Genomic DNA, 57,536 nt, shown 5'->3' on the forward strand with positions numbered 1-57,536 from the left:
CCGAGTTGTCCCGCCTGCTGGCCGGCGTCAGCCAGAAGATGCTGACCCAGACGCTGCGCTCCCTGGAGCGTGACGGTCTGGTCACCCGTACCGTGACGCCGACCGTGCCGGTCACGGTCGCCTACGAGTTGACCGACCTCGGCCTGTCACTGCACCAGATGACGCGCGGCCTCAAGACCTGGGCCGAGACGCACATGGACGACGTGCTCGCCAACCGCGCGACGTACGACACCCGCGCCGCCTGAACCGGAGCGCAGCCGTCACGTCGACCTCTCTGCGCCGACCAGGGCGAACAGCGGGGCCGGATAGGCTCCGGGGAAAGTCGTGGTCGGAGAAGGGTGTGCGGTGACCGCCTCGTCGCTTCCTACCCGCCCGCTGCGCCGTCGGGAGCTGATCGCGCTTGACGGGCTGCTCGCGCTGGTCCTCGGCCTGTGGTACGCGTTCGTCCCGATGACCCGTGCCCCCTCGGGGAGCCCCGTGATCGGCTCGACCGCGCTCACACTCTGCCTGGTCGTGCTCCTCATGGCCCTCCCGGTGGCGGTACGCCGACTCTGGCCGGTGCCGGTGTTCCTGGTCGTCGCGGCAGCCTCGGTGCTGGCCCTGGCGTCCGGGGTGCTGTACGAGCCGTTCCTGGCCGCCGCCCTGACCGGTTACACGGCCGCGCTCGCCGGCCGGCCACTCACCCGGATCCGGTGGCGGATGCTGGGCGTGTTCACCCTGGTCCTGCTGCTGCTCAGTGTCTCCGCCGGCCCGACCCCCACCGGTGCGGAGGCCTTCGGTGTGCTGCTTCCCGGCTTGGCGCTGGTCGGGGCGGCGTGGACGGCCGGGGTCGCGGTCCGCGAACGCAGGGTGTACCAGGCTCGGAGCAACGCGGAACAGACCGCCCGCGCGGTCGCCGACGAGCGGCTGCGCATCGCTCGGGAGGTGCACGACATCGTCACGCACAACCTCGGGATCATCACCGTACGGGCCGCGGTGGCCCGGCACGTCGCGGACACCCAGCCGGGCGCGGCGACCGACGCCCTCGAGCTGATCGAGCGGGTAGGTCGCTCGGCCCTCACCGACATGCGCCAGGTCCTGTACGTGCTGCGGACCGACCCGACCGACGGCGCCGACCCGGACGGCGACGCTTTGACGTACGGCGCCGACCCGGACGGCGACGCTTTGACGCACGGCGCCGACCCGGACGGCGACGCTTTGACGCACGGCGCCGACCGGGACGGCAGCGCTCCGACGCAGGGCGCCGACCCGAGCGGCGGCGATGGCAGGGGAGCGGTCCCAGCGGACACCGGGATCGAGGCGGAGTTGGCCCCGACGGTGGGGGATCTGAACCTGCTGGTGACACGGGCCGCGGCGGCCGGCCTCGACCTGCGGGCCGACATCACCGGTACGGATCGGCTGCCGGAGGGGACGGCGGTTTCGGCGTACCGGATTCTCCAGGAGGCGCTGACGAACGTGATCAAGCATGCCGGGCTGACCCGCTGCCAGGTCACCGTGCGGTGCGCCGAGGCAGACGTGGTCATCGAGGTGCTGGACGAGGGGCCGGACCACCGGCGGGGCGGGGGCCGTACCCCGTTGGCCGGCAGCGGGCACGGCCTGCTCGGGATGCGGGAGCGGGTGGCCATGCACGGCGGTGAGCTGACTGCGGGACCGCGTCAGCAGGGCGGCTTCCACCTTCGCGCCCGCCTGCCGTACCCGACGCCCGATCGCCTCCAGCGGGGCGACCGGCGACCGGCCGGGACCGCCTCGTGACGGACCCGATCCGGGTCGCGATAGCCGACGACCAGGCGTTGCTGCGCGGCGGCTTCCGGCTCCTGCTCGAATCCGACCCGCGCTGCGTGGTGGTGGGTGAGGCGGCGACCGGCGCCGCCGCGGTGGGGCTCGCCGCCCGGGAACGTCCCGACGTGATGCTGATGGACATCCGGATGCCCGACCTGGACGGGATCGAGGCGACCCGCCGGATCTGCGCCGACCCGGCGACCTCGGACGTACGGGTGCTGATCCTGACCATGTTCGACCTGGACCCGTACGTCTTCGGCGCACTGCGGGCCGGGGCGAGCGGTTTCCTGCTGAAGGACACCCCACCGGCCGACCTGCTCGACGCGGTGCGGGTGGTGGCGAGCGGGCACGCGTTGTTCGCCCCGACGGTGACCCGGCGACTGGTCGCCGAGTTCGGGCGGGCCGAGCCGGCCCGGACCGACGGAACCCGGCTGGACGGGCTGACCAATCGGGAGCGGGAGATCCTCGCCCTGGTGGCCGCCGGGTTGTCCAACACCGAGATCGCCGGGCACGAGCAGATCAGCATGGCCACGGTGAAGACCCACCTGACCCGGCTCCTGGCCAAGCTCGGCGCCCGGGACCGGGCCCAGTTGGTCATCGTCGCGTACGAGAGCGGGTTGGTCCCGTTGGGCGGCGGCCGGCTCCCGACCGGTGGCGTGCCGGGTCAGACTCCGGTCTGACGCGTCGAGCAAACAGGATCAAACCTCGGTCTGACGCGCCGTCCGGCCCTCGGCTGGGATGTTGGTCCGGTGATCGAGATAGCGCAGTTGACCAAGCATTACGGCCGGCGAGTGGCGGTGGACGAACTGTCGTTCACCGTGCATCCCGGCCGCATCACCGGATTTCTCGGCCCCAACGGCGCGGGCAAGTCGACCACCATGCGGTTGCTGCTGGAGCTGGACCGGCCCACCTCGGGCACCGCCATGATCGACGGCAGACCGTACGGCCGGTTGGTCGAGCCGTTGCGGCAGGTGGGTGCGCTGCTGGACGCGAAGGCGGCCCATCCGGGCCGGTCCGCGTACGACCACCTGCTCGGCCTGGCTGCCAGCAACCGGATCGGCCGGCGGCGGGTCCGGGAGGTGATCGGGCTGGTCGGGCTGGAGAGCGTGGCCCGCAAACGGGTACGCGGCTTCTCGCTCGGCATGAGCCAGCGCCTCGGGTTGGCCGCCGCCCTGCTCGGCGACCCGCCCGTCCTGATCCTGGACGAGCCGGTGAACGGGCTGGACCCGGAGGGAGTCAAGTGGATGCGTGACCTGCTCACCCGGCTGGCCCGGGAGGGGCGGACGGTCTTCCTCTCCAGCCATCTGATGAACGAGATGGCGGTCACCGCCGAGCATCTGGTGATCATCGGGCAGGGTCGGCTCCTCGCCGACCTGAGCACGGCCGACTTCGTCGCCCGGCATGCCGGGTCGTACGTGCGGGTGCGGTCGCCGGAGCGGGAGCGCCTGCGGCACGCCCTCGTGGCCGGCGGGCTCAGCGTCGAGGACGGCTCGGAGGGCGCGCTGCACGTGATCGACGCCCGAATGGAGGAGATCGGCGCGATCGTCCACAGCGAACATCTCACCGTGACCGAGCTGACCCCCTGTGCGGCCTCGCTGGAAGAGGCGTTCATGCAGTTGACCGCGCAGGCGGTCGAGTACCGGGGCCACCAGGAAGTGGAGGTGAACCGATGAACGGCACGGCGGTACGCCCGGTCCTCGCATCGGAGTGGATCAAGGTCAGGTCCACCCTGGCAACCATGATCACGCTGACGGTCGGCGTCGTGGTCAGCTTCGGGCTCGCGTTGGCCAGCGGCCTTTCGATCCGGGCCGCCATCGACCGGAGCAGCGACGCGCTCCGGCCCGACTTCCACCCGATTGACGCCGGCTTCGGTGCTCTGCTCTACGGCAACCTGGCCTTCACCGTGTTCGCCGTGCTCGTGGTCAGCTCCGAGTACACCAGCGGCACGATCCGGGCCTCGCTCGCGGCGGTGCCCCGACGTGGCCTGTTCTACCTGTGCAAACTCGGGGTGGCCGGGCTGGTCTGCCTGATCGTGGGCGGCGCCACCGTGCTCGGGTCGTTCCTGGTGACTCAGGTCGCGCTCGGTCCGTACGGGGTGGACCTGAACGCTCCCGGCGCAGTCCGAGCGGTGCTCGGTGGGCTCGCGTACGTGACCCTGCTCGGTGTCTTCGCCGCTGCCGTGGCCGCCGTCCTGCGCAGTACCGCCCTGTCGTTGGGCATTCTGATCCCGTTCTTCTTCGTCGTCTCGCCCGCGCTCTGGATCATTCCCGTGACCAGGTCGGCCGCGCGTTTCCTGCCGGACCAGGCCGGTATGCGGGCAATGGAGGCGACCGTCGGGCCGGGCGAACTCACCCAGAATGAGGGCCTGCTGGTGCTGCTCGGCTGGACGGTAATCGCCGTCGCCGCCGGTTACTGGAGCATTCGCCGCCGAGACGCCTGACCGTGCTGGCCTCTGGCCGGGCACCGGCGGCGCGCTCCGGGAGTACGTTGGTCCGGTGCTGCTCCAGGAACGGTTGATCGCGCGTACGCGTGAGGTTTGTCTGGCCGACGAGCGCCTCGACGCGGCACTGATGTACGGGTCGTTCGCGATCGGCGAGGCGGACGCGTACAGCGATGTGGAGTTCTGGCTGTTCTTCCGGCCGGACCTGCGCGACGAGGTCGACCGGCGTGGCTGGTGCGAGCGGATCGCCCCGGTGACCCACCTGGTACGCAACGAGTTCGGCACCGACGTGGTGTTCTTCCCCGACCTGGTACGCGGCGAGTTCCACTTCGCCACCACCGACGACATCCCGAGCGTGCGGAGTTGGCCGGCCCGTGGTGCGGCGACGGACCGGATGATCGTGCTGGATCGGGGCGGGGCACTGCGTCCGGTCCTGGACTCGGTGCCCCAGCAGCCGGTCGTGCCAACCGACGCCGAGGAGATCGAGACGCTCTGTGGCCGGTTCGCGAACTGGCTGGTCCTGGCCCACCACGTCGCGAGTCGGGGTGAGACGCTGCGGGCGTGGGACGCGTTGGGCCACGCGCACCGGCACCTGACGTGGATGGCGCGGCTGGCCGAGCAGAGCACCGCGCACTGGTTGACCCCGTCGCGCCGGGCCGAGGACGAACTGTCGTCGCGGGCCGTGTCCGCGCTGCTGGACACCACGGTCCGCGCGGACGGGGACGGCGTACGGGCGGGGCTGCGCGCGGCCTGGGAACACGGGCGGCAGTACTGGATCGAGTTGGCCCGGCGGCACGACCGCGCCGTACCGGCGGAGTTGTTCGCCCAGCTCGACGGCGTGCTGTGAGGCCGGGCGGATCCGGGTACCCGACGGACGGAAGATCACCGTAGGGTACGGCGAATGGGTGCAATCAAGCCGTGGCATGTGCTCGTACTGTCGATCGTCTGCCTGTTGCCGCTGTTCGTCGCGACGCTCGGTGGTGTGCTCTGGGCGATGTCCCGCCGCCGTCGCAACCGTTGACCCCGGTAGCTGCCAGAGGAGACGGGGTGATGTGGTGGACTCTCGACCCCCACCCGCCGAGATCGCGGAACTGACGGTGGTCCGGCACGGGCAGAGCACCGCCAACGCGGCGTTCGCCCTGGCCGAAGCGGCGTGCAGGGTCGAGAGCGGGGTCACCGGCCGGGACGCGGACATCGCACTCTCCCCGCTCGGGCAGGCGCAGGCGGTGGCGCTCGGGCACCGGTTCGGGGCGCTCGCGGTGGAGCACCGGCCGCAGGTGGTGCTCTGCTCGCCGTACCTCCGGGCCTTGCAGACCTGGCGGGTGGCGGCGGACGCGGCGCGGGCGGCGGACGGCCCGGACCTATCGGCGCCGAGGATCGACGACCGGCTGCGGGACCGGGTCATGGGTGAGCTGGAGCTGCTGACCGGCGCGGCGATCGCGGCGCGGTACCCGGCCGAGGCGGCCCGGCGGGCCGCCGTCGGCGAGTTTCACTGGCGTCCGCCGGGCGGGGAGTCGTTGCTGGACGTCGCCGCCCGCCTCCGGACACTGCTCGACGAGGTACGCCGGGAGCACGCCGGAGCACGGGTGCTGCTGGTGGCGCACGACTCGGTGGTGCTGATGCTGCGCCACCTGGTCGACGGGCTGTCGCTACCGGACCTGGAATCGGTCGTCCGGGTCGGCATGGTGGCGAACGCCTCGGTCACCCGTTGGACCGGCGATACCGGGCGGCTCGTGCTGGCCGAGTACAACTCGGTGACGCACCTGCCGGGGGACTGAGTCAGCCCTTCGGCGGCTGGGGGCGCAGGCCGTCGAGGGCCATGTCGAGCACCCGGTCGAGCTGACCCGGCTCGCTCACCTTGATCATCGTGATGCCGCTGACCAGCCGCATCACGTCGTCGATGTTGGTGTCGGGGCGCACCACCCCGGCCGACTGGGCGCGTACGAGCAGCGGCCGGCCCGCGTCGTAGACCTCGGTACGGCACCGCTGGAAGATCTCGGAGTCGTGCAGCAGTTCCTCGGCCAGCGCCCGCTTCGTGGCGATGTATCCGACCACCCGGTGCAACCAGCCGACCAGCGCGTCCCACGGCGGCGCGTCGGCCAGGTCGCTGGCGGAGCGGGACAGCGCCTCGACCTCGTCGACGTAGACGGCCTCGAAGAGGTCCCGGCGGGTCGGGAAGTGCCGGTAGAGCGTCCCGATGCCGACCTGTGCCCGTCGGGCGATGTCCTCCAACGACGCCGACGATCCGTGCTCGGCGAAGGCGTCGCGCGCGGCGGAGACCAGGTTCTCGTAGTTGCGCAGCGCGTCGGCCCGCTTCGGGCGTCGGGAGAGGGTCTCGGGTACCTGTGCGGCGCTCGTCACAGCCGGGTCTCCCTACTTCTGTTGCGACCGGAGGTATCCCTCCGGTAATGTTTTCGGAGGCACCCCTCCGGTATCGGAATGTCCGGAGGGAGCCCTCCAGATACTCTACCTCCCCGTCGGAACGGGGTGGCGCAGCACGTTCGCTCGATGTCCGCCCGCCGGACGACCAGGCGCGCCGATCGGGCCATCGGCAGGATCTATTCCAGCTACTCCATAAGGAAGTTCTCGTGGCATCGACCACCAGACGTACCCCTCGGCAGTTGACCTTTGCCGTACTCGCGGCCGGGGCCGGCTTCTTCGCGATGATGCAGTCGCTGATCAGCCCGGTGCTCTCCACGATCCAGCACGACCTGCACACCTCACAGAGCACGGTCACCTGGGTGCTGACCGCGTACCTGCTCTCCGCCGCGATCTTCACCCCGATTCTCGGCCGGGTCGGCGACATGGTCGGCAAGGAACGCATCCTGGTCCTCACCCTGGTCGGCCTTGCGGTGGGCTGCCTCCTGGCCGCGATCGCGCCCAACATCACCGTGCTGATCATCGCCCGGCTCATCCAGGGCGTCGGCGGTGCGGTCTTCCCGCTGTCGTTCGGCATCATCCGGGACGAGTTCCCGGCGTCCCGGATGTCCTCCGCGATCGGGGCGATGTCGGCCATCATCGCGGTCGGCGGCGGCCTGGGCGTCGTGCTCGCCGGACCGATCGTCGGCCTGCTCGGGTACCGGTGGCTGTTCTGGATCCCGCTGATGATCGTGGCGCTGACGGCACTGGCGGCGTACCTGCTGGTGCCCGAGTCGCCGGTACGGAACCGGGGCCGGATCAACCTGCTCTCCGCAGCACTGATGTCCGGCTGGCTCGTCGCGCTGCTGCTGGCGGTGAGCGAGGCGCCGAAGTGGGGCTGGACGTCGACGAAGGTGAGCGGGCTGCTGGTGGTCGCGGTCGCGGTCTTCGCCGCCTGGGCCGCCACCGAGGTCCGTTCGGCCAACCCCCTGATCGACATGCGGATCATGCGGCTGCCGGCCGTCTGGGCGACCAACCTGGTCGCGCTCCTGTTCGGTGGCGCGATGTTCGCCCTCTACGGCTTCCTTCCGCAGTTCACCCAGACCCCCGCGTCGGCCGGGTACGGCTTCGGCGCCAGCGTCACCGAGGCCGGCCTGCTGATGCTGCCGATGCTGGTCACCATGTTCGTCGCCGGCCTGCTCAGCGGACGTCTCGAAGGAGTCTTCAGCGCGAAGGCGCAGCTCATCACCGGGTCGGCGTTCAGCGTGGTGGCCTGTGCCGCGCTCGTCGTGGCACATGACGAGCGCTGGCAGCTCGGAGCCGCCGCGGCCGTCTTCGGCCTCGGTATCGGCCTGGCCTACTCGGCGATGACGAACCTGATCGTGAAGAGCGTGCCCGCCCACCACACCGGCGCCGCGGTCGGAATGAACGCCAACATCCGTACGATCGGCGGCGCGATCGGCGCGGCCATGATGAGCAGCATCGTCACCAGCAACCTCCAGACGAGCGGGCTGCCCCGGGAGGCCGGTTACACCCACGGGTTCGCCCTGCTGGCCGGGCTCTCCGTGCTCGCCGTCGCGGCGGCGCTGCTCGTACCCACCATCCGGCGTACGCCCCGTCCGGTCGCGGACCAGACGTCGACCCCGCTGGTAACGCCGACACCGATCGCCGCCGGCAGCCGGTAGACACCGGGCGGTGACGAGAAGCCGGCTGGCCGTGTCGTACGGCCGGCCGGCTTTTCGGTCTGCTCGTCGGGCCCTTCGTCGACCGTGGGGCCTCGGGCTCGGCGCTCCGGTCGGCACATGCCAATGTGGATCGTGGTCAGGAACCGGTCGGGCGGGAATTATGGAACCACCGCCGGACGTCGGGCGGCCACGATCGCCGAGGAGGCCGCCATGCAGACAGCAACCGGGTACCGATCCGGTCGGGGCGCAGGTCTGCTCGGCCTGGTCACGGTGCTGGTGGTCACGCTCGCCTGCGCGATCGGACCCACGACGCCGGGGGAGGAGCCCGCTCCGGCTCCGGCGCCGTCATCCGGTGAACCGGTCGACGGGTCGGGCACGGTCGAGGAGTTCGAGCGGGACATCCCCGGCGCGGTCCGGCTCGCCGAGCAGTACTGGGACGAGCGGTTCACCGAGTCCCGGCAGCGGTTCCAGCCGGTCCGGCGGGTGTTCGCGTACTCCCGCGACGGGGAGGTGGCCTGCGGTGAGCAGGCGGTGCCGCGCAACAACGCGGTCTACTGCCCGGCCGGCGACTTCATCGCGTACGACGTGAACTGGGCCGTGGCCGCCTTCCGGCAGATCGGGGACGCGTTCCTGTTCTTCCTGCTCGGCCACGAGTACGCCCACGCGATCCAGGCGCGACTCGGCATCCAGCACCAGTTCACCATCCAGGCGGAACTGCAGGCCGACTGCATGGCCGGGGCGTACATCGGTGACTCGGTCCAGGAGCGGCAGCTCGACCTCCAGGACGGTGACCTGGACGAGTTCCGGGCCGGGCTGGTGGCGGTCGGCGACGACCCGGACCAGCCGTGGTTCGCCGAGGGCTCGCACGGCACCGCCGAGCAGCGGATCGACTCCTTCTTCCGTGGCTACGAGCGCTCCTTCGCCGCCTGCGACCTGACCTGACCCCGCCGGCACCCTGAGGGATCGGCCACAGTTCACCCCGAGTACGCGCACCGCCCCGACCCGTGCTTGGCATGATCGGGGGATCAGCGCTCGTACCCGGGAGGATCCTCTGACTGGCCAGCATCCCGCCGCCGTGCTCTTCGACATGGACGGCACGCTCGTCGACAGCGAGAAGCTGTGGGACGTCGCCCTGCACGAACTGGCCGCCCACTACGGCGGTCGGCTCTCCGAGCCCGCCCGGTTGGCGATGATCGGCTCCAGCATGGCCAGCTCGATGGCGATCCTGAACACCGACCTCGCCCAGGACCGGGACCCCGCGTACGGCGCGGCCTGGCTGGAGAAGCGGATGGCCGAGCTCTTCGTCGCCGGACTGCCCTGGCGTCCCGGCGCTGTCGGGCTGCTGGACCTGGTCCGGGCCGCCGGGATCCCGACCGCGCTGGTCACCTCCACCGCTCGGCAACTGGTCGAGGTCGCCCTCGAAACCCTCGGACGGGACCGGTTCGACGTGGTGGTCTGCGGTGACGAGGTGCTGGCGACAAAACCGGATCCGGAGCCGTACCTGACCGCCGCCCGGATGCTCGGGGTGCCGATCGAGCGGTGTGTGGCGATCGAGGACTCGCCGGCCGGGGTGGCCAGTGCGGTTGCCGCCGGTGCCGCCGTACTCGCGGTGCCCAGCGAGGTGCCGCTGGGCCGGGTGGACGGCGTACACCTGTTGGAGAGCCTGACCGGTGCGGACCTGGACCTGCTGGCCCGCCTGGTGGCCCCGCTGGACCTGCCCACCACGCCGGGCTGAGACGTGCGGTGGGGCGGCGTCCCCCCGGACGCCGCCCCACCATCCCCCGTCCCCCTGGAGCGGCTATTCGTGCGCGATGGCCCCCAACACGTTGATCCGGGCGGCGCGGATCGCCGGCAGCACCGCCGCGACCACGCCGACCACCGCGGCCAGGCCGATCAGTACGCCGAGCTGCGCCCACGGCAGGACCAGATCGGTGATGCCGTCGTCGCGCAGTGCGCGGACCACCGCCGCACCGAGGCCGGTGCCGACGGCCATCCCGAGCAGCGCGCCGAAGACCGAGATCACCACGGCCTCCACGGTCACCATCCACATGGTCCGGGCCCGGTTCAGCCCGATCGCCCGGAGCAGCCCCAACTCGCGGGTACGCTCCAGCACCGACAACGCCAGCGTGTTCACGATCCCGAGTACGGCGATCAGGATCGCCAGCGCCAGCAGGATCTGGATCATCCGGAGCAGGGTGTCGAACTGCCCGGTCTGCTGCTTGATGAACGACGCCCGGTCGGCCACCGACACCTCGGGACTGTCCGCGAGCAGCGACTCGACCGCCGGCAGCACCTGCCCGACCGAGGTGCCCGGGTCCAGTTGCACGTACCCCTGCGACGGCCGGGGGATGGCGAAGTCCTTCGTCGCGTCCCGGGGCAGCAGGAAGCCGCTGTACAGCTCCGAGTCGGCGTAGATACCGCTGACCGTGTAGGTGTGCGGGTCACCCCGGGACAGTTGCACCGGCACGGTGGAGCCGACGGCCAGGTTGAGGTCCCGCGCGGTGTCGGCGTCGACCAACACCTGGTCCGGGGTGAGCGAGTCGACGCTGCCGGCGGTCGCCTTCACCCCGTAGATGTCCCGCATCGCCGGCACGTCGTTGGTCGCGTTGACGAATTCGCGCTTCCCGTTGACCAGCGCCATGTCGCCCCAGAAGCCGGCGACGGCCTTCACCCCGGGCAGGGCGGTAGCCCGGTCCAGGACCACCGGGTCGAAGGTCGGCGGCCGGGGCCCGGACTGAGCACCGGAGATCACCAGGTCGGCGCTGATGGTGTCCTCGGCCAGGCCGGAGATGCTCGACTTGGCCGAGTCCAGGATGATCGTCACCCCGGTGACCAGCGCGATGCCGATCATCAGGGCGGCGGCGGTGATCGCGGTCCGGCGCGGGTTGCGGCCGGAGTTGAGCCGGCCGAGCTTGCCCGGCACCGACCAGGAGAAGATCCGGCCGAGCAGGGACACCACCGGCCGGCTGATCACCGGGGTCAGCAGGGCCACCCCGATGAACGCGAGCAGCACACCGCCGAGGATGGTGCCGAGGATCGCGTCGCCGGCCGTACCGGTCAGACCCAGGGTCAGCAGCCCGGCACCGAGTACCGAGACCACCGCTCCGGCCACCGTGAGCTTGGTCAGGGGGCGGTCCGGGGTGGCCACGTCCTGCATCGCCGCGATCGGAGGGATCCGGGAGGCGCGCATCGCCGGGATCAGCGCGGCGACCACCGTGATCAGGATCCCGACCGCGAACGAACTGATCACCGCGATCGGTGGCACACCCACGCCGGCCAGTTCCAGGCCGCCGCCGAACTGCCCGAACGCGTACGCCAGCAGGGCACCGACCCCGATGCCGGCGCCCAGGCCCAGGATCGAGGCGACCAGGCCGATCGCCACCGCCTCGACCAGGACCGAGCGGATCACCTGCCTGCCGCTGGCCCCGATCGCCCGCATCAGGGCCAGCTCGCGGGTGCGCTGCGCCACGATGATCGAGAAGGTGTTGAGGATCAGGAAGGTGCCGACCAGCAGCGCCACCCCGGCGAAGCCGAGCAGGATCTGGTTGAAGAAGGCCAGTCCCTCCTTCAACCCGGCCGAGGAGTCGGCGGAGAGCTGCTTGCCGGTCTTCACCTCGTACCCGTCGCCGACCGCCGCCGCGACCCGGTCGCGCAGCGTGGCCTGGTCCACCCCGTCCTGGGCGCGTACGGCGATGTTGGTGAAGACGTTGGTCTCCCCGAGCATCAGCCGCTGGGCGACCGGGTCGGTGAACGCCACCTCGTTGACCCCGCCGAGGCTGTCCCGGTCACCGCTGTAACCGAAGACCCCGACCAGGGTGAACTCCTGTTTCGGCGCCAGGTCGACCAGTACGCCGACCCGGTCGCCGACCTTGACCTTGGCCGCCTTGGCCAGCCCGGCGTTGATCACGATCTCGGTGTCGGCGGCCGGGGCGCGGCCCTCGCGCAACTTCACCAGGTCGTCCTCGCCGGTCCAGTTCTCGCCGAGTTGCGGCGGCCCGAACGAGGTGACGACCTTGCCGTTGCTGCCGATCAGGCGGGCACCGTCGGTCGCCACCACCCCGGTCGCCTCGGCGACACCGGGCACCTTCCGTACGGTGTCCAGGGTGGCCGCCGGCAGCGGGTTCGCGAGCTGCTCGCCCTCGAACTCGTTCACCGCGATCTTCGGTTTCGCCGCCACGTTCACGTCGGTGTTGGCGTACGCGTCGCTGAACACCGAGTCGAAGGAACGCCCGAGGGTGTCGGTGAGCACGAACGAGCCGGAGACGAACATGACGCCCAGCACCACGGCCAGCCCGGACAGGATCAACCTGACCTTGCGGGCGAGCAGGCTCTTCAGGGTTGCGCGCAGCATCAGATCCCCGCCTCGGCGAGCCCGTCGAGCTTCTTCATCGTGTCCAGCACGGTCTCCGGGGTCGGTTCGATCAGTTCGGAGACGATGGCGCCGTCGGCGAGGAAGATGACGCGGTCGGCGTAGCTGGCGGCGACGGGGTCGTGGGTGACCATGACGATGGTTTGGTGGTGGTTGCGGACGCTGTCGCGGAGGAAGGTGAGGACTTCTGCGCCGGCTCGGCTGTCGAGGTTTCCGGTGGGTTCGTCGGCGAAGATGACGTCGGGTTTGGCGACGAGGGCGCGGGCGCAGGCGACGCGTTGTTGTTGGCCGCCGGAGAGTTGGTTGGGTCGGTGGTGGAGTCGGTCGGCTAGTCCGACGGTTTTGATGACGGTGTTGTACCAGTCGGGGTTAGGTTTGCGGCCGGCGATGGAGAGGGGGAGGAGGATGTTTTCTTCGGCGGTGAGGGTGGGGAGGAGGTTGAATTGTTGGAAGATGAAGCCGACTTTGTCGCGGCGGAGTTTGGTGAGTCCGTTGTCGTTGAGTCCGGTGACGGTGGTGTCGCCGATGTGGATGGTGCCGCGGGTGACGGAGTCGAGTCCGGCGAGGCAGTGCATGAGGGTGGATTTGCCGGAGCCGCTGGGTCCCATGATGGCGGTGTAGCGGGCTTGTTCGAATTCGGCGGTGACTCCGCGTAGGGCGATGACCTGCGCTTCACCGCTGCCGTACACCTTCCACACCTCATTGGCACGCGCAGCCGCCTGCGTGTTCTGGCCTACCGTCGCGGTCACTCGAATTCTCCTTCGATGAAAAGTCTGATCCGTCCGGGCACCCCTGGTCCGGCCGGCAGTCTCCATCGTCGGTGCCGCCGAAGCCCGACTCGTCCACCCCTGGGTGGAGCCACAGCGGATATTCCGCTGCGGGTCGGCCCGGATGCCCACTCAGGGTTGCCCCTGACTGGTAGCGACCCATTCCGATCGCCCTACCGGATCTTTCCGCAACGGAGCGCTTCGTGTGGTGATTTGACCGGATCGTCGAGCGTGCCCGACCCGGTCACCGAGCGTTTTCACCGGCAGAAATGGCAGTGCGGGGCGGGCGCGAACGCCCACCCCGCACTCGTACCGGCGGTCGCTTACTCGTACGAGATCGCCTGTAGCACGTTGAGCCGCGACGCCCGCCAGGCCGGCCACGCGGCGGCCAGTACCCCGGCCAGCGCGGCCGCGACCAGGAAACCGACGAGCTGAAGGTACGGCAGCGCGACGATCGAGATCGCGTCCAGGTTGCGCAGCACCTCGGTGACCGTGACCCCGAGCGCCACCCCGAGTCCGACCCCGAGCAGGCAGCCGAAGACGGCCATCAGCAGTGATTCCACACCCACCATCGCCATGATCTGCGGGCGGCCCATGCCCACCGCCCGCAGCAGACCCAACTCCCGGGTGCGTTCGTAGATGCTGAGCACCAGGGTGTTGATGATGCCGAGGAACGCCACCAGTACGGCCAGCGCCAGCAGCACGTAGAAGATCACCAGCAGTTGGTCCACCGCCGAGGTCTGCTGCTTGATGAAGCTCGCCTGGTCGACCACGCTGACCAGCGGGTAGTCGGCCATGAGCTGCTCGACCTGGCGGGTCACCGCGATCACGTCGGTACCCTCGGAAACCTGGACCAGGCCCTGGAAGGCCAGCGGCCCGGCGAAGTACTTCACCTGCGACGGGGGCAGGATCACGCCGTTGGCCACCGTCGTCCGCTGGTAGATCCCGGCGATCGTGTACGTCCGGTCGCCGCCCACCGGCATGGTGACCACGAAGGTGCTGCCGAGCTTCCAGCCGTTGGTCTCCGCGGTGCCGTCGTCGACGATCGCCTCGTTCTCCCCGGTCGGGGTCAACGTGCCGGAGACCTGCTCCATCGACATCAGGGACCGGGCGGTCGGCAGATCCGCCGCCTGGACGTACGAGTTCGCGTTGCCGTCGACCGGCAGCACCGCGAGGTGGGTCGCGAGGACCGCCGTGACGCCCGGAATCCGGGCCGCCTGGTCCAGCCGGGCCGGATCGAATCCCTCCTTGCCGGTCGGCGGCGCCACCACGCCCGTGGTCACGATGACCGCGGCGCTCAGGTCGTTCTCCACCAGGTCCGTCACGCTGGCCTTCAGCGACGCGCCGATCACGCTGACCGCACTGACCAGGGTCACGCCGACCATCAGCGCGGCGGCGGTCACCGCGGTCCGGCGGGGATTGCGCAGCGTGTTGCGCCGGCCGATCCCGGTCGCGGTGCCCCAGCTCACCAGGAGCCCGATCGTCCCGGCGACCGGGCGGGTCAGCGCCGGGGAGAGCAGCGCCACCCCGACCACGGCGAGCAGTACGCCACCGCCGAGCGCCACCGCGGTCAGCCCTTCCACGCCGACCAGCCCGATGCTGAGCAGCGCGACGCTGATCGCGGTGATCACCCCGCCGGTGATGGTCAGCCCGCGCAGTGACTTGTCCGGCCGGACCACGTCGCGCATGGCCGCGATCGGTGGCACCCCGGCGGCGCGGACCGCCGGGATCAGCGCCGCGATCACCGTCATCACGACGCCGACCAGGTACGACGCCAGGATGGCGGTGCCGCTGACGGTGAGCCCGCCCTCGGGCAGGGGGAAACCGAGGGCGCCGGTGAGCGCCTGCAGCCCCGCCGCGACCGCGATGCCCGCGCCCAGGCCCAGAGTGGACGCGATCACGCCCACCACCACTGCCTCGACCAGCACGCTGCCGGTGACCTGCCGCCAGCTCGCGCCGAGTGCCCGCAGCAGTGCCAGTTCCCGCGACCGCTGGGCAATGATGATGTTGAAGGTGTTGAAGATCAGGAACATCCCGACCAGCAGGGCGATCAACGCGAAGCCGAGGAAGAACCAGTTCACGAAGGTGAGCAGTTGCTTGAGCTGGGACGCCTGCTCGTCGGCCGCCTCCTGACCGGTGATCGCCTCGAACCCGGCCGGGGTGGCCGTGGCGACCCGCTGCTTCAGGGTCTCCTGCGACACCCCCGGCTCGGCCTCGAGCTGGGCGGCGCCGAACACCCCGGTGGTGCCGTAGAAGAGGCGCTGCGCCTCCGGCACGGTGAACCCGACCATCGTCTCGCCGCCGAGCGACGTCCGCCCGCCCGAGTACTCCAGCAGACCGACCACGGTCCACTCCGGGCTGGTGGCGCTCCGCGGCACGTAGATCTTGATCCGGTCGCCGATCTTGTGACCGGTCTGCTCGGCCGTGTAGCGGGTCAGGGTGACCTCGCTGTCGGCCTGTGCGGCCCGACCCTCCGCCACGTGCAGCAGACCGTCGGCGACGAAGTCGTCGTCGGCCAGCCCGATCCCGAGGTGCGGGGCGCCGGCAGGCAGTGCCTTGCCGTTGTCCTTGCGGAACGGGGTTATCCCCTCCGAACTGGCGTCCCCGGCGACCGCGCGGACCCCGTCGACCGCGGCCAGCCGATCCAGGTCGGCCTCGGTCAGCAGCGGCGGATTCACCTCCTCCCGCGCCTCGTCGGTGGCCTGCACCTGGACCGCGACGTCCTTGTTCACGGTCTGGAACAGCTGCTCGAACCGGCCGCCGAGGCTGTCGGTGAGTACGAAGGCGCTGGCCACGAACATCACGCCGAGGATGATCGCGAAACCGGACAGGACCAGCCGGAGCTTGCGTGAGAGCAGGCTCTTCAGCGTGGCACGCAGCATCACGCCACCTCGGCCTGGTGGGCCAGCACGTCCAGGTGCTTGAGGGTGTCGAGGACAGCCTCCGCCGTGGGGTCGGTCAACTCGTCCACGATGGCGCCGTCGGCGAGGAAGATGACGCGGTCGGCGTAGCTGGCGGCGACGGGGTCGTGGGTGACCATGACGATGGTTTGGTGGTGGTTGCGGACGCTGTCGCGGAGGAAGGTGAGGACTTCTGCGCCGGCTCGGCTGTCGAGGTTTCCGGTGGGTTCGTCGGCGAAGATGACGTCGGGTTTGGCGACGAGGGCGCGGGCGCAGGCGACGCGTTGTTGTTGGCCGCCGGAGAGTTGGTTGGGTCGGTGGTGGAGTCGGTCGGCTAGTCCGACGGTTTTGATGACGGTGTTGTACCAGTCGGGGTTTGGTTTGCGGCCGGCGATGGAGAGGGGGAGGAGGATGTTTTCTTCGGCGGTGAGGGTGGGGAGGAGGTTGAATTGTTGGAAGATGAAGCCGACTTTGTCGCGGCGGAGTTTGGTGAGTCCGTTGTCGTTGAGTCCGGTGACGGTGGTGTCGCCGATGTGGATGGTGCCGCGGGTGACGGAGTCGAGTCCGGCGAGGCAGTGCATGAGGGTGGATTTGCCGGAGCCGCTGGGTCCCATGATGGCGGTGTAGCGGGCTTGTTCGAATTCGGCGGTGACTCCGCGTAGGGCGATGACCTGCGCTTCACCGCTGCCGTACACCTTCCACACGTCACTCGCGCGCGCCGCCGCCGTACCGCCGGCCGCGGATGTTGTCCCCGTCACGATCTCTCCCTCGTTCGATTGACGACGGTTGCCGTCCCTGGGTCACGCTAGGTGGCCGAGGCAATCCGGCCATCCTGCCGGCGGAGGGTTTTCCGGTACGACCGTCGTACCCTCCCGGCTCCGACCAAAGGAGGGTACGGGCTCACCACGCTGCGTCGCACGACCGTTATCGGTGCGTCATGCGCCCGGACGGATCAGTCCCGACTCGTACGCCAACACGACCGCCTGCACCCGATCGCGCAGACCGAGTTTGGTGAGTACGTGTCCGACATGCGTCTTGATCGTGGTTTCACTGATCGACAACGTGCGCGCGATTTCCGCGTTGGACAGTCCCCGGGCGATGTGCACCAGCACCTCACGCTCGCGCTCGGTGAGCACGTCGAGCGCCCTCGGCGGGGTCGCCGACGGGTCGGGCAGCACCCCGGCGAACTGGTCCAGCAGCCGCTTGAGGATGCGCGGGGCGACCACCGCCTCACCGGCGGCCACCGTACGGATAGCGGTCACCAGATCGTCCGCCGGTACGTCCTTGGCCAGGAAGCCGCTCGCACCGGCCCGCAACGCCCCCACCACGTACTCGTCCAGGTCGAACGTGGTCAGGATGAGGACCCGTACCGGCAGGCGGGACTCGACGATCGCCCGGGTCGCCGCCACCCCGTCCATCCGGGGCATCCGGATGTCCATCAGCACCACGTCGGGCAGCAGCCGGCGGGACAGGTCGACCGCCTCGGCACCGTCACCCGCCTCGCCCACGATGTCGAGGTCACTCTCGGCGCTGAGCACCATCCGGAACCCGGTACGCAGCAACGGCTGGTCGTCGACGAGCAAAATCCGTACCGGCCGCGCCCCACCCCGCACATAGGTACTGGCTTCGCGGTGCTCGGTCACGCCGTCTCCTCGCTTCGCTCGTCGTCGCCGTGACTTAAAGGCCTGAACCGGCTGGTGACCTCGCGGGGCTCGGTCACGTCGTCTCCTCGCTTCGCTCGTCGTCGCCGTGACTTAAAGGCCTGAGCCGGCTGGTGACCTCGCGGGGCTCGGTCACGCCGTCTCCTCGTTGCTCGGTACGCCGAGGCGTTCCATCGGGACCTTCGCGTAGACCCGGAAGCCGCCGCCCGGACGGGGGCCGGTACGCAGGGTTCCACCGTAGAGGGCGACCCGTTCCCGCATCCCGACCAGGCCGTGTCCGGCGAGGTTGGGGTCGAGCGAGGGGCCGCGCCCGGTGTCCAGGATCTCGACCACCAGCCAGTAGACGCCGAAGGTGAGCCGGACCTGTGCGGTGGCCGTACCGGCGTGCTTGAGCGCGTTGGTCAGCGCCTCCTGCACGATCCGGAAGACGGTCAGGGCGAGGCTGGGCTCCAGCGGCGCCGGTACGCCGTCGACCCGCAGGGTGACCGGCAGACCCGCCTCGCGAACCTGGTCGACCAGCGACTCCAGTCCGGCGAGTCCGGGCTGCGGGGTGAGGTCGGCGGCCGGTTCGGCGTCGTCGGTACGCAGCACGTCGAGCAGCCGGCGCAGCTCCCGCAGCGTGGTCCGGCCGGTTTCCGCGATGCTGTCCAGCGCCTCGTCCGCGGCGGCGGGGTCGCGGGGCAGCACCCGTCGGGCACCGGTCGCCAGCACGCTCATCACGCTGACGTGGTGCGCGACCACGTCATGCAGCTCGCGGGCGATCCGCCGCCGCTCGTCGGCGACCGCCTGGTCGGCCATGGAGCGCTGGTTCTCCTCCGCGACCCGGGCACGCTCCTCCAGCGCCCGGATCGTCGCCCGCCGAGCGTGCACCGTACGTCCGACAAAAAAGCAGACCAACGCGATCAGTACGTTGGTGAACAGCAGATATCCCCCGGAGACCCCGATCTGGTCCCGGGCCGCCGGCAGTGCCAAGGCGGTGACCAGGATCGGCACCCAGAGCGCGGTGGCCACGAGGATCGCCCGGCGCAGGGTGAAGCCGGCGGCGGTGGTGTAGGTGAGCAGGATGAACGCCACCACCGCGGTCAGCGGCTGGTGCCCGTCGACCACCGCGGCGGCAAAACCGGTCAGCGCCAGTGCCACCGCAGCCGGCAGCCAGGCCCGGTGCAGCGCGATCGGCACCGCACAGACCAGACTCCAGGTGATCGTTCTCGGCCATCCGTCGATGGTGGCCTCGGGCGGTCCGGTCGCCACCAGCAGCACCTCGGTCAGTACGACCAGAGCCGCCAGGAGAACGTCCCGGCCGAACGTGGCCGGGACGTACCCGGTGGGAAGCAGGCCCCGCCACCACCCGGTGGGCGGGCGCGGCCCGGCGTCCGGTCCGGTCCCACCCGGCGGCCGGTCGAGGACGGCCGGGACGTCGATGCGGGTCATGTTCCGCACGGTAGCCGCTGCCTGGGTGCCGACGTCCGCACCCAGGGGTGGAATGCGCCTCCTCCTTGAGGAGGAGGGCCACCGGCCTCGGGAGGAGGGGCTACTCGTCCACGGCGGGCCCGGCGGACCGGCTGGGTTGCTCCGGCACGACCGCGGTGACCGTCAACTCCGGGAACGGCGGCGGCGTGCCGCCGTAGGCGGGGCAGAGCGCCTGGTGGCTGCACCAGTCGCAGAGCCGGCTCGGCTTCGGCCGGAAGTCCTGCTTGGCGGTGGCCTGCTCGATCGCCCGCCAGAGGGCGACCAGGGTGCGCTCGAACCGGGCGAGTTCGTCGGCGTCCGGCGCGTAGTCGCAGATCTCGGCGTCCTTGAGGTAGAGCAGCCGGAGCACCTTCGGCACCACCCCACGGGTACGCCAGAGCACCAGCGCGTAGAACTTGAGCTGGAACAGCGCACGTGCCTCGAACGCCTCCCTGGGCGCTCCGCCGGTCTTGTAGTCGACCACCCGCAACGCCCCGTCCGGGGCGACGTCGAGCCGGTCGATGTAACCGCGGATCAGCAACTCGTCGTCGACGACCGTGGAGATCAGCGTCTCCCGCTCGGCGGGCTCGAGTCGGCGGGGGTCCTCCACCGTGAAGTAACCCTCGAGCAGCCGGCGCGCCGAGCCGAGGAACTCGGTCACGTCGATCGCCGCGTCCTCGGGGAACAGGTCGGTCAGCTCCGGCTCCCGGGCCACCAACTGGTCCCACTGCGGTGTCACCAGGTCGTCCGCGGCCGCCGGTGTGCGGTCCGCCGCGGGCAGGTCGAAGAGCCTTTCCAGCACCGCGTGCACCAGGGTGCCGCGAATCTGGTCCAGGCTGGTCCGCTCGGGCAACCGGTCGATGCTGCGGAACCGGTAGAGCAGCGGGCAGGTCTTGAAATCCGCCGCCCGCGACGGTGAGAGGGAGGGCCCCGGGGGCCGCTCGGCCACCGGGGATCGCCCGGCCGTCTGCTTCGTCACCATCTCCGCCACCATGACCGGAAGGCTAGGCCACCGGTACGACGGTTACGCGGGCACGGGCCCCCGCAAGCATGCCGCGGGCGAGCTTGCTCCGCGCGGTTACGTAGCATCGACACGGTGCAGCAGAGTTCAAGGCGGCAAACCCGGCCGGACCGCCGTCCCGGCCTCGCCGTCGGGCGGGTGCTCGGGGTACCGGTCTACGTCAACGCCTCGATGGTGCTGCTGGCCGTCCTGGTGACCGTGGTGTACGGCGAGTTCGTCCGTCGTGAGCTGGAGCTGTCGCAGGTCACCGGCTATCTGGTCGGCTTCGGATTCGTGGTCTGCCTGCTCGGTTCGGTGCTCCTGCACGAACTCGGTCACGCGGTGACCGCCCGCCGGCACGGCATCGGCGTACGCGGGATCACGCTCGAACTGCTGGGCGGCTACACCGAGATGGACCGTGACGCCCCGACACCCCGGGTGGACCTGCTGGTCTCGCTCGCCGGCCCGGCCGTGTCCCTGGTGCTCGGCCTGGCCGCGGTGGTGGCCGCCGTGCTGTTGCCCGATCGCACCCTGCCCGACCAGTTCGCCCTGCAACTGGCGGTGAGCAACCTCATCGTGGCGGTTTTCAACATCCTGCCCGGTCTGCCGCTCGACGGCGGCCGTGCGCTGCGTGCCCTGGTCTGGGCGGCCAGTCGGGATCGGCACCTCGGCACCGAGGTCGCCGGTTGGGCCGGCCGGGCCGTCGCGGTGGTCACCGCCGTACTGGTCGGGGTGCTGACCTGGGTCGGGCTGATCGCGCCGCTGGGACTGGCCCTGATGGTGCTGGTCGCCTTCACCCTCTGGCAGGGGGCCGGCCAGTCCATCCGGATGGCCCGGATCAGCCGCCGGTTCCCCCTCATCGACCTGCACCAGCTCGCCCGCCCGGTGTTCCGGGTGCCCACCGGGACCCCGCTGGCCGAGGCGCAGCGGCGGGGATCGGCGACCGGGCCGGCACCGGTGGCGCTGGGGGTCGACGACTCGTCGGGCCGGCTGGTCGCCCTGGTCGACCGGGCCGCCGCCGAGGCGGTGCCGGTGGACCGGCGGCCATGGGTCGCGATCGACACGGTGGCCCGTGGCCTGGACGGACTTCCGACCCTCCCGGTGGATCTGGACGGCGAGGAGGTCATCCAGGCCGTGCAGACCGACCCGGGCGCGCAGTATCTCGTGACGTCAGGCGAAGATGTCGTCGGCGTTCTGCACATCGCCGATCTGGCGCAGCTCCTGGAGCCGAAACGAAAGATGACTCAGTGACCGCACAGCCCACCACCGCCCACCCCACCGACGCCGCGCCGGTACCGGCCCACCGTGGCCCGTTCCGGCCGGGTGACCGGGTGCAGTTGACCGATCCGAAGGGTCGGATGCACACGATCACGTTGGAGGGGGGCAAGTCGTTCCACACCCACCGGGGTGCGCTCGAGCACGACGACCTGATCGGCCTGCCCGACGGCAGTGTGGTCACCTCCGCGGGCGGGACCGCGTACCTCGCGCTGCGCCCCCTGCTCTCCGACTACGTGCTCTCCATGCCCCGTGGCGCCCAGGTGATCTACCCGAAGGACGCCGCCCAGATCGTCGCCATGGGCGACATCTTCCCCGGTGCGAAGGTGCTCGAGGCCGGTGCCGGCTCCGGTGCGCTGGCCTGCTCCCTGCTGCGCGCGGTCGGCCCGACCGGTGAGCTGCACTCGTACGAGCTGCGCGACGACTTCGCCCAGATCGCCCGGCGCAACGTGGAGGCCTTCTTCGGCGGTCCGCACCCGTCCTGGCACCTGACCGTGGGCGACGTGGCAACCTGCCAGGAGCCGGAGTTCGACCGGATCATCCTGGATCTGCTCGCCCCGTGGGACGTACTCGACCTGGTGGCGCGCACGCTGGTGCCCGGCGGGGTGTTCATCGGCTACGTGGCCACCACGACCCAGCTCTCCGACCTGGTCGAGGCGTTGCGCGAGCGCGGCGGCTTCACCGAGCCACGTGCCTGGGAGTCGCTGGTGCGGGACTGGCACCTGGAGGGGCTGGCGGTGCGCCCCGACCACCGGATGATCGCGCACACCGCGTTCCTGGTCTCCGCGCGCAAGCTGGCGCCCGGCGTGATCGCGCCGCCGCGGCGTCGCAAGCCGAGCAAGGGCGTCGAGGCGTACGCGGCGCGCAAGGCGGGACTGCGGGCGGCGGAGCAGGCAGTTCGGGACGCGGAGTCGGCACCGCTCGCCCCGGCGGGTGGCGTGGACGAGGCGGGGTAGAGGGACGTGCAGTGATCATCAACCTCGGGAGGTCCGCATGAGCAGGCCCACCTTCGGCGGCGGGGACCTCCCCGCCGTCTTCCCGGACTGGTCGCCGTACCAGGACCTGGAGTCGGCTGCGCGGGCGTACCTCCGCGACCCCGAGGTGGCGCTGGAGGCGCTGGGCGGCGTGCTGCGCGGCGCCTCCGTGCTGGGGTTCACCCTGGAACGGTTCGTCAACGAGGTGAACGGGGTCTGGCAGGAGGTGGCGGTCTGCGACGGCAGCCGGTTGATCCTCTGGCACGGTGAGGACATCCCGCCGGACGACGGGCCGGCCGGGTCGATGACCTCTTCGCTGCGGGTCGTCCCGGTGTCGACGGTCACCGAGGTGGGGTGCCGCCGACGGCTGACCCGGACCCCGAGCGGCGGCGTACGGGTCGACAGCATCGACGTCTACCTGCTGCTCAGCTCGTTGGACGAGGGGGTCCCGGCGGACGAGGTGGTGGGTTCACCCCGGCACGACGCGCTGCGCTTCGGCAAGACCTTCGACGACGGCGGGGCGGGGCAGATCGCCCGGCTCGAGGAGTTTGCCCGACTGGTTGCCTCGGTACTCGGCCGTCCCATGCTGTGAGCCGGTCCCGCCGGCTTCGCCTCCCCGGCCGAGCCGGGAAGCTCGGGTCGTCCGCGCCCGGATCAGTCCTCGGCGTCCGGACCGGCGACCTCGACGTCATCCCGGCTGCGCAGCACGTGGATGCAGTCGCCCGGGCACTCCTTGGCCGCGTCGATCACGTCGAGCCGCAGATGGGCGGGTACGTCGACCCGGCTGCCCGGGGCGAGCAGCATCTCGCCCGAGCCGTTCTTGACGTACGCCAGGCCGTCGATGTCGAACTCGAAGACCTCCGGGGCGTACTGCACGCAGAGGCCGTCGCCGGTGCAGAGGTCCTGGTCCACCCAAACACGCAGCTCATCGGTCTCGGTCTGGGTTACCACGATGACCCCTCCATCCGTTCGTCCGGCACGTACCCGACGGTACCCGAACGCCCCCGTACGACCCCAGCGGCGTCCCCCGTGACGATCAAGGTTCGGTGACGAGGGTGTTGCATGGGACCGAATCGGCGTCATAGCGGCTAGTGTTAGGGCAGAACGTTCAAGCCCCCCGGGGAGGTGGGACGTGGCACGCAGCGACGACGCGGACTCGCGCGCCGCACGGTGGGAGAAGGAGGCCCACGATCTCTCCACCCAGGTCGCGTTCCTTCAAGAGGAACTGGCCTTGGTGCGGCGCAAGCTGACCGAAAGCCCCCGACACGTCCGGCAGCTCGAGGAGCGACTGGCGGCTACCCAGGCGCAGCTAGCTCGACTGACCGAGAACAACGACCGGCTCGTGAGCACCCTCAAAGAGGCACGGGCCCAGATCGTCACGCTCAAGGAAGAGATCGACCGGCTGGCTCAACCACCCAGCGGGTACGGCGTCTTCCTCGCGCGGCACGACGACGGCACGGTGGATGTCTTCACCGGCGGTCGGAAGCTGCGCGTGGCGGTATCTCCGTCACTGGAGGTCGACGAGCTACGACGTGGTCAGGAGGTCCTGCTCAACGACGCGCTCAACATTGTTGACGCGTTCGGATTCGAGCGGGTCGGAGAGGTCGTGATGCTCAAGGAGGTGTTGGAGAGTCCCACCGGGGGTCCGGGTGACCGGGCCTTGGTGATCTCCCACGCCGACGAGGAGCGGATCGTGCATCTCGCCGAGACACTGATCGGCTCGTCGATTCGAGCCGGCGACTCGCTCATGATCGAACCGCGCTCGGCGTACGCGTACGAGCGCATTCCCAAGAGCGAGGTGGAGGAACTCGTCCTCGAGGAGGTGCCCGACGTCGACTACAGCGACATCGGTGGCCTCCAGTCCCAGATCGAGCAGATCCGGGACGCGGTCGAGTTGCCGTTCCTGCACGCCGAGCTGTTCCGGGAGCACCAGTTGCGCCCGCCGAAGGGCATTCTGCTCTACGGTCCGCCGGGCTGCGGGAAGACCTTGATCGCCAAGGCGGTGGCAAACTCGCTGGCGAAGAAGATCGCTGAGCGGCGTGGTGAGCAGAAGCACACCAGCTACTTCCTGAACATCAAGGGTCCGGAGCTGCTCAACAAGTACGTCGGCGAGACCGAGCGGCACATCCGGTTGATCTTCCAGCGTGCTCGGGAGAAGGCCGGCGAGGGCACTCCGGTCATCGTGTTCTTCGACGAGATGGACTCGGTGTTCCGTACCCGCGGCTCCGGTGTCTCCTCGGACGTGGAGAACACGATCGTTCCGCAGCTGCTCAGCGAGATCGACGGCGTGGAGGGGCTGGAGAACGTCATCGTGATCGGCGCCTCCAACCGGGAGGACATGATCGACCCGGCCATCCTGCGTCCGGGCCGACTCGATGTGAAGATCAAGATCGAGCGGCCGGACGCCGAGGCGGCCCGGGACATCTTCTCCAAGTACATCCTCACCGGGCTGCCACTGCACTCGGACGACCTCACCGAGCACGGGCAGGATGCCCAGGCGACGGTGGCGGCCATGATCGAGGCCGTGGTCCTGCGGATGTACTCCGAAACCGAGGAGAACCGGTTCCTCGAGGTCACCTACGCCAACGGTGACAAAGAGGTGCTCTACTTCAAGGATTTCAACTCCGGCGCGATGATCCAGAACATCGTCGACCGGGGCAAGAAGATGGCGATCAAGGAGTTCCTCTCCTCCGGACGCAAGGGGCTGCGCCTGCAGCACCTGCTCGACGCCTGCGTCGACGAGTTCCGGGAGAACGAGGACCTTCCGAACACCACCAACCCGGACGACTGGGCCCGGATCTCCGGCAAGAAGGGCGAGCGGATCGTCTACATCCGTACGCTCGTCTCCGGGGGCAAGGGCGCCGAAGCCGGCCGTTCCATCGAAACCGCGAGCAACACCGGTCAGTACCTCTGACCTGATCAGCGATGAACGGGGGGCGACGCAGTACGCGTCGCCCCCCGTTGTCGATCTCCCCGGTGCTACCCGGTCAGCCGAGCTTCGCCTCCGCCGCCGGAGTCGGGTCGCGGAAGACCCAGGCCCGGTAGACCACGAAGTTGAGCGTGGTCAGCACCACCAGCGCCACGCACTTGGCCACGAGGTAGTTCAGCCCGAGGCCGGCGAGGGCCGCGACCATCAGTACGGTGAGCACCCAGTTGACGCCGACCAGGATGAGGTAGCGGACGAGCTGCCCACCGGCCCCGCCGGTGGAGGAGAAGACCCAGCTCCGGTTGAGCAGGAAGTTCAGCCCGGTCGAGGTCACCACCCCGAGGAACGTCGCGAGCGGCAGCCAGACGTCGAACGCTCCGTGCAGGAGCCAGAGCAGGCCGGTGTCGAGCGCCGCGCTCCCACCGCCCACCACCAGGTACCGGACGAAACCGGTGTTGAGGAGTCGGCGCACCAGGCCGCTCGGCCGGGCGGATCCGGACGCGGGCTCCCGGGTGTCGGGAGCGCTCTGATCGGCAGTCGTCGTCACGACCGGTGAGCATAGCGGCGTACGCGCCGGAGTGCGTTCGGACCCGAACCCGCTCGAAGCCCGACATCGAGTACCCTCGGCACCCGTGACCACCCCCATGGCCGCACCCGCCCGGCCCCACCCGTCGGCTCGGCCCGCCACAGGTCTGCTACTGCGAGTAATGTTGCCGTTCGCCGGCTTCTTCCTGCTGTTCGCGGCCTGGGCCATCGCCACGCCCTACGACGGCACGCCGGACGAGATGCGGCACATCCAGCACGCGTACGGGGTGGCCTCCGGCGACATCGCTCCCGCGCCGGCAAAAGAGGGCAAATTTCCCGGCGCGTACCACGAAGTGCCGAAGAGCCTGATCCGCAGCAACTGCTTCGCGCACCACCCGGACCAGGACGCCGGCTGTGCCCGGGAGCCCGGCGGGGACGAGACCCTGGTCAAGGTGCTCACCCCGGCCGGTCGATACAACCCCGCGTACTACCTGACCGTGGGCTGGCCGCTGGTGCTCTCCCCGAACATGGCCGGCGTACTGCTCGCCCGGCTGCTCAGTGCCGCCCTGGTCGCCGCCCTGTTCGCCTGGGCGACCTCGGTGGCCCTGACGCTGCGACACCGCCTCGCCTTCGGCGGCATCCTCGTCGCGGTCACCCCCATCACCGCGCACCTCGCCGGGGCGGTCAACCCGAACGCGGTCGAGATCGCGGCCGGCGCCGCCATGGTCGTGGGACTGATCGCCATCCTGCTCGAACCGGAGGGAGCCGGCCGGCGGCGGTCCGCCTGGTGGCTCGCCGGGGTGGGCGGCGCGGTGCTGCTCACCGTACGGTCGGGTGGCCCGGCCTGGTTCGCGGTCATCGCCGCGGTCCTGCTCATCGGGCTGACCCTGCCGGCCTACCGCGCCCTGCTGCGTTCCCGGCGGTTCTGGATCCTGTCCGGTGCGCTCGCGGCGACCGGGATCGCCTCGGTCGGCTGGACCCTCTGGAAGAAGACCGCCGAGATCACCCCGAACGGCGTGGGCAGTCGGCACCTGGGCCTGGTCGGCGCGATGAAGATCGAGATTCTCGACCGGTGGAACAGCTACATCCAGGAACTGGTGGGGGTGCTCGGCTGGCTGGACACCCCGCTGCCCATGGTGATCAACCTTGCCTGGTACTTCTCGGTCGGCACCCTGGTCCTGCTGGCGCTCGCCCTGGGTGGGAACGCCGCGCGCTGGCGGGTCGCCGGGCTCGGCGTACTGGGCATGCTGGTGCCGAGCGTCATCGAGGCGATCAACGTCAACGAATACGCGTTCATCGGCCAGGGGCGGTACTTCCTGCCGCTGCTGGTCGGGGTGCCGATCCTGGCCGCGTACACGGTGGCCGAGAGCGGCCTGGTCGACCCGTTGCGCAAGCTGATCCGGCTGTTCGTCCTCCTGCTGGTTCCCGCGCATCTCGCCGCCCTGGCCTACACGATGGTGCGCTTCCAGCAGGGGCTGCCGCCCCGGCGCGGGGTGATCTCGTTCAACGTCCTGGGCGGTGAGTGGCAACCCGCGCTCGGGTCGATCACCCCGATCCTGCTCGCCATCGTGGCCGGCGCCATCCTGGTCGCGTACCACTGGCGGCTCACCGCCCCGGAACGGGTGCTGCCCGCGGGCACCGCCCCCGACCCGGACGGGCTCGTCCCCGACCCGCAACCCACGCAACGGGAACTCGTCGACGTCGTCGCCGGCCCGCGCTCGCGAGAGGAACCGACCTCCTGATGCGACTGACTCTGCTGACCGGAATCACCGGCCTGGTCCTGCTGGTGGTCGTGGTCGAGCTGATGCGCCGCCGCCAACTGCGGGAGAAGTACGCCGCACTCTGGATCGGCGTCGCCCTGGTGGCGCTGCCGCTCGCCTTCTTCCCCCGGCTGCCGGACGAGATCGCCGGCGCGCTCGGCGTGGTCAGCGGCGTCAGCCTGGTGCTCTTCGGTGGCGTGGTCTTCCTGCTTCTGATCAGCATTCATCTGAGCTGGGAACTCAGCCGTCTGGAGGAGGAGACCCGGGTGCTCGCCGAAGACGTGGCACTGCTGCGGGCCGAGGTCCGCCGGGAAGAGGTGGAACGGTGATCGCCGACAAGCGGATCCTGATCGTCATCCCGGCCTGGAACGAGGCCGGTTCCATCGCCGAGGTGGTACGCGAGGTCGGCACCGCCCTGCCCACCGTCGACGTGCTCGTGGTCGACGACGGCTCGCGGGACCGGACCTCGGCGCAGGCCCGGTCCGCCGGTGCGGCGGTGCTGCAGCTCCCGTACAACCTCGGGGTCGGCGGGGCGATGCGGCTCGGCTACCGGTACGCCCGCGACCACGGCTACGACGTGGCCATCCAGGTCGACGCGGACGGCCAGCACGACCCGCTGTTCGTGCCCGAACTGGTGAGCGCCCTGGACCACGCCGACCTGGTGATCGGCGCCCGGTTCGCGGGCGTCGGCGACTACGCCGTACGCGGGCCGCGCAAGTACGCGATGTCGTTGCTCGCGGGCGTACTCAGCCGGATCACCGGATCGCGGCTGACCGACACCACCTCCGGATTCCGGGCCGCCAACCGGCAGGTGATCGAGCTGTTCGCCCGCGCCTACCCGGTGGAGTACCTCGGCGACACGGTCGAGACCGTGGTGCACGTGGCCCGGGTCGGCCTGCGCGTGGTGCAGGTCCCGGTCGCCATGCGGGCCCGGATGGCCGGTACGCCCAGCCAGTCCGTCGCCAAGGCCTCGTTCTACCTCGGACGGGCGATGGTGGTGCTCGGCCTGGCGCTGGTACGCCGCTACGAGCCGGTCCCGAAGCCCACGCCCCGCCCGCTGGTGCCGAGCCAACGGCAGCCGGTCGACACGGAGGCGTACCCGGTGCCCGTTCAGGGCGAGTAGCGCGGACCCGGCTCCCGGCGGGCGGTCCGCAAGGGCGCACAACCGCGCGCAACGGGGTGACACCGGCCAATAGGTGCATTCCGCGGCCGTGTCGTCACATCGGGCGAACGGATGAGCCTGAAAGCGGACTACGCTCGCCTCATGGAAGAGGAAAGTGGGGCAGCGGCATGAGCGTACGGCGGATCATGGGCGCCGAGGTCGAATACGGTATCTCGGTTCCCGGGCAGGCCGGGGCCAATCCGATGGTCACCTCGTCACAGGTGGTCAACGCCTACGGCGCACGTCCCGAGTTGACCCGTGGCGGTCGTGCTCGGTGGGACTACGAGGAGGAGTCACCGCTGCGCGACGCGCGCGGTTTCACCTACTCCGGTGCGGCCTACGACCCGGCTGAGGCGCTCGCCGACGAGGATCTGGGCCTGGCGAACGTGATACTGACCAACGGTGCCCGGCTCTACGTCGACCACGCCCACCCGGAGTACTCGACTCCCGAGGTGACCAACCCGATGGACCTGGTCCGTTGGGACAAGGCGGGGGAGCGGGTGATGGCCGAGGCGGCCCGGCGGGCCGAGACGATTCCCGGTACCCACCCGATCCACCTCTACAAGAACAACACCGACAACAAGGGCGCCAGCTACGGCGCGCACGAGAACTACCTGATGCGCCGGCAGACCCCGTTCGCCGACATCGTCACGTACCTCACCCCGTTCTTCGTGACCCGGCAGATCTTCTGCGGGGCGGGCCGGGTCGGTGTTGGCCAGGACGGTTCGCAACCGGGCTTCCAGATCTCCCAACGTGCGGACTTCTTCGAGGTAGAGGTCGGCCTGGAGACCACGCTGAAGCGGCCGATCATCAACACCCGCGACGAGCCGCACGCGGACGCCGACAAGTACCGCCGGCTGCACGTGATCATCGGCGACGCGAACCTCTCCGAGATCTCCACCTACCTCAAGGTCGGCACCACCGCCCTGGTCCTGACGATGATCGAGGAGAAGGCGCTCACCCCCGACCTCGGCATCGCCGATCCGGTGGCCGAGTTGCGCTCGGTCAGCCACGACCCGTCGCTGACGCATCGGATGCGGCTGCGCGACGGCCGCCGGCTCACCGCGCTCGATTTGCAGTGGGCGTACTACGAGCGGGCGCGGGCCTTCGTCGAGGACCGGTACGGTGCCGACGCCGACGAGCAGACCCTGGACGTGCTGGAGCGGTGGGAGGGCGTGCTGGACCGGCTCGGACGCGACCCGATGCTCTGCGCCGGCGAGCTGGACTGGGTGGCGAAGCTGCGGCTGCTGGAGGGCTACCGGGAGCGGGAGAAGCTCGGCTGGGCCTCGCACAAGCTGCAACTGGTCGACCTGCAGTACTCCGACGTACGCCCGGAGAAGGGCCTCTACCACCGGTTGGTGGCCCGGGGGTCGATGGCCACCCTGCTGCCCGACGAGCAGACCCGGCGGGCGATGGTCGAGCCGCCCGAGGACACCCGCGCCTACTTCCGGGGTCGCTGCCTGGCCCAGTACGCCTCCGAGGTGGTCGCGGCGAGCTGGGATTCGGTCATCTTCGACGTCGGCCGGGAGTCGCTGGTCCGGGTGCCGATGATGGAACCGGAGCGCGGCACGCGCAAGCACGTGGGGGCGTTGTTCGACCGCTGCCCGAGCGCCAAGGACCTGCTGGAGACCATCACGGGCAACTGATCGGGGGAGCCGCTCCGGGATTTTTGTCGGAGATCGGTGCTGTGGCATGCTTCCGTGTCACGTGCTCCGTTCCCACCCCGGGCGGTTTCTCTTGTTTCCTCTCCTGCTGCGCACGGCGCGTCGCTCGACCGTGTCCGTACCGCTGAGCAAGGCGTACACCGGACGGGCCAACAGCTTCGGCTTCCTCCGGCTCGGGTTCGCCTTCGCCGTCGTGCTGGCGCACGCCGCGGTGCTCGGTTACGACCGCGCGCTCACCACCCGGGTCGACATTCCCGGGCTGGCCGTGGCCGGTTTCTTCGGGGTCTCCGGATTCCTGATCACCCGCAGCGCCCGGCGCACCTCGCTGCCGCGCTTCCTCTGGCACCGCGCCCTGCGGATCTGGCCCGGCCTGTGGGTCTGCCTGCTGTTCGTCGCCTTTGTCGTCGCGCCGACCTTCTACTACCTGCGGCACGGCACCCTCGACGGGCTGTGGCGGCACCGGGTCGGCGTGATCAACTACCTGCAGCAGAACTGGTGGGGTGGCCTCCGACAGGGCGGCATCGTCGACGTGTTCCGGTTCGACACGCCGTACGGGATCGGGCACAAGCGGTCCCTGCCCAACGGATCGCTCTGGACGCTCGCGTACGAGATCTTCTGTTATCTCCTGGTCGCCGGGCTGGCGGTGCTCGCGGTCCTGCGTCGGGCCCGCTGGCTGGTGCTGCTCTTCGCGGTCTTCGTGTTCGGGGTGCTCGTTTACAACCACTACCAGCAGTTGCGTTTCGGTCACCCTCCGGTGTTCAGTTCCGGAGAGTTCGGGCCGCTGCCGCTACTCGGGCCGCTCGGCAAGCAGTGGTTCCTCTGGTACGGCTTCATGTTCCTCGCCGGTGGGGTCGCCGAGCTGTACAGCGACCGGCTACCGATCAACGACCTGCTCGGCGTGGCCGCGCTCGCGGTGATCGGTTGGTTCGCGTTCCGGGGCGAGCTGTTCGGCCCCGGCCTGCTCGCCTACGAGTACGTGATCCTCTGGCTCGCCGTGCGGCTACCGAAGGCCCTGCACCGGGTCGGACAGACCAACGACTACTCGTACGGCGTCTACATCTACTCGTTCGTGGTCGAACAGGTGCTGGCCAAGTACGGCGTACAGAAGATCGGCCTGGCCGGCTACTTCGTGGCCAGCGCCCTGGTCAGCCTGGTCATCGCCGCGTTCTCCTGGCACCTGGTGGAGAAGCAGGCCCTGCGTCTCAAGGACTGGAACCCCCGCCTGCCCTGGCGCGGCGGCAGGTCGGGCCCCGACGACGGTGGCGATCCCGAGGCGAGGGAACCCGTACCGGGAGGTGGTCCGACCGGTGCCACCGACCCGTCGGACCGTGGTCGCCCGCCGGTCGCCGTACCCGCCGCCGGGTAGACCCGGTACCGATCGTCCGTCGTCTCCCGTGCCCCGGCACGGGACCGGTCCCGTCGTGCCCGTCGTGGGGACGCGAATCGGGCAGGCGAGCGGTAAAGGTCGCGGTCGTCGCCCCGTTCTGTCGCTCTTCCGAGGTAGGTTTCTTGCAAGCGATCGTGGAGGAGGCACCAGATGGCTACCCGTGACACCGGCGGTCAGTCCCAGTCCGGCAAGGCGCGCCGCGACGAAGAGGTCGAGGACGTCACCACCGAGGCGAATCCCGAGGTCGCGGAGCGGCATGCCGAGATCACCGAGGATGTCGACGACCTGCTCGACGAGATCGACTCCGTGCTCGAGGAGAACGCGGAAGAGTTCGTCCGGGGTTATGTCCAAAAGGGTGGCGAGTAGCCTCCGGTCGGGCTCCGGTAAGCCGCTCGCGTCGTCACACCACGCCGGCACCGAGATCATCGCGCGGGGCGGAGGCAGACGATAGTCTGCTTCAACCGCAACGGTGGTCGTGGCCGGTCAGGCGACGGCGCAGGGCGTTGGGCATTGGCGATCACGTACTGAGAGGAACCACGTGGCAGCGGGTTTTGATCCATCCGGGCGGCTACCAGATGTGTTCACCAACGCGGGGACGTCCTCCTTCACACAGTTCCTGAGCAAGGTGGCGCCGGAGCTGCTGCCCGGCCGCCGGCCGCTACCGCCGGGCCTGGCCGCCGACATAGCGCCGCACGCGACCACCATTGTCGCCATCACCAGCGCCACCGGCGTGGTGATGGCCGGCGACCGCCGGGCCACCATGGGCAACATGATCTCCAGCCGGGACATCCAGAAGGTCCACCCGGCGGACCGGCACTCGCTGGTCGGTATCGCCGGCACCGCCGGCATCGGTATCGAGATGATGCGACTGTTCCAGGTCGAGCTCGAACACTACGAGAAGATCGAGGGCGCGGTTCTCTCCCTCGACGGAAAGGCCAACCGGCTCGCCTCGATGATCCGGGGCAACCTCGGCGCCGCGATGCAGGGCCTGGCCGTGATCCCGCTCTTCGCCGGCTTCGACCTCGCCGTCGCGGACCCGGCCAAGGCCGGCCGCATCTTCAGCTTCGACGTCGCCGGTGGCCCCTACGAGGAGACCGGCTACGACGCCATCGGCTCCGGGTCCCTGTTCGCCCGCTCGGCGCTGAAGAAGCGCTACCGGCCCGGCCTGAGCACCGACGAGGTGGTCCGGCTCGCCGTCGAGGCGCTCTACGACGCGGCCGACGACGACACCGCCACCGGCGGCCCCGACCTCACCCGCCGGATCTACCCGGTGGTGATGACAGCCACGGCGGAGGGGACCAACCGGCTCACCGAGGCCGAGACCGCGTCGGTCGCCGAAGCCGTCGTCGCGGCCCGGATGGAGAACCCGGGCGGCTGAGGTCGACCACCATCCCTCCCGTACGCCGTCAGCTCGTTAGTCGCCAGACCAGCTTGTAAGGAGAACCGCCGCCGTGGCCATGCAGTTCTACGCCTCGCCAGAGCAGATCATGCGCGACCGCTCCGAGCTGGCCCGCAAGGGCATCGCCCGGGGTCGTAGCGCGGTGGTACTCAGCTACGAGGGCGGGATTCTCTTCGTCGCGGAGAATCTCTCCAGCGCCCTGCACAAGGTCAGTGAGATCTACGACCGGATCGGCTTCGCCGCCGTCGGCCGCTACAACGAGTTCGAGAACCTCCGCCGCGCCGGCGTACGGATGGCCGACCTGAACGGGCTCAGCTACGACCGGCGGGACGTGACCGGCCGGGCACTGGCCAACGCGTACGCGCAGACCCTGGGTGCGATCTTCACCGAGCAGTCCAAGCCGTTCGAGGTGGAGATCTGTGTCGCCGAGGTCGGCGTCACCCCGGACGACGACGAGATCTACCGGCTGACCTACGACGGCTCGGTCAACGACGAGCCGGGTCGGATGGCGATGGGCGGGCAGAGCGAGGCGATCACCGTCGCGCTGCGCGACAACCACCGCAACGACATGTCGCTCAGCGAGGCCGTACGGCTCGCGGTGCAGGCCCTGCGCAGCGTCGGTGGCGAGAACGGTGCCGCCAGGACGATCGCGGCGAACCAGCTCGAGGTCGCGGTGCTGGACCGGGGCCGGATCGGGCGTACCTTCCGTCGGATCACCGGTGCCGCCCTGACCAGCCTGCTCGACGGGGAGGCGGAGCCGAAGGGCGCCGAGGCCCCCGAGCCGACGCCGGCCGGCCCGGCGACTCCGGCCACCGGCCCGGACAAGCCCGCGGTCTCGGCCGCCTCGGCCGACCTGGAAACGAAGGACACCGAGCAGCCCGAGGGCTGACCCGGTGTCCGGCGGGGCGGGTGGTCTCAGACCCAGCGTCGAACCACCCGCCAGTACGCCGACATCAACACGTTCAGCAGGCCCACTCCCGGCGGGCTGATCAGCGGGGTGTTGAACCGGTCGGTCAGGACCCGCATCCAGACCCGGTCCGGGACGGTCCGCTCGGCGTGCAACTGCCGACGGCGCTCGCCCAGGTGCCGCCGGTGCCGCCAGAGCCAGCCGTAGCCGCGCAGCTTGTCCCGGAACCAGCCCTCCTTGACCGCGAGCAGCAGCATCACCAGCTCCAGCGCGAGCAGCGGCGGTGCGAGCAGCAGCAGCGGCCGGCGACCCCAGAGGGTGGCCACGAACATCAGCCGGTTCCGTTCGACCAGGTAGTACTTGAAGCTGTTGCGGCTGAACTCGTACCGGTGCAGGGCGACCGCGTCCGGCACGTTGAGCACCCGCAGACCGACCCGCCAGGTACGGATGGAGAGGTCGGCGTCCTCGTGGTAGGCGAAGTAGTGCGGGTCGAAGCCGCCCAGCCGGTCCCAGTGGCTGCGTGAGGTCACCAGGCAGGCGCCCATCGCCCCGGCCGTCTCGGTCGGCTCGGACCGGGTCTCCCGTTCCCGGAAGCCGCCGATCCAGCTCACCCCGAGCACGTGGACCTCGTTGCCCGAGGAGTTGAGCAGGTCGGGTTCGTCGGCCAGGCGTACCGCCCCGGCGGCGATGCCCACGTCCGACTGGTCCACCACCTCGACCAGCCGGGCCAGGGTGTTCGGCTCGACGATCGCGTCCCCGTTGACCAGTGCCACGTAGTCCCCGCTGGCGGCCGTCACGCCGAGGTTGCAGCCGGCGGAGAAGCCGATGTTCTCGCCCTCGCCGACCACCACCACGCCGGGCAGCTTCGCCAGCACCTCGACGTCGTCGGTGGTGCAGCCGTTGTCGACGAGAACCACCTCGACCTCCACCTTCGCCGAGGCCAGCAACGTCTCCACGGAGCGGCGAAGCAGTGGCTCGGCCTTCCATGCGAGCACGATCGCGCTGACCCGTGGGAGGCGGCTGTGTTCGACGAAGGAACCGGCGTTCGGGTCGTGCATGTCGGCGTGTTCTCCCGGGGTCGGATATCGCTCGGCGGTGCGGGATGGGATCGGGCTGCGCGGGATGGATCAGGTCGTGGGGGATCGATCAGGTGGCCGGGACGAGGCCCCGGCCGGCGAGCGCGCCACCGAGCATCTCGTGCCAGTCTGGCATGGGTGCGAGTCCCGCCGACCGCCACCGATCGTGGCCCAGCACGCTGTACGCCGGGCGGGGCGCCGGCAGGGGATAGTTCTCGCTGGTGGTGGGCCGGACCCGGGACGGATCGAGGCCGCTCAGCTCGAACACCGCGCGGGCCAGGCCGAACCAGGTGGTCTGTCCGGACGCGGTGCCGTGGTAGATCCCGGCCGGGGCCGCACCGGAGCGTGCGGCGTCACCCAACTCGACCAGCCGGGACGCCAGCGCGTGGGACCAGGTGGGCTGGCCGAGCTGGTCGTCGACCACGGTGAGGTGTTCGCGTTCGGCGGCGAGCCGCAACATGGTGTTGACGAAGTTCCGGCCGTGGGTCCCGTAGAGCCAGGCGGTACGGACCACGTAACCGGTCTCCGGCAGCAGCCGGGTCACGGCCTGCTCACCGACGAGCTTGCTGCGCCCGTACGCGTTGATCGGGGCGGTGGGGGCGTCCTCCGGGTAGGGCCGGTCGGCGTTGCCGGGGAACACGTAGTCGGTGGAGACGTGCACCAGGCGCGCACCGGCCTGCGCGCATGCCCGGGCCAGGTTCTCGACGCCCGTCCCGTTGACGGCGGTGGCCTCGTCCTCGTGCGTCTCGGCCCCGTCGACGTTGGTCCAGGCGGCGGCGTTGATCACGACGTCGTGCCCGGTCACCGCAGCCAGCAGCGCCGCCGGGTCGGTCAGGTCGAGTTCCGCCCTCGTGGCGGCGGTGAACCTGCGGGCGGGGTCGGCGCCGAGCACCGCCACCAGGTCCCGGCCGAGCATGCCGCCGGCACCGGTGACCAGCCAGTTGTCGATCCGTTCGGTCATTCCCCGCCTCGCTTCGCCGGCCGAGCCCCTGGGATCCGGCCCGTCGACGGGGGATCCGTACGGGTTGGTGAGTCTACGCGACGAGTGGGCGGAACCAGCCGGCACGTGGGGCGCGCCGACATCACCGAGAATCGGTACTCTCCCCAGGTGCGTGGAATCCTGCTCGCCGGTGGCACCGGCTCCCGACTCTGGCCGCTGACCAAGGCGGTATCGAAGCAGCTGATGCCGGTCTTCGACAAGCCGATGATCTACTACCCGCTCTCCACGCTGGTGATGTCCGGCATTCGGGAGATCCTGGTCATCACCACCCCCGACGACCAGGACCAGTTCCGGCGTCTGCTGGGTGACGGGAGTCAGTTCGGCCTGCGTCTGGAGTACTGCGCCCAACCGCGACCGGAGGGCATCGCGCAGGCGTTCGTCCTCGGGGCCGACTTCATCGGTGACGACTCGGTGGCGCTGGTCCTCGGCGACAACATCTTCCACGGCGTCGGTCTCGGTCGGCAGCTAGCCGACCAGAACGACCTGGTCGGTGGGCGGGTCTTCGCCTACCAGGTGGCCAACCCGGAGGAATACGGCGTGGTCGACTTCGACGAGCACGGGCAGGTGCTCTCGATCGAGGAGAAGCCGGCCAAGCCGAAGTCCCGTTACGCCGTGCCCGGGCTCTACTTCTACGACAACCGGGTGGTCAAGATCGCCCGCGACCTGCGCCCCAGCGACCGTGGCGAGCTGGAGATCACCGCGGTCAACGAGGCGTACCGCGAGCTCGGCGAGCTGAGCGTGATGGTGCTCGATCGGGGCACCGCCTGGCTCGACACCGGCACCTTCACCTCGATGATGCAGGCGGCCGAGTTCGTCCGGGTGATCGAGGAACGCCAGGGCATGAAGATCGGCTGCGTGGAGGAGGTCGCCTGGCGGGCCGGCCTGATCGACGACGATCAGCTCCGCACCCTGGCCCTGCCACTGCTCAAGAGCGGGTACGGCGAATACCTGCTCAATCTGCTCCGCTGACGTACCCGCATCGGCCGTTCCGCGGGGAGTTTCGGCGCCGACGCGCGGAATGTGCGACCCGAGGGCGACCATTCGGCGGCTCCGGGCGGCTAGTGTCTGTTCATGGAGCGGCGAATCTTCGGTCTTGAGACCGAGTACGGCGTCACCTGCACCTACCGCGGTCAGCGGCGACTCTCCCCGGACGAGGTCGCGCGCTACCTCTTCCGTCGGGTGGTGTCCTGGGGACGATCCAGCAATGTCTTCCTGCGCAACGGCGCCCGGCTCTATCTCGACGTCGGGTCCCATCCGGAGTACGCGACACCGGAGTGCGACTCGGTCACCGACCTGGTCGCGCACGACCGGGCCGGTGAGCGGATCCTCGAGGGGTTGCTCGTCGACGCCGAGAAACGGCTGCACGACGAGGGCATCGCCGGTGAGATCTACCTGTTCAAGAACAACACCGACTCGGCCGGCAACTCGTACGGCTGCCACGAGAACTACCTGGTCTCCCGGCACGGGGAGTTCGGCCGCCTGGCCGACGTCCTGATCCCGTTCCTGGTGACCCGACAGTTGATCTGTGGCGCGGGCAAGGTGCTGCAGACCCCGCGCGGTGCGGTGTACTGCCTCTCCCAGCGGGCTGAGCACATCTGGGAGGGCGTGTCGTCGGCGACCACCCGGAGCCGACCGATCATCAACACCCGCGACGAGCCGCACGCCGACGCCGAACGCTACCGCCGGCTGCACGTCATCGTCGGCGACTCCAACATGAACGAGGTCACCACCCTGCTCAAGGTCGGCACCGCGGACATCGTGCTGCGGATGATCGAGGCCGGGGTGGTGATGCGGGACCTGTCGCTGGAGAACCCGATCCGGGCGATCCGGGAGGTGTCCCACGACATCACCGGCCGGCGCAAGGTCAGGCTGGCCTCCAACAAGGAGGTCAGCGCGCTGGAGATCCAGCAGGAGTACCTGGCCAAGGCGACCGAGTTCGTCGAGCGTCGCGGCGGTGACCAGACCGCGAAGCGGGTGGTGGAACTCTGGGGACGGGTGCTGAACGCGGTGGAGAGCGGTGACCTCGAACCGGTCTCCCGGGAGATCGACTGGGTCAGCAAGCTGAAGCTGATCGAGCGCTACCAGGCCAAGCACGACCTGCCGCTGTCCCACCCCCGGATCGCCCAGATGGACCTGGCCTACCACGACGTCCGCCGGGGACGCGGCCTCTACGGGCTGTTGGAGCGGCGCGGCCAGGTGGACCGGATCGCCACCGACCCGGAGATCTTCGAGGCCAAGGAGACGCCTCCGCAGACCACCCGGGCGCGGCTGCGCGGCGAGTTCATTCGGCACGCGCAGGAGAAGCGCCGGGACTTCACCGTCGACTGGGTGCACCTGAAGCTCAACGACCAGGCGCAGCGCACCGTGCTGTGCAAGGACCCGTTCCGGGCGTACGACGAGCGGGTGGAGCGGCTGATCGCGAGCATGTGAGCGGTGCCGGGCCGGCGTACGCGGCGACGCCGGTTCCGGGTAGTCTCGGGGGCGTTATGACACCTCCTGACCATTCCGCCGAAGAGCCGCCCGAGCGCAACACCGATCAGGTGCGCCAGGGGTGGGTCAACCGGCGTCGCGAGAAGATCGTCGAAGAGATCGCGCGCAACCGGCGGGGCGAGTACACCGTGCCGACCTGGGTGCTGGTGACGGCACTGGTGCTGCTCGTCGCCGGTTGGATCTCGGTCGTGGTGTTCAGCTAGGTCGGCCGGTCCGGATCACCCCAGGAGGGTGACCGCGTGCCGGCCGGCCGCTGCCGCGGCGAGGAAGTAGGCGTGGTCGGCGTCCAGTCCCCGGCCCATGGTCGACAGCGTGACCGGGGCCGCCCGCAGCGCGGCGTCCAGCCCGTCGGTGTCGACCCGGATCACCCGGTGCCGACCCATCAGCGGTGTCAGTGACTCCTCCACCTCGGCGGCCAGCGCCGGCTCCAGGCCGTTCGGCACCACCAGGTCCGCCGGCGTGAGAGCCACCCTTCCGTACGCGGTGAGGCTGTGGTGGGACAGGCCACGGTGACGGTCCCGGGCGTCGGCGCCGGAGATGCGCAGCGAGCCGACCGGCCGACCGCCCAGCGCGGTAACCGCGTTGACGGCCTCACCGACCGCGACTCCGGAGAAACCCCAGCGGGTTCCTGTGCCCAGGTTGCCCGGCCCCTGGGCGACGATCGCGATGTCCGCGTGGAACACGTGTCGGGCGGCGAGCAGCCCACCGTGCAGGTTGGTGGCCTCCAGGTCACCGCCGAACGCCTGCCCGACCGTCACCGTGCCGGCGAGTTCACCGTCGAGGGCGGCCAGAGTGCGGGAGAACCACGCCGGTAGCGCCCCGCCGTCGGTCATCAGGTAGGCGATCCGCACCCGTGGCCCGTCGGCCCGGATGCCGGCCACGATCGCCGGCAGCGCCGAGTGCAGGTCGGCGGTGACCACCGGCAGGCCATCGAGGTCGTCGGCGTCGACCAGGGCGGCCCGGTGCGGTGAGGCCTCCTCGTCGGCGCCGAGCAGGATCGGTTGCAGCGGGGTGTACCGCGCCTTCACCAGGTGTCCGCCGTCGCGGTTGTCCAGCGCGTCCGGGGGGTCGGCCGGCAGCCGGTCGGGGAGTGCGACCACGAGGGCGTACCCGCCGGTGCCCAGCCCCATCAGCAACGCGCCGACGTTGAGCAGCACCCGGTCGCCGGGTTCCGGGGTGCCGACCAGGGCGGGATAGGCCAGCGCCCGGACGGCCGAGCCGTCGGGCAGCGCCACATCCAGCTCGATCGCGCCGCGCCACTGCCGTCGTACCGCCGTCACCGTGCCGGACCGCCATCGCACCATGTCCGGCACGGTAGCCGGGCCGGTGGCCGCCGGGGCGGCGGGGGCGTCGGGTCAGTCCGGCCGGGTGTCCGGGAGGTCCGGCGACTTGGAGCCGGTCGGGTCGAGGAAGACGAACCGTACGGCGGGGTTGCGGGCGATCAATCGCCGCTCGGCCTCGTCCGCGGCGGCCTCGATCGCGGCACCGGTGGCGTCGTCGGCGAAGTCGACCTTCGCCGCGACGAGGATCTCGTCCGGGCCCAGTTGCAGGGTCAGCAGGGTGTGGATCCGTACGACCGTCGGCACCCCGACCAGTTCGTCGTAGATCTCCTGTCGGGTGGAGGGTCCGGCCGCCCGGCCGAGCAGCAGGGAGAGATTGCTGCGGGCCAGCGTCACGGCCACCACCAGGAGCAGCAGGCCGATCATGATCGAGGCCAGGCCGTCCCAGAACCCGTTGTCGGTGATCTGGGAGAGCCCGACGCCGGCCCCCGCCAGCACCAGCCCGATCAGCGCCGCGCTGTCCTCGAAGAAGACCGCCTTCACCGTGGTGTCCGGGGTACGCCGCACCACCAGCCAGGGGCTGACCGAGAACCTCCGCGCCCGGCCCTTGATCTGCCGGCTCGCCCGTCGCCACGAGATCCCCTCGGCGACGGCCGAGATGGCCAGCACCACGTACGAGATGAGGTTGTCGTCCTGGCGCTGGTCGATCTGGATGGCGTGCACGCCCTGGGTGATGGAGAAGATGCCCCCGCCGACGAAGGTGAAGACCGCGGCCAGGAACGCCCAGGCGTAGCTCTCCCGCCCGTGTCCGAACGGCCGTTCGTCGTCGGCGGGCCGGGCACCCCGGCGCAGCGCGACGAAGAGCAGGACCTCGGTGGTGGTGTCCGCGAACGAGTGGGCGGCCTCCGACAGCACCGCCGCCGAGCCGCTGAGCAGGCCCGCCAGCACCTTCGCCGCGGCAATCGTCAGGTTCGCCACGCCGGCGATGATCACCGTGCCGACACTCTGCGCACCCTCCGGCGATCTCGCCATGAGGGCAGCCTATGGTCCCGTGGACGACATAACCGATGGATCGGATTGCTGCCCACCCCCGTGTGGGTGCGTACGCGGCGGGCCAACACTGCTAGCGTCTCAGGCGTGTCGCGGAGCCGCACCGAACGCCTGGTCAACCTGGTGATATGTCTGCTGTCCACGCGGCGGTTCCTGACCGCCGCGCAGATCGCCGCGACCGTGCCCGGTTATGAGCACGATCCGGACGATCCGCGCGACCATGAGGCGTTCCAACGCAAGTTCGAACGCGACAAGGCGGAGCTGCGCGAACTCGGCGTACCGCTGGAGACCGGCACGGCCAGTGTGTTCGACACCGAGCCCGGCTACCGGATCGCGCACCGCGAGTACGCCCTGCCCGAGATCCCGCTCGAACCGGACGAGGCCGCCGCCGTGGGGATCGCCGCCCGGCTCTGGCAGCACGCCGGCCTGGCCGCCGCCGCCTCGTCCGGCCTGGCCAAGCTCCGGGCGGCCGGCATCGACGTCGACCCGCAGGCGACCCTGGGCATGGAACCGGTGGTCACCGTCGACCCGGCCTTCGCACCGCTGACCGCCGCCGCCCGGGATCGTCGGGCGGTCACCTTCGACTACCGGGTGCCCGACGACGACGTGCCGACCAGCAGGCGGCTGCAGCCGTGGGGCGTGGTGTGCTGGCGGGGCCGATGGTACGTCGTCGGGCACGACCTCGACCGGGCGGCGACCCGGTGCTTCCGGCTTTCCCGGGTCGTCGGGACGGTCCGGATGGTGGGTCGGCCGGGCGGCTACGCCCCGCCCGAGGGCGTCGACCTGATCAGCCACGTGGCCCGCTGGTTCGGCCCGGTCGAGCGGACCGGCCGGGCGACCGTACTGGCCCGTCCCGGTCGGGCCGCCGGTCTGCGCCGCTGGGCGGGCGAGATCATCTCCGGTCCGGACGGGGACCGGCTGGTCCTGCCGTACGCGGATCCCGAGGCCCTCGCCGGCACCCTGGTGGGCTACGGGCCGGACATCCGGGTGCTCGACCCGCCGGAGGTCCGGGACGCGGTCATCCAGCGACTCAAGGAGATCGCCGCCCAGCACGACGTGATGGTGGGCGGGAGCACCGCATGAGCACGCGACGGAGTGACGCAATGAGTGGATCGCGGGCCTCGGCCGACCGGCTCGCCCGGCTGCTCAACCTGGTGCCGTACCTGCTGGCGCGGCCGGGGATCGAGCTGGCCGAGGCGGCCGGCGACCTCGGCGTCAGCGAGCGGCAACTGCGCGAGGACCTGGAACTGCTCTGGGTCTGCGGCCTGCCGGGTTACGGTCCCGGTGACCTGATCGACATGGCCTTCGACGGTGACCGGGTCACCATCACCTACGACGCCGGCATCGACCGTCCGTTGCGCCTCACCCCCGACGAGGCACTGGCGCTGGTGGTGGCGCTGCGGATGCTGGTCGAGACGCCGGGGATCGCGAACCGGGACGCGATCGAGCGCGCCCTGGCGAAAATCGAGGATGCCGCCGGGGACCTCGCCGACGCGCCGGTGGAGGTCCGGATGGCCGGTGACGGCGATCAGGCCGAGGCGCTGCACGGTGCGGTCCGGCGGGGCCGGGCGCTGCGGATCACCTACTACACCGCGGCCCGCGACGAGACCACCGAGCGGACCATCGACCCGATCCGGGTGCTGATGGTCGGCGGCCGGGCCTACCTCGAGGCGTGGTGCCGGCGGGCCGAGGCGGTACGGCTGTTCCGGGCCGACCGGATCGACGCGCAGACCGAGCTCGACGAACCCGCCGTGGTGCCGCCGCAGGCCACCCGGTTGCACGACTTCAGCGCCGGGGTCTTCCAGCCCTCGCCCGATCTGCCCCTGGTCACCCTGCGGGTGGGCCGCGGTGGCCGGTGGATCACCGAGTACTACCCGTGCGAGCAGGTCGAACCGGGCGACGGTGAGCAGTGGCTGGTCTCGTTGCGGGTGACCGACCTGGAGTGGGCCCGTCGTTTCGTCCTCGGCCTCGGTCCGGAGGTGACCGTGGTGTCCCCGGTCGACCTGGTCGAACAGGTACGCGACTCGGCCGCCGCCGCGCTCGACGCGTACGCCGTGCCGGCGCCGGCTGTCGCCGGGCACTAGGCTGACCGACGTGGTGACCTGGATCGTCCTCGCGGTGGTGCTGTTCGCTCTGCTCGTGCTCGTGCTGGCCGCCCGGCCGGTGCTGGCGCGGCTGCCCGGCCTGGAGCGGGCGGCGCTCGCCCTGCTGCGCCGGCAGGGGCAGGTGGAGGCGCTCGCCGCACGCGCCGAGACGCTCCAGGAGCGCCTGGTGGTCCTGCAACGGCAGGCCGAGGTCACCCAGCAACGTCTCATTTTGATCAAGGCCAAACACGGGGAGTGATCGCCCTCGTGCCCCGCTGCGGTCCCCGACCGGGGCGTTCGGGCAGGAAGAGCCCGTTGCACGGGTTGACGGGGCGCTCGCGTTGGTCAAGACTTCACCGACCGGATGCAACTGGCATCATCCCGTCGGGTGGCACGGGCCGGCAACACACGTACGATAGGCCCCGACACTCGCAATTCCACGAAGACCGACTGGAGCTTCCCATGGGTGCCCTCAAGCCGTGGCATATCGCCGTACTTGTGGTCGTGCTGATCCTGCTCTTCGGCGCGAAGCGGCTCCCGGACGCGGCCCGCTCGCTGGGCCGTTCGCTGCGCATCATCAAGGCCGAGACGAAGAGCCTCACCGACGATGACAAGGACCTCGCGGAGAAGGCCGACGCGCAGCACAGCCGGCAGCCGTACACGCCGGATCCGGTGATCCAGCCGAGCAGCGTGCACCAACCGGGTTACCAGCCGCCCGCGCCGCCGGTCACCGACCCGGTGCAGCGCGTCCGCGACAACTGACCCGGAGGCCCGAGCATCGTGGCCTTCGCACTTCGTAAGCGCGGACCGAGTCAGTTCGAGCGGGCCGCCGACGGCTCGATGACCCTGATCGAGCACGTCCGCGACCTGCGTACGAGGCTGTTCCGGGCGTCGCTGGCGATCGTGATCGGGTTCGCCGTCGGTATGTGGTTGGCCGACGCGGTCTTCGAACTGCTCAAGGCGCCCTACTGCGACCTGCCGGGGATGACGAAGCCCGACGGCAGTTGTCAGATGACCCAGCTCGGTCCGGCCGACGGCTTCCTGCTCCGCCTCAAGATCGCCCTGTGGGTGGGTCTGGTCGTCGCCGCGCCGGTCTGGCTCTACCAGCTCTGGGCGTTCATCGCGCCCGGTCTGCACCGGCACGAGCGCCGCTACGCGTACGCCTTCACCGGTCTGGCCGCGCCGCTGTTCGCCGGTGGTGCGTTCCTGGCCTACTTCGTGGTGCACAAGGGACTCCAGTTCCTGCTCGAGTCCGGGGTGACCGGCCTCGACACCCAACTGGAGGTCACCCGCTACATCTCGTTCGTCACCAGCATGATCCTGATGTTCGGGGTGGCGTTCGAGTTCCCGCTGGTGATCCTCATGCTCAACTTCGTGGGCATCGCCAGCGCCAGGCGGTTGCTGAGCTGGTGGCGGGTCGTCATCTTCCTGTTCTTCGCCTTCTCCGCGGTGGTCACCCCGACCCCGGACCCGTTCGGCATGACCGCGTTGGCGATCTGCCTCTCCGCGCTCTACTTCGCCGCGGTCGGGGTCGCGTTCATCAACGACAAGCGGCGTGGACGGGGCAAGGAGGTCTACGCCGGGCTCGACGACGACGAGGTCTCCCCGTTGACGCACGAGCCGGAGCCGGTCGAGGCCGGGGCGCGGGTCGAAACGGTGGCACCGGTGGCGCCGCCGAAGCCGATCGACAGCCGCTACGACGACATGACCTGACCGGTCACAGGACGGACGACCCGACGGTCGATCACCGCCCGGCGAACGAGGTATCGGCATCCTCGGCGCCGGGCGGTACCGTGCTCGCCGTGACCGCATCCGAGCACCGCGACCCGATCGGTTCCGCCGCCGTCCCGATCGGGGACGGGCCGGTGGCCGTGCTCGCCAATCCCACCGCCGGCCGGGGGCGGTACGCCGACCTCCTGCCCGCCGTACTGGAACGGCTGGGGGCGGCCGGGCGTCCGGTACGCGTACTCGAGGCCCGTACGGCCGGACAGGCCCAGGCCGGTTGCCACGCCGCGGTGGCCGACGGCGTCGCCGCGCTCGTGGCGGTGGGCGGCGACGGCACGGTGCACCTGGCCCTGCAGGCGGTGGCCGGCACACCGGTCGGATTCGGGCCGGTGCCGGTCGGAACCGGCAACGACTTCGCCCTGGAGACCGGCTTCCCGGCCGACCCGATCGCCGCCACCGACGTGATCATCGACGCGCTGCGCGCCGGCCGGGCCCGCCCGGTCGACCTGGCCCGGATGACCGGTCCGGACGCACCGCCCCGCTGGTACGGCGCGGTGCTCGGCGCCGGATTCGACGCGATCGTGAACGAGCGGGCCAACCGGATGCGCTGGCCGCGCGGGCCACTCCGCTACGACCTGGCCATCCTGGTCGAACTGGCCCGGCTCCGGCCGAGGGCCTACACCCTGCGCCTGGACGGGGTGGCACACGAGATCGAGGCCGTGCTGGTGGCGGTCGGCAACTGCGCGAGTTACGGCGGCGGCATGCGGATCTGCCCGGCTGCCGACCCGACGGACGGGCTGCTCGACGTGGTGGTCGCCGGGGCGGTCGGTCGGGGCACCCTGATGAGGATCAAGCCGCAGGTCTACCGGGGCACGCACGTCGACCATCCGCTGGTGCGCGCCTACCGGGCCCGGACGGTGGAAATCACTGCCGCCGAGGGCATCGTCTGCTACGCCGACGGGGAGCGGATCGGCCCGCTGCCGGTGACGGTGGACGCGGTGCCCGGCGCGGTCCGCCTGCTGCGCTGAGCGGCCCGCACCGGCGGTGAACGCTGCGGCGCACAGCAGCGGCCCGGCAGTGGGCGTGACGGCGATCCGGAAGACCGCCGCCCGGTGGTCGCCACGTTCCACCAGCCCGGCTGCTCAGCCCCTGTCGTCGTGGATCGCCAGGTCGAGGACCGCGCCCAGACCGTTCGGTCGGCCGGCCTCCGCCGCTGGCAGCAGCAGCGCGGCGCATCCGGCGCGGACCGCTCCCGCGTCCGCCGGGCTGTCGCCGACCATCAGCGCACGCTCCGGGTCGACCCGCAAGGCACCGCAGGCGCGCAGGAAGATGTCCGGGTCGGGCTTGCAGCGGCCCACCTCGTACGACAGCACGTAGGCGTCGATCAGGTCGGCGAACCCCCAGGCGGTGAAGAACGGACGGATGTCGAAGCCGATGTTGCTGACCACCGCCACCGGCACCTTGGCCGACCGCAGGGACTGGAGCGTGGCGGCGGTGTCGGTGTACGGCACCCACCCCTCCGGCCGCAGCAGCCGCTCGTAGAGCGCCTCGGCCAGGCCCTCGACACCGGTGTTCACGGTCCCGGCGAGCCCCGTGTACGCGGCCCGGTGGGCGTACTCGTAGAGATCACGGTTGGCCCACACCTCGGCCAGTTGCGGCGGCACCCGGTTCGGCAGGGGCCCACCGGCCCGACCGGCGGTGATCAGCCGGTCGGCGAGCACCGTCGCCCGGCCCCGGTCCAGCGCTGTTCCGCACTCGGCCGCGCCGGCGACGACCCAGCTCACCGGGTCCTCCACCTGCGCGAGTGTGCCGTGGAAGTCGAACAGCACCGCGTCGACCGGCCGACGTGGCGGTGCCGGGAGCGTGTTGGCGGCTCCGCTCGGCGTACGGGGGTTGGGCGGTTCGGCATGGTCCGGCACGTCGTGCACCCTACCGACCGGGTCGGACCCGTCTGCTCGACGGCCTCGCCGCACGGGTGGTGCCGGCACGCATTAATCTTGACCCTATGTCGAGCCCCGCCGAGCGGTACGCAGCGGCGCGCCGCCGGGCCGCGCAGGTCACCATGTTTCCCGCGTTGGACGAGTTCGCCCTCGATCTGGGGTTCGACCTCGACGACTTCCAGCGTGAGGCGTGTCAGGCGCTGGAGCGCGGCAGCGGGGTGCTGGTCTGCGCCCCGACCGGTGCGGGCAAGACGGTCGTTGGTGAGTTCGCCGTACATCTGGCGCTGCGGGGTCGGCCGGCGGTCGACGGAGCGCCGGTGGCGGTCGAGCCGGCGCCGGTGCGCAAGTGCTTCTACACCACCCCGATCAAGGCGCTGTCGAACCAGAAGTACCACGACCTGGTCGACCGGTACGGCGCCGACCAGGTCGGCCTGCTCACCGGCGACAACGCGATCAACGGCGACGCCCCGGTGGTGGTGATGACCACCGAGGTCCTGCGCAACATGCTCTACGCCGGCTCCACCACCCTGGCCGGGCTGGCGTACGTGGTGATGGACGAGGTCCACTACCTCGCCGACCGGTTCCGGGGCGGGGTGTGGGAAGAGGTGATCATCCACCTCCCGGAGTCGGTGACCCTGGTGTCGCTGTCGGCCACCGTCTCCAACGCCGAGGAGTTCGCGGACTGGCTGGTCACCGTACGGGGCGAGACCGAGGTGGTGGTCAGCGAGCACCGACCCGTACCGCTCTGGCAGCACATGCTGGTCGGTCGACGCAACTTCGACCTGTTCCACGACGCCGACGCCGCCCGCAAGCACGACGTACACCCGGAACTGCTGCGGTACACCCGCGAGATGCTGCGCCGGCTGGAACTCGGCGACGGGCGTACGCACGGGCCGGGGTGGGGGCGCAGCGGTGGCCGGGGGCCACGGTGGCGCGGCCCGCTGCGGCACGAGATCGTCGAGCGGCTGGAACGCGAGGATCTGCTCCCGGCGATCCTGTTCATCTTCAGCCGGGCCGGTTGCGACGCGGCCGTGCAGCAGTGTCTGGCCGCCGGACTGCGCCTGACCACGCCGGAGGAGCGGACCGAGATCCGCCGGGTGGTGGAGTCGCGGATCACCACCCTCGCCGCCGAGGATCTCGCGGTGCTCGGCTACTGGGAGTGGCTCGACGGGCTGGAGCGCGGTCTGGCCAGCCATCACGCCGGCATGCTCCCCGCCTTCAAGGAGGTGGTCGAGGAGTTGTTCGTCCGTGGCCTGGTCAAGGCGGTCTTCGCCACCGAGACCCTGGCGCTGGGCATCAACATGCCGGCCCGGTGCGTGGTCCTGGAGCGGCTGGTGAAGTTCAACGGCGAGGCCCACGTGGACCTGACGCCGGGGGAGTACACCCAGCTCACCGGGCGGGCCGGGCGGCGGGGCATCGACGTCGAGGGGCACGCCGTCGTGGTCTGGTCGCCGGAGGTGGATCCCCGGCACGTGGCCGGGTTGGCGTCCACCCGGACCTACCCGCTGCGGTCGAGCTTCCGTCCGTCGTACAACATGGCGGTCAACCTGGTCGGCTCCGTGGGCGCGGAATCCGCCCGGGTGCTGCTGGAGTCCTCGTTCGCGCAGTTCCAGGCGGACCGATCGGTGGTCGGCCTGGCCCGGCAGGTGCAGCGCAACGTCGAGACGATCGAGGCGTACGGCGCGGAGGCGGAGTGCCACCACGGGAACTTCGACGAGTACTTCGCGCTCCGGTCGATGATCGGGGAGCGGGAACGGGCACTCAACCGGCAGGGCCAGACCCAGCGGCGCAACGCCGCGATCACCGCCCTGGAGCGGTTGCGGGTCGGTGACGTGATCCGGGTTCCGTCCGGGCGCCGGGCCGGGCTCGCGGTGGTGCTCGAACCGGGCGCACCGGGGTTCGGCGAGCCCCGACCCCTGGTGCTCACCCAGGACCGTTGGGCCGGCCGGATCACGCCGGCCGACTTCACCACCCCGGCCGAGGTGCTGGCCCGGATCAGGGTGCCGAAGAACTTCAACCACCGCTCGCAGGCCGCCCGCCGGGACCTGGGGGCGGCACTCAACGGGCTGGGCCTGGACCGGCACTCCCGGCGGGGCAGCCGGGGCCGAGGCAGCGGCGAGGACGACCGGCTCACCCAGTTGCGCGCCGAGCTGCGCCGGCACCCGTGCCACGCCTGCGCCGACCGGGAGGAGCACGCCCGCTGGGCGGAACGGCGCCGCCGGCTGGAGCGGGACACCGACGAGCTGCGGGAGCGGGTGGCGGGCCGTACCGGTTCGCTGGCGCGTACCTTCGACCGGATCTGCGGGCTGCTGGCCTCGCGCGGGTATCTCACCCCCGGAGGTGAGGTGACCGACGCCGGCCGGATGCTCGGTCGGATCTGGACCGAGGCGGACCTGCTGGTCGCCGAGTGCCTGCGCCGGGGGCTCTGGGACGGGCTGGCCCCGGCCGAGTTGGCGGCCGCGGTCTCGGTGGTGGTGTTCGAGGCCCGGCGGGATGCCGAGGAGCGGGCCTCGGTACCCCGTGGCGGCGTCTCCGACGCGGTCGAGGCGACCCTGCAGATCTGGGCCGAGTTGGAGGCCGACGAGGCCGCCCAGGGGCTGGAGTCGACGCGGGAGCCGGATCTGGGGTTCGTCTGGCCGATCTACCGGTGGGCCCGGGGTGAGGCGCTGACCAAGGTGCTGGGCAGCGGGCACAATCTCGACGGGGACATGCCGGCCGGGGACTTCGTCCGGTGGACCCGGCAGGTGGTCGACCTGCTCGGTCAGCTCTCCAACGCCAACGGCGCGAGCGCCGACCTGCGGGCCACGGCCCGGCAGGCGATGGTGGCGATAAACCGAGGAGTTCTCGCGTATCACGCGACGGCCTGAATCTGCGATCAGCTTCCCGGTCACGCTCGGCGACCTTTGGCCGGTCCTGCCTGCACGGCTCGGCATATTCTCGATCTCTGCCCGATCTGTGCGATCTTGAAGTTGCGCCTGGCCACCTCGTTGATCATCCTGCCTCAGGGGGACCTTTAACGAGCTGGAAACAACGTGGCTTAGGGGCGATCATGGCCGAGATTCATCACTTTGAGTACGGGTGGTTGACCCCCTCGGCGAGCTACCTGCTCGCGGTGCTCGGTTCCGCACTCGGCCTGACCTGCACCGTACGGGTGCGCCAGGCGCCGAACTCACGGCAACGCGCCTGGTGGCTGATCCTGGCCGCCTGGGCGATCGGTGGAACGGCGATCTGGACCATGCACTTCATGGCGATGCTCGGCTTCGCCGTGGTCGGCACCCGGATCCGCTACGACATCGGCATCACCGTGGCCAGCGCCGCGCTCGCCATCGTGACCGTCGGGATCGGACTGTTCATCGTCGGCATGGGCCGGGCGACCGTCCCGAAGATCCTCGCCGGTGGTCTGCTCACCGGCCTGGGCGTGGCGGCGATGCACTACGTCGGCATGACCGCGATGCACCTCAACGGACAGGTCGACTACGCCACCGGCCCGGTCATCGCCTCGGTGGTCATCGCCGTGGTCGCCGCGACCGTGGCGCTCTGGCTCGCCGTGACCGTACGCAGCCCGCTGGCCATCGTCGGCTCCGCGCTGGTGATGGGCATCGCGGTCAGCGGCATGCACTACACCGGCATGTCCGCGATGTCGGTGCACCTGCACGACAACGCCACTGCCGCCCTGCCCGGTGCGACCGTGTCGACCCTGCTGCTGCCGATCGTGCTCACCGTCGTCTTCGGCGTGGTCGCACTGGTCTACGCGGTGCTCGCCGCCCCCAACGAGGAGGACCGGGCCGCGGTGGCGTACCTGAACGCCCGGATGGCCGAGCGGCCCTGATCCCGGTCCGGGCTCAGCGATCCGCCGCCATGGCGTCGACCAGGCGGCGGCAGGACCCGGCCAGGTTCCACTTCTCGGCCAGCGCGAACAACCGCTCCGGGTCCGCCGGGTCCGTCCGCAGCCGGGTGTCGAGGGCGGGCAGCGGCACGTCCAGTGCCACGCGTACGACCTGCGGGGCGACCGCGAGGTAGTCGTGGGCGGCGACGAGCTTCGTACGCAGCCCGGGTGCGAAACCGGATCCGGGCTCGTCGAGCGCGGCGAGGATGCCGTCCAGGCTGCCGTACCGGTCGATCAACCGAGCGGCGGTCTTCTCACCCACCCCGGCGACCCCGGGCAGGCCGTCACTCGGGTCACCGCGCAGCGCGGCGAAGTCCGCGTACCCGGCGGCGGGCACGCCGTACTTGGCGCGTACCGCCGCGTCGTCGCAGTCCTCCAGCTTGGCCACGCCCCGGCCGCAGTAGAGCAGCCGCACCCCTCGGTCGTCGTCGATGAGCTGGAACAGGTCCCGGTCACCGGAGGCCACCTCGACCGGGCCGGGCTGGGTGGCGGACAGGGTGCCGAGCACGTCGTCGGCCTCGTACCCGTCCGCGCCGATCGCCGGGATCCCGATCGCCGCCAGCACCTCCAGCAGCAGTGGCACCTGCGGGGCCAGGGTGTCCGGTACCACCTCGCCGCCGGCCGGCGCGACCCGGTGCGCCTTGTACGACGGCAGCAGCGCCACCCGGAAAGCCGGCCGCCAGTCGTAGTCCAGCGCGCAGACCAGCCGGTCCGGCCGGCGGCTGCGGATCAGCGAGGCGATCATGTCCAGGAAGCCCCGGACGGCGTTGACCGGGCTGCCATCGGGAGCCCGCGCGGCGGACTCCGGGATGCCGAAGTAGGCCCGGAAGTAGAGGCTGGGAGCGTCGACGAGGAGCAGGGGGCGTCGGTCGGTCACACCCGACAGCCTGGCACAGTCGCGGCCCGCGCCGGAGCCGACGCCCCGGCACGGGCCACGACGGGCCGTACGCTCAGGAATGTCCCCGGACCGGGTGCGGCCGGTAGGGAGCCTCCAACGCCGCCCGCTCGTCGTCGTCGAGCCCGACCCCGACCGCCGCGACCGCGTCCTCGATGTGGCCGGGCTTGGTCGCACCGACGATCGGGGCGGTGACCGCCGGCTGGTGCAACAGCCAGGCGAGGGCCACCTGCGCCGGTGGCAGACCGCGCCGGTCGGCGACCCGGCCGACCGCGTCGACCACGGCGAAGTCCGACTCGTCGTAGAGCGAGTCGGCGAAGGTGTCCGAGTGGGCCCGGGTGGTACGCCGTTCGCCGCCCCGGCTGCGGGTGCCGGCGAGCACCCCTCGGGCCAGCGGGCTCCACGGGATGACCCCGATCCCCTGGTCGAGGCAGAGCGGCAGCATCTCCCGCTCCTCCTCCCGGTAGACCAGGTTGTAGTGCGGCTGCATCGAGCTGAACGGGGTCCAGCCGTTGACCCGGGCGACGTGCTGGGCCTTGGCGAACTGCCAGGCGTACATGCTCGAGGCGCCGAGGTAACGGGCCTTGCCGGCCCGGACCACGTCGTGCAACGCCGACATGGTCTCCTCGATCGGGGTGTCGTAGTCCCACCGGTGGGTCTGGTAGAGGTCGACGTGGTCGGTGCCGAGCCGGCGCAGCGAGTCGTCGATCGAGGCGAGGATGTGCTTGCGGGACAGGCCCCGGTCGTTCGGCCCGTCACCCATCTGGTTGTAGACCTTGGTGGCCAGCACGTAGTCGTCGCGGCGGTCGAAGAGCGTACGCAGCAGCTTGCCGGTGACCTCCTCGCTGGCGCCGAGGGAGTAGACGTCGGCGGTGTCGAAGAAGGTGACGCCCAGTTCGACCGCGCGCCGGACCAGCGGTTCGGCGCCGTTCTCGTCGAGCACCCAGTCCCGCCAGGTCGGCGAACCGTAGCTCATCATCCCCAGACAGACCCGCGACACCCGCAGGCCGGTGCCACCGAGCCGTACGTATTCCATTGTCATGACGGCGAGCCTATGCGGCAGGCTGTGGTCATGGACTTCGTGCCCGGACTGGTGCTGTGCCGCCGTTTCCACGATGAGGTCGTCGGCCCGATCATGCGGCGCCACCTCCCCGGCCTGCGGTACGCGGCGGGGCGCCTGGACACCGGTTCGGAGCTGCTCGGACTGGACACCGTACGTTCGGTCGACCACGACTGGGGGCCGCGCCTGCAGGTGTTCGTCGGACCCGACGACACGCACCGGACGGCCGAGATCATCGCGACGGTGGATGCGCACCTGCCCGCATCCTTCCTCGGTTATCCGACCCGGTTCGCCGGCCACCCCGACCCCGGACTCGGCGGGCTCGGGGTGCTCGCGGCCGACGGTGACCGGCACGGTGTCCAGGTGCTGGGGCTGTCCGACTGGCTGTCGGCCGCGCTCGGCTTCGACCCCCGGTCCGGGGTCACCGTCGCGGACTGGTTGGCCGTGCCGACCCAGCGCCTGGCCGAGGTCACCGGTGGTGCGGTGTTCCACGACGACCTCGACGGTGCCCTCGCCCGGGTCCGTACGGCCCTGGACTGGTACCCCGACGACGTCTGGCGGTACGTGCTGGCGGCCCAGTGGACCCGGATCGCGCAGGAGGAGCACTTCGTCGGCCGCTGCGCGGAGGTGGGCGATGAACTGGGTTCGCTGGTGGTGACCGGACGGATCGCCCGCGACCTGATGCGGCTCTGCCTGCTCCTGCGGCGTCGCTACCCGCCGTACGGCAAGTGGCTCGGCAGCCAGTTCGCCCGGTTGCCCGGCGCGGCACCGATCGCCGCGGACCTGGGGACGGCACTCGGCCTCGGCGTCCCGGCCGGGATCACCGGCGCGGCGGCGCGGGAGGCGGGGCTGGCCCGTGCCCTGACGGCGGCGGCGGTCTGGAGCAACGAGACGGGGCTGGCCGAGGCGATGGACCCGACCGTACGGCCGTTCCACAGCCGGCCGTTCCTCGTGTTGGACGCCGGGCGGTTCGCCGGCAGCCTGCGGGCGGCGTTGACCGATCCCGGGTTGCGTGCCCGTCCGCCGGTCGGCGCGGTGGACCAGTTCGTCGACAGCACCGACGTGCTCGGGCATGCCGACCGCTCGGCAGCGGTGTCCGGAGCCCTCCACCGGATGTGACCCTAGGGTGACCCCCCTCACCCGAACGACCGTTAAGCTAGCGGTGTGTGCATAGACGACCTCTACCCACCGCAGCGGCTGGCCGCCGCCCAACGGGCCACCGCCCGGGCCGGCCTGGACGCGCTGCTGATCACCCCCGGCTCCGACCTGCGTTACCTCACCGGCTACCACGCGCACGCGCAGGAGCGGCTCACCTGCCTGGTGCTGCCCGCCCAGGGCGAGCCGACGCTGGTCGTACCGGCCCTGGAGCGGCCGGCGGCCGAGGCGTCCCCGGCACCCGGCACCGGCGTACGGATCGTCGAACACACCGACGGTACCGACCCGTACCCGCTGGTCGTGGCCGCGCTCGGCGGGCCCGTCGGCAACGTGGGCCTGGGTAACCGGATGTGGGCCGAGCAGGTCCTGGCCCTGCGGGACGTGCTGCCCGGCGCTACCCAGCGCCTGGCCGGCGAGGTGCTGCGCGAGCTGCGGCTGCGCAAGTCGCCGGCCGAGGTGGCCGCGCTGCGCGAGGCCGGCGCGGCGATCGACTCGGTACACGCCCGGATGGGGGAGTGGCTGCGGCCGGGGCGGACCGAGGCCGAGGTCGGCGCCGACATCGCCGGCGCGATCCGGGCGGCCGGTCACGCGACCGTGGACTTCGTCATCGTCGCCGCCGGGGAGAACGGCGCCAGCCCGCACCACGCCACCTCGGAGCGCCGGATCGCCCCCGGTGACCCGGTGGTGGTCGACATCGGCGGCACGATGCCCACCGGCTACTGCTCCGACGCGACCCGCACCTACGTCGTCGGGGACGCGCCGGCGGACTTCGCCGACTACTACCGGGTCCTGTACGCCGCCCAGCGTGCCGCCGTCGCCGCCGTCCGTCCCGGCGTACCGGCCGAGGCGGTCGACGCCGCCGCCCGCGACCTGATCACCGAGGCCGGGTACGGCCCGGAGTTCCTGCACCGCACCGGCCACGGCATCGGTCTGGACGGGCACGAGGACCCCTACCTGGTCACCGGCAACGGCCGGGCACTGGAACCGGGCATGGCCTTCTCCATCGAACCGGGCATCTACCGGGCCGGGCGCCACGGCGCCCGGATCGAGGACATCGTCGTCTGCACCGTGGACGGCGTCGAACGACTCAACACCATCCCGACGGAGCTGGTGCAGCTATGACGGTCGACCGCATCCTCCCGACCGGAGAGGCGTACGAGCTGCTCGAGCTCGTCACCGAGATGGCCGACCGCGAACTCGCCCCCCGCGCCGCCGACTTCGAGGCCCGCGGCGAGTTCCCCCGCGAGGTGCTGCGCACCCTCGGGCGCAGTGGCCTGCTCGGCCTGCCCTACCCGCAGGAGTACGGCGGGTCCGAGCAGCCGTACGAGGTCTACCTGCAGGCGTTGGAGATCCTCGCCAGCCGGTGGCTCGCGGTCGCCGAGGCGGTCAGCGTGCACACCCTCTCCTGCTACCCGACCGCCGCGTACGGCACCGAACAGCAGCGCAATCTCCTGCCGGACCTGCTCGGCGGGGAACTGCTCGGTGCGTACTGCCTCTCCGAGCCGCAGGGCGGTTCGGACGCCGCCTCGCTGACCACCCGGGCGGTCCGCGACGGCGAGCACTACCGGGTCACCGGAACCAAGGCGTGGATCACCCACGCCGCGACCGCCGACTTCTACAACGTCTTCTGCCGGACCGGCGGTCCGGGCGCCGGCGGCATCTCCTGCCTGCTCGCACCCGCCCGTACCACCGGGATCGAACCGCAGCGCGCGGAACGGACGATGGGACTGCGGTCCTCCCCGGTCGCCCAGATCGTCTTCGACGACGCCCGGGTGCCGGCCGACCGGCTGATCGGGGAGGAGGGCGACGGTTTCCGGATCGCCATGGCCGCGCTCGACTCGGGGCGCCTCGGCATCGCCGCCTGCGCGGTCGGGCTGGCTCAGGGCGCCCTGGACTACGCCGTCGCGTACGCCCGCGAGCGGCAGCAGTTCGGCCGCTCCATCATCGACTTCCAGGGGCTCGGCTTCATGCTCGCCGACATGGCCACCCAGGTGGCTGCGGCGCGGGCGTTGACGCTGGCGGCGGCCCGACTGCGTGACGCGGGGCGGCCGTACCGGATCGAGGCGGCCAAGGCCAAGCTCTTCGCCACCGACACCGCGATGCGGGTGACCACCGACGCGGTGCAGGTGCTCGGCGGCGCCGGCTACGTCGCCGACCACCCGGTCGAGCGCTACTTCCGGGAGGCGAAGGTGTTGCAGATCGTCGAGGGCACCAACCAGATCCAGCGGATGGTGATCGCCCGCTCGTTCTCCCGTTAGTCGCGGGCGGAGCGGCACCGCTGCGGCGTCGAGGGCGCTTGTAGGATCGACCGGTGTCAGCCGTCAGCCTCCGGTCCGCCACGCCCGCCGATGCCGAGGCGGTCGCCAGGGTGTGGTGGGACGGGTGGCGCGACGGCCACGTCGGTCACGTGCCTGAGGCGCTCGTCGCCGTCCGTACGCCGGAGTCGTTCCGCGTACGGGCAGCCGGGCGCGTCGCGGACACGGTGGTGGCCGAGGTGGCCGGCCAGCTTGCCGGTTTTGTGATGGTGCTCGGCGACGAGGTCGAGCAGGTGTTCGTGTCGGCGGGCCATCGCGGGTCAGGTGTGGCCACGTTGCTGCTTGCCGAGGCCGAGCGACTTGTTGCCGGCTCCGGTGCGGGTCGGGCCTGGCTGGCCGTGGTCGACGGCAACACACGGGCCCGGCGGTTCTACGAGCGGTGCGGGTGGGTCGACGACGGCCCGCTCGACTATGCGGCCGAGGTGTCGGGCGGCACGATCGCGGTGCCGGTTCGCCGTTACGTCAAGACACTCTGAACCCGCCCACACCGAGCACAGGCGACCTGAGCGTGGTGTCGCGGTAGCTCCGGCTCCGTCGAGGGTTGGGGCCAGCGGGCGCGCTCACCGGCCGGTGGACACCTGTCGCCGAGAACGTCATGCTGGAGCGCATGGATGAGAGTAAATGGACTGTTGGTCGTATTCCCGATCAGACCGGGCGGACCTTCATCGTCACCGGGGCCAACAGCGGTCTCGGTCTGGCCACGTCCAGACAGCTTGCCCGACGCGGGGCCCACGTCATCATGGCGGTGCGCAACGAGACCAAGGGTAGGCAGGCCATTGCCGATCTCACCGCCGCGCAGCCGGACGCCAGCCTGGAACTGCGCCACCTCGACCTCGCCGATCTCGACTCGGTACGGGCGTTCGCCGACCGGTTCCACGGCGACGGGGTACCGGTCGACGTACTGGTCAACAACGCCGGCGTGATGATGCCGCCGCGCGCGCTCAGCCCCCAGGGCCACGAGATCCAGTTCGCCGGCAACCACCTCGGCCACTTCGCACTCACCGGCCTGCTGCTGGACGTCCTCCAGCGGGGAAACGACCCGCGGGTGGTGACCGTCAGCTCGGGCATGCACCGGCGCGGCCACATCCACTTCGACGACCTGACCGGCGCCCGCAGGTATTCGCCGACCGCGTTCTACTGCCAGTCCAAGTTCGCCAACGTCCTGTTCGGGCTGGAGCTCGACCGGCGCCTGC

The 57,536-nt window shown here is 70.8% G+C and carries 55 protein-coding genes (2 of these 55 running past the window's edge); 38 read left to right on the top strand and 17 right to left on the bottom strand.

Annotated elements, in window-relative coordinates:
* The 7 genes from ACWEFB_RS00530 to ACWEFB_RS00560 form a co-directional block, all read left to right on the top strand.
* Window positions 1-245 carry the 3' portion of a winged helix-turn-helix transcriptional regulator gene (locus ACWEFB_RS00530; protein WP_452280826.1) on the top strand. Its footprint begins 199 nt before the window's first position, so only the last 245 of its 444 coding nucleotides appear in the window; its start codon lies beyond the left edge, outside the window; the stop codon is at window positions 243-245.
* Between the two features lie 100 nt (window positions 246-345).
* Window positions 346-1,752 (top strand): sensor histidine kinase, encoded by a 1,407-nt coding sequence (locus ACWEFB_RS00535; protein ID WP_452280828.1) that lies wholly within the window; start codon window positions 346-348, stop codon window positions 1,750-1,752.
* A complete protein-coding gene (locus tag ACWEFB_RS00540) occupies window positions 1,749-2,459 on the top strand; it encodes a response regulator transcription factor (RefSeq protein ID WP_326558602.1) in 711 nt (236 codons plus the stop codon). Before ACWEFB_RS00535 ends, ACWEFB_RS00540 begins: the two co-directional genes overlap by 4 nt.
* Before the next feature lie 69 nt (window positions 2,460-2,528).
* The gene (locus tag ACWEFB_RS00545; RefSeq protein WP_452280830.1) at window positions 2,529-3,452 is read left to right on the top strand and encodes an ATP-binding cassette domain-containing protein; all 924 of its coding nucleotides are present in this window, start codon (window positions 2,529-2,531) and stop codon (window positions 3,450-3,452) included.
* The gene (locus ACWEFB_RS00550; RefSeq protein WP_452280832.1) at window positions 3,449-4,219 is read left to right on the top strand and encodes an ABC transporter permease subunit; all 771 of its coding nucleotides are present in this window, start codon (window positions 3,449-3,451) and stop codon (window positions 4,217-4,219) included. Before ACWEFB_RS00545 ends, ACWEFB_RS00550 begins: the two co-directional genes overlap by 4 nt.
* A gap of 55 nt (window positions 4,220-4,274) precedes the next feature.
* A complete protein-coding gene (locus tag ACWEFB_RS00555; RefSeq protein WP_452280834.1) occupies window positions 4,275-5,066 on the top strand; it encodes a hypothetical protein in 792 nt (263 codons plus the stop codon).
* Between the two features lie 208 nt (window positions 5,067-5,274).
* On the top strand, window positions 5,275-5,997 hold the full coding sequence (locus ACWEFB_RS00560) for a histidine phosphatase family protein (RefSeq protein WP_452280836.1): 723 nt from the start codon (window positions 5,275-5,277) through the stop codon (window positions 5,995-5,997).
* Between the two features lies 1 nt (window position 5,998).
* Here ACWEFB_RS00560 and ACWEFB_RS00565 read toward each other — a convergent pair whose 3' ends face one another.
* Entirely contained in the window at window positions 5,999-6,580 is a 582-nt protein-coding gene (locus tag ACWEFB_RS00565) for a TetR/AcrR family transcriptional regulator (protein WP_452280838.1), read from the bottom strand.
* 227 nt (window positions 6,581-6,807) lie between these two features.
* On the opposite strand from ACWEFB_RS00565, the gene ACWEFB_RS00570 reads away from it, so the two are divergent.
* The 3 genes from ACWEFB_RS00570 to ACWEFB_RS00580 all read left to right on the top strand — a co-directional run bounded on the left by ACWEFB_RS00570 (window position 6,808) and on the right by ACWEFB_RS00580 (window position 9,997).
* Window positions 6,808-8,262: an MFS transporter gene (locus ACWEFB_RS00570; RefSeq protein ID WP_452280840.1), complete on the top strand. Its 1,455-nt coding sequence runs from the start codon at window positions 6,808-6,810 to the stop codon at window positions 8,260-8,262.
* A 210-nt stretch (window positions 8,263-8,472) separates the two neighbouring features.
* Window positions 8,473-9,204, top strand: a complete 732-nt coding sequence (locus ACWEFB_RS00575) for a neutral zinc metallopeptidase (protein WP_452280842.1) — start codon at window positions 8,473-8,475, stop codon at window positions 9,202-9,204.
* A gap of 133 nt (window positions 9,205-9,337) precedes the next feature.
* Window positions 9,338-9,997: an HAD family hydrolase gene (locus ACWEFB_RS00580; RefSeq protein WP_452280844.1), complete on the top strand. Its 660-nt coding sequence runs from the start codon at window positions 9,338-9,340 to the stop codon at window positions 9,995-9,997.
* 63 nt (window positions 9,998-10,060) lie between these two features.
* On the opposite strand, the gene ACWEFB_RS00585 is transcribed toward ACWEFB_RS00580, so the two are convergent.
* The 7 genes from ACWEFB_RS00585 to ACWEFB_RS00615 form a co-directional block, all read right to left on the bottom strand.
* On the bottom strand, window positions 10,061-12,613 hold the full coding sequence (locus ACWEFB_RS00585; RefSeq protein ID WP_452280846.1) for an ABC transporter permease: 2,553 nt from the start codon (window positions 12,611-12,613) through the stop codon (window positions 10,061-10,063).
* On the bottom strand, window positions 12,613-13,380 hold the full coding sequence (locus ACWEFB_RS00590) for an ABC transporter ATP-binding protein (protein ID WP_326563316.1): 768 nt from the start codon (window positions 13,378-13,380) through the stop codon (window positions 12,613-12,615). Before ACWEFB_RS00590 ends, ACWEFB_RS00585 begins: the two co-directional genes overlap by 1 nt.
* A gap of 341 nt (window positions 13,381-13,721) precedes the next feature.
* On the bottom strand, window positions 13,722-16,280 hold the full coding sequence (locus tag ACWEFB_RS00595) for an ABC transporter permease (protein WP_452280848.1): 2,559 nt from the start codon (window positions 16,278-16,280) through the stop codon (window positions 13,722-13,724).
* Entirely contained in the window at window positions 16,280-17,056 is a 777-nt protein-coding gene (locus ACWEFB_RS00600; RefSeq protein WP_326558589.1) for an ABC transporter ATP-binding protein, read from the bottom strand. The genes ACWEFB_RS00595 and ACWEFB_RS00600 overlap by 1 nt, the downstream gene beginning before the upstream one ends.
* 177 nt (window positions 17,057-17,233) lie before the next feature.
* Window positions 17,234-17,941 carry a response regulator gene (locus ACWEFB_RS00605; RefSeq protein WP_452280850.1) on the bottom strand — a complete coding sequence of 236 codons (708 nt, stop codon included), beginning with the start codon at window positions 17,939-17,941 and terminating at the stop codon, window positions 17,234-17,236.
* A gap of 150 nt (window positions 17,942-18,091) precedes the next feature.
* Window positions 18,092-19,390, bottom strand: a complete 1,299-nt coding sequence (locus tag ACWEFB_RS00610; RefSeq protein WP_452280852.1) for a sensor histidine kinase — start codon at window positions 19,388-19,390, stop codon at window positions 18,092-18,094.
* A gap of 100 nt (window positions 19,391-19,490) precedes the next feature.
* Entirely contained in the window at window positions 19,491-20,402 is a 912-nt protein-coding gene (locus ACWEFB_RS00615) for a PD-(D/E)XK nuclease family protein (protein WP_442792022.1), read from the bottom strand.
* Between the two features lie 165 nt (window positions 20,403-20,567).
* Between ACWEFB_RS00615 and ACWEFB_RS00620 the strand changes: the two genes are divergently transcribed.
* From ACWEFB_RS00620 to ACWEFB_RS00630, 3 genes are read left to right on the top strand one after another with little or no spacing between them, the layout of a single operon-like run.
* Window positions 20,568-21,659 carry a site-2 protease family protein gene (locus ACWEFB_RS00620; protein ID WP_452281390.1) on the top strand — a complete coding sequence of 364 codons (1,092 nt, stop codon included), beginning with the start codon at window positions 20,568-20,570 and terminating at the stop codon, window positions 21,657-21,659.
* Window positions 21,656-22,639 carry a tRNA (adenine-N1)-methyltransferase gene (locus tag ACWEFB_RS00625; RefSeq protein WP_452280854.1) on the top strand — a complete coding sequence of 328 codons (984 nt, stop codon included), beginning with the start codon at window positions 21,656-21,658 and terminating at the stop codon, window positions 22,637-22,639. Before ACWEFB_RS00620 ends, ACWEFB_RS00625 begins: the two co-directional genes overlap by 4 nt.
* 37 nt (window positions 22,640-22,676) lie before the next feature.
* On the top strand, window positions 22,677-23,249 hold the full coding sequence (locus ACWEFB_RS00630; RefSeq protein WP_326558585.1) for a hypothetical protein: 573 nt from the start codon (window positions 22,677-22,679) through the stop codon (window positions 23,247-23,249).
* Window positions 23,250-23,311: 62 nt separating this feature from the next.
* Here the strand turns inward: ACWEFB_RS00630 and ACWEFB_RS00635 are convergent, their stop codons facing one another.
* Window positions 23,312-23,608 carry a ferredoxin gene (locus ACWEFB_RS00635; protein ID WP_363602803.1) on the bottom strand — a complete coding sequence of 99 codons (297 nt, stop codon included), beginning with the start codon at window positions 23,606-23,608 and terminating at the stop codon, window positions 23,312-23,314.
* Window positions 23,609-23,789: 181 nt separating this feature from the next.
* Here ACWEFB_RS00635 and arc point away from each other — a divergent pair, with 181 nt between their 5' ends.
* A complete protein-coding gene (gene arc, locus ACWEFB_RS00640; RefSeq protein ID WP_363602800.1) occupies window positions 23,790-25,571 on the top strand; it encodes a proteasome ATPase in 1,782 nt (593 codons plus the stop codon).
* A gap of 73 nt (window positions 25,572-25,644) precedes the next feature.
* On the opposite strand, the gene ACWEFB_RS00645 is transcribed toward arc, so the two are convergent.
* Window positions 25,645-26,130, bottom strand: a complete 486-nt coding sequence (locus tag ACWEFB_RS00645) for a GtrA family protein (RefSeq protein ID WP_326558582.1) — start codon at window positions 26,128-26,130, stop codon at window positions 25,645-25,647.
* 85 nt (window positions 26,131-26,215) lie between these two features.
* Here ACWEFB_RS00645 and ACWEFB_RS00650 point away from each other — a divergent pair, with 85 nt between their 5' ends.
* From ACWEFB_RS00650 to prcA, 8 genes are all read left to right on the top strand, one after another.
* Entirely contained in the window at window positions 26,216-27,850 is a 1,635-nt protein-coding gene (locus tag ACWEFB_RS00650) for a DUF2142 domain-containing protein (RefSeq protein WP_452280858.1), read from the top strand.
* Window positions 27,850-28,197 carry a DUF2304 domain-containing protein gene (locus tag ACWEFB_RS00655; protein WP_326558580.1) on the top strand — a complete coding sequence of 116 codons (348 nt, stop codon included), beginning with the start codon at window positions 27,850-27,852 and terminating at the stop codon, window positions 28,195-28,197. The genes ACWEFB_RS00650 and ACWEFB_RS00655 overlap by 1 nt, the downstream gene beginning before the upstream one ends.
* Window positions 28,194-28,991, top strand: a complete 798-nt coding sequence (locus ACWEFB_RS00660) for a glycosyltransferase family 2 protein (protein WP_452280861.1) — start codon at window positions 28,194-28,196, stop codon at window positions 28,989-28,991. Before ACWEFB_RS00655 ends, ACWEFB_RS00660 begins: the two co-directional genes overlap by 4 nt.
* A gap of 167 nt (window positions 28,992-29,158) precedes the next feature.
* The gene (dop, locus tag ACWEFB_RS00665) at window positions 29,159-30,676 is read left to right on the top strand and encodes a depupylase/deamidase Dop (protein ID WP_452280863.1); all 1,518 of its coding nucleotides are present in this window, start codon (window positions 29,159-29,161) and stop codon (window positions 30,674-30,676) included.
* A 91-nt stretch (window positions 30,677-30,767) separates the two neighbouring features.
* A complete protein-coding gene (locus ACWEFB_RS00670; RefSeq protein WP_452280865.1) occupies window positions 30,768-32,060 on the top strand; it encodes an acyltransferase family protein in 1,293 nt (430 codons plus the stop codon).
* A gap of 171 nt (window positions 32,061-32,231) precedes the next feature.
* The gene (locus ACWEFB_RS00675; protein ID WP_326558577.1) at window positions 32,232-32,447 is read left to right on the top strand and encodes a ubiquitin-like protein Pup; all 216 of its coding nucleotides are present in this window, start codon (window positions 32,232-32,234) and stop codon (window positions 32,445-32,447) included.
* Window positions 32,448-32,619: 172 nt separating this feature from the next.
* The gene (gene prcB, locus ACWEFB_RS00680) at window positions 32,620-33,459 is read left to right on the top strand and encodes a proteasome subunit beta (protein WP_452280867.1); all 840 of its coding nucleotides are present in this window, start codon (window positions 32,620-32,622) and stop codon (window positions 33,457-33,459) included.
* 73 nt (window positions 33,460-33,532) lie between these two features.
* Window positions 33,533-34,369 carry a proteasome subunit alpha gene (prcA, locus tag ACWEFB_RS00685; protein ID WP_326558575.1) on the top strand — a complete coding sequence of 279 codons (837 nt, stop codon included), beginning with the start codon at window positions 33,533-33,535 and terminating at the stop codon, window positions 34,367-34,369.
* Between the two features lie 26 nt (window positions 34,370-34,395).
* Here the strand turns inward: prcA and ACWEFB_RS00690 are convergent, their stop codons facing one another.
* Together ACWEFB_RS00690 and rfbD are read right to left on the bottom strand one after the other, a co-directional pair.
* Window positions 34,396-35,445, bottom strand: coding sequence for a glycosyltransferase family 2 protein (locus tag ACWEFB_RS00690; protein WP_452280870.1), 1,050 nt, complete (start codon window positions 35,443-35,445; stop codon window positions 34,396-34,398).
* A gap of 88 nt (window positions 35,446-35,533) precedes the next feature.
* Window positions 35,534-36,424 (bottom strand): dTDP-4-dehydrorhamnose reductase, encoded by an 891-nt coding sequence (gene rfbD, locus ACWEFB_RS00695; RefSeq protein ID WP_452280872.1) that lies wholly within the window; start codon window positions 36,422-36,424, stop codon window positions 35,534-35,536.
* A gap of 147 nt (window positions 36,425-36,571) precedes the next feature.
* Between rfbD and rfbA the strand changes: the two genes are divergently transcribed.
* From rfbA to ACWEFB_RS00710, 3 genes are all read left to right on the top strand, one after another.
* Window positions 36,572-37,432, top strand: a complete 861-nt coding sequence (rfbA, locus tag ACWEFB_RS00700) for a glucose-1-phosphate thymidylyltransferase RfbA (RefSeq protein ID WP_452280874.1) — start codon at window positions 36,572-36,574, stop codon at window positions 37,430-37,432.
* A 102-nt stretch (window positions 37,433-37,534) separates the two neighbouring features.
* Window positions 37,535-38,893, top strand: coding sequence for a Pup--protein ligase (gene pafA, locus ACWEFB_RS00705; RefSeq protein WP_326558571.1), 1,359 nt, complete (start codon window positions 37,535-37,537; stop codon window positions 38,891-38,893).
* Between the two features lie 56 nt (window positions 38,894-38,949).
* A complete protein-coding gene (locus ACWEFB_RS00710; protein WP_326558570.1) occupies window positions 38,950-39,156 on the top strand; it encodes a hypothetical protein in 207 nt (68 codons plus the stop codon).
* Between the two features lie 15 nt (window positions 39,157-39,171).
* Here ACWEFB_RS00710 and ACWEFB_RS00715 read toward each other — a convergent pair whose 3' ends face one another.
* Entirely contained in the window at window positions 39,172-40,257 is a 1,086-nt protein-coding gene (locus tag ACWEFB_RS00715) for a DUF3866 family protein (protein ID WP_452280876.1), read from the bottom strand.
* Between the two features lie 51 nt (window positions 40,258-40,308).
* Entirely contained in the window at window positions 40,309-41,265 is a 957-nt protein-coding gene (locus ACWEFB_RS00720) for a cation diffusion facilitator family transporter (protein ID WP_452280878.1), read from the bottom strand.
* A gap of 105 nt (window positions 41,266-41,370) precedes the next feature.
* On the opposite strand from ACWEFB_RS00720, the gene ACWEFB_RS00725 reads away from it, so the two are divergent.
* The 6 genes from ACWEFB_RS00725 to ACWEFB_RS00750 all read left to right on the top strand — a co-directional run bounded on the left by ACWEFB_RS00725 (window position 41,371) and on the right by ACWEFB_RS00750 (window position 46,120).
* On the top strand, window positions 41,371-42,366 hold the full coding sequence (locus ACWEFB_RS00725) for a helix-turn-helix transcriptional regulator (protein ID WP_326558567.1): 996 nt from the start codon (window positions 41,371-41,373) through the stop codon (window positions 42,364-42,366).
* A gap of 20 nt (window positions 42,367-42,386) precedes the next feature.
* Entirely contained in the window at window positions 42,387-43,367 is a 981-nt protein-coding gene (locus ACWEFB_RS00730; protein ID WP_326558566.1) for a helix-turn-helix transcriptional regulator, read from the top strand.
* Window positions 43,368-43,377: 10 nt separating this feature from the next.
* Window positions 43,378-43,626, top strand: coding sequence for a hypothetical protein (locus ACWEFB_RS00735; RefSeq protein ID WP_452280881.1), 249 nt, complete (start codon window positions 43,378-43,380; stop codon window positions 43,624-43,626).
* Between the two features lie 203 nt (window positions 43,627-43,829).
* Window positions 43,830-44,129 carry a Sec-independent protein translocase subunit TatA gene (gene tatA, locus ACWEFB_RS00740; protein ID WP_326558564.1) on the top strand — a complete coding sequence of 100 codons (300 nt, stop codon included), beginning with the start codon at window positions 43,830-43,832 and terminating at the stop codon, window positions 44,127-44,129.
* 18 nt (window positions 44,130-44,147) lie between these two features.
* On the top strand, window positions 44,148-45,080 hold the full coding sequence (gene tatC / locus ACWEFB_RS00745; RefSeq protein WP_326558563.1) for a twin-arginine translocase subunit TatC: 933 nt from the start codon (window positions 44,148-44,150) through the stop codon (window positions 45,078-45,080).
* A gap of 116 nt (window positions 45,081-45,196) precedes the next feature.
* Window positions 45,197-46,120, top strand: coding sequence for a YegS/Rv2252/BmrU family lipid kinase (locus tag ACWEFB_RS00750; protein ID WP_452281392.1), 924 nt, complete (start codon window positions 45,197-45,199; stop codon window positions 46,118-46,120).
* A 114-nt stretch (window positions 46,121-46,234) separates the two neighbouring features.
* Here ACWEFB_RS00750 and ACWEFB_RS00755 read toward each other — a convergent pair whose 3' ends face one another.
* The gene (locus tag ACWEFB_RS00755; RefSeq protein WP_452280884.1) at window positions 46,235-47,011 is read right to left on the bottom strand and encodes an HAD family hydrolase; all 777 of its coding nucleotides are present in this window, start codon (window positions 47,009-47,011) and stop codon (window positions 46,235-46,237) included.
* A gap of 86 nt (window positions 47,012-47,097) precedes the next feature.
* Between ACWEFB_RS00755 and ACWEFB_RS00760 the strand changes: the two genes are divergently transcribed.
* On the top strand, window positions 47,098-49,899 hold the full coding sequence (locus tag ACWEFB_RS00760; RefSeq protein ID WP_452280886.1) for a DEAD/DEAH box helicase: 2,802 nt from the start codon (window positions 47,098-47,100) through the stop codon (window positions 49,897-49,899).
* A 182-nt stretch (window positions 49,900-50,081) separates the two neighbouring features.
* Window positions 50,082-50,861, top strand: coding sequence for an MHYT domain-containing protein (locus ACWEFB_RS00765; protein WP_452280888.1), 780 nt, complete (start codon window positions 50,082-50,084; stop codon window positions 50,859-50,861).
* A 13-nt stretch (window positions 50,862-50,874) separates the two neighbouring features.
* On the opposite strand, the gene ACWEFB_RS00770 is transcribed toward ACWEFB_RS00765, so the two are convergent.
* Together ACWEFB_RS00770 and ACWEFB_RS00775 are read right to left on the bottom strand one after the other, a co-directional pair.
* Window positions 50,875-51,795, bottom strand: coding sequence for a 5'-3' exonuclease (locus ACWEFB_RS00770; protein WP_326558559.1), 921 nt, complete (start codon window positions 51,793-51,795; stop codon window positions 50,875-50,877).
* A gap of 73 nt (window positions 51,796-51,868) precedes the next feature.
* Complete coding sequence (locus ACWEFB_RS00775; protein ID WP_452281394.1) at window positions 51,869-52,849, bottom strand: aldo/keto reductase; 981 nt, start codon at window positions 52,847-52,849, stop codon at window positions 51,869-51,871.
* Window positions 52,850-52,885: 36 nt separating this feature from the next.
* On the opposite strand from ACWEFB_RS00775, the gene ACWEFB_RS00780 reads away from it, so the two are divergent.
* The 5 genes from ACWEFB_RS00780 to ACWEFB_RS00800 all read left to right on the top strand — a co-directional run.
* Complete coding sequence (locus tag ACWEFB_RS00780; RefSeq protein ID WP_452280890.1) at window positions 52,886-53,992, top strand: DUF4037 domain-containing protein; 1,107 nt, start codon at window positions 52,886-52,888, stop codon at window positions 53,990-53,992.
* Between the two features lie 45 nt (window positions 53,993-54,037).
* The gene (locus tag ACWEFB_RS00785) at window positions 54,038-55,150 is read left to right on the top strand and encodes a M24 family metallopeptidase (protein WP_452280892.1); all 1,113 of its coding nucleotides are present in this window, start codon (window positions 54,038-54,040) and stop codon (window positions 55,148-55,150) included.
* Window positions 55,147-56,286 carry an acyl-CoA dehydrogenase family protein gene (locus tag ACWEFB_RS00790; protein ID WP_452280894.1) on the top strand — a complete coding sequence of 380 codons (1,140 nt, stop codon included), beginning with the start codon at window positions 55,147-55,149 and terminating at the stop codon, window positions 56,284-56,286. The genes ACWEFB_RS00785 and ACWEFB_RS00790 overlap by 4 nt, the downstream gene beginning before the upstream one ends.
* Before the next feature lie 53 nt (window positions 56,287-56,339).
* A complete protein-coding gene (locus ACWEFB_RS00795) occupies window positions 56,340-56,819 on the top strand; it encodes an N-acetyltransferase family protein (RefSeq protein ID WP_452280896.1) in 480 nt (159 codons plus the stop codon).
* Between the two features lie 131 nt (window positions 56,820-56,950).
* On the top strand, window positions 56,951-57,536 hold the 5' portion of the coding sequence (locus ACWEFB_RS00800) for an oxidoreductase (RefSeq protein ID WP_452280898.1). 350 nt of this gene lie beyond the right edge of the window; 586 of the gene's 936 nt are visible here — the first part of the coding sequence; the start codon lies at window positions 56,951-56,953; the stop codon falls past the right edge of the window.

The organism is Micromonospora sp. NPDC004704 (genome assembly GCF_053601675.1).

Excerpts from the sequence above, each read along its gene's own strand:
- ACWEFB_RS00595 (WP_452280848.1), bottom strand. The coding sequence starts at position 16,280 with ATGCTGCGTGCCACGCTGAAGAGCCTGCTCTCACGCAAGCTCCGGCTG.
- ACWEFB_RS00715 (WP_452280876.1), bottom strand. The coding sequence starts at position 40,257 with ATGGTGCGATGGCGGTCCGGCACGGTGACGGCGGTACGACGGCAGTGG.
- ACWEFB_RS00550 (WP_452280832.1), top strand. The coding sequence starts at position 3,449 with ATGAACGGCACGGCGGTACGCCCGGTCCTCGCATCGGAGTGGATCAAG.
- ACWEFB_RS00765 (WP_452280888.1), top strand. The coding sequence starts at position 50,082 with ATGGCCGAGATTCATCACTTTGAGTACGGGTGGTTGACCCCCTCGGCG.
- ACWEFB_RS00780 (WP_452280890.1), top strand. The coding sequence starts at position 52,886 with ATGGACTTCGTGCCCGGACTGGTGCTGTGCCGCCGTTTCCACGATGAG.
- ACWEFB_RS00585 (WP_452280846.1), bottom strand. The coding sequence starts at position 12,613 with ATGCTGCGCGCAACCCTGAAGAGCCTGCTCGCCCGCAAGGTCAGGTTG.
- ACWEFB_RS00775 (WP_452281394.1), bottom strand. The coding sequence starts at position 52,849 with ATGGAATACGTACGGCTCGGTGGCACCGGCCTGCGGGTGTCGCGGGTC.
- ACWEFB_RS00760 (WP_452280886.1), top strand. The coding sequence starts at position 47,098 with ATGTCGAGCCCCGCCGAGCGGTACGCAGCGGCGCGCCGCCGGGCCGCG.
- ACWEFB_RS00675 (WP_326558577.1), top strand. The coding sequence starts at position 32,232 with ATGGCTACCCGTGACACCGGCGGTCAGTCCCAGTCCGGCAAGGCGCGC.
- dop (WP_452280863.1), top strand. The coding sequence starts at position 29,159 with ATGAGCGTACGGCGGATCATGGGCGCCGAGGTCGAATACGGTATCTCG.
- ACWEFB_RS00790 (WP_452280894.1), top strand. The coding sequence starts at position 55,147 with ATGACGGTCGACCGCATCCTCCCGACCGGAGAGGCGTACGAGCTGCTC.
- ACWEFB_RS00690 (WP_452280870.1), bottom strand. The coding sequence starts at position 35,445 with ATGCACGACCCGAACGCCGGTTCCTTCGTCGAACACAGCCGCCTCCCA.
- pafA (WP_326558571.1), top strand. The coding sequence starts at position 37,535 with ATGGAGCGGCGAATCTTCGGTCTTGAGACCGAGTACGGCGTCACCTGC.
- ACWEFB_RS00710 (WP_326558570.1), top strand. The coding sequence starts at position 38,950 with ATGACACCTCCTGACCATTCCGCCGAAGAGCCGCCCGAGCGCAACACC.
- ACWEFB_RS00575 (WP_452280842.1), top strand. The coding sequence starts at position 8,473 with ATGCAGACAGCAACCGGGTACCGATCCGGTCGGGGCGCAGGTCTGCTC.
- ACWEFB_RS00615 (WP_442792022.1), bottom strand. The coding sequence starts at position 20,402 with ATGGTGGCGGAGATGGTGACGAAGCAGACGGCCGGGCGATCCCCGGTG.
- ACWEFB_RS00630 (WP_326558585.1), top strand. The coding sequence starts at position 22,677 with ATGAGCAGGCCCACCTTCGGCGGCGGGGACCTCCCCGCCGTCTTCCCG.
- tatA (WP_326558564.1), top strand. The coding sequence starts at position 43,830 with ATGGGTGCCCTCAAGCCGTGGCATATCGCCGTACTTGTGGTCGTGCTG.
- ACWEFB_RS00655 (WP_326558580.1), top strand. The coding sequence starts at position 27,850 with ATGCGACTGACTCTGCTGACCGGAATCACCGGCCTGGTCCTGCTGGTG.
- ACWEFB_RS00730 (WP_326558566.1), top strand. The coding sequence starts at position 42,387 with ATGAGTGGATCGCGGGCCTCGGCCGACCGGCTCGCCCGGCTGCTCAAC.
- ACWEFB_RS00720 (WP_452280878.1), bottom strand. The coding sequence starts at position 41,265 with ATGGCGAGATCGCCGGAGGGTGCGCAGAGTGTCGGCACGGTGATCATC.
- ACWEFB_RS00610 (WP_452280852.1), bottom strand. The coding sequence starts at position 19,390 with ATGACCCGCATCGACGTCCCGGCCGTCCTCGACCGGCCGCCGGGTGGG.
- rfbD (WP_452280872.1), bottom strand. The coding sequence starts at position 36,424 with ATGACCGAACGGATCGACAACTGGCTGGTCACCGGTGCCGGCGGCATG.